We start from the raw sequence: 57,671 nt of genomic DNA, 5'->3' as shown, positions 1-57,671 counted from the left end.
CCAAATCTTCATCAGCAACGATTACTCTCCTTCTCCAAATTTCCATATCTCCTTTATCAGGATTGATAATGATATCGAAATTATCATCTGAACCGTATTTTTTCTTCAATGCATTTCTAAATACATCTTCTAAAATTGCCATAAGCGTTACACGATCAATAAGTTTATCATCTTTAAACTCTGAAAATGAATCGATTAATGCTAAATTTTCCATGCGAATTCTTTAAATTAAAATGTTACTGTAACAACCGCCTCTTTAATTTCTGTATAAGGGATTTGTTGTTCTTTCTGTACTGTTTCTTTTCCTTTTCCTACTTTTTTAGGCTCTCTTGCTTTCCAAGACAAAATTATGAAATCTTCATTAGCATCTACTAATTCAGCTTCAATTTTTTCAGTATTCGTAGTCACTATCAGGGTTCTACCAATATTCTTGATATATTGGCGCACCATTTTTAACGGAGAACCTACTCCTACCGAAGCTACTTCTAACGAATAATCCTGTTCTTCTCTATCCAGATTACTCTCTATTGCCCGACTTACATCAATACAGTCCTGCAAAATTACACCATTATCATCATCTAAAGTTATCATAACTTTAAATGCATCAGTGATAGTCAAATCAATCAAAAAAAGTGTTGGCTTTTCTGCAAGAGCCTCCACTAACAATGTATTTACTTTCTCTTTAAATGTCATATTTTTTATAAAAAGAGGGGACATTTAGTCCCCTCATTATCTAGATTTTAATAAATAACGGCACAAATATAGTGTTTATTTTTATAAACCAAAAATAATTGATTGCTGTAAAATTATTCCGTACCTTTATTATTAAGACAAATTTTAATTTTACATACACCCCAAACCTTAAAAATCATGAAAAAGATATTAGTCCCTACCGATTTTTCAATCCAGGCCGAAAACGCACTTAAAGTAGCCGCTCAAATAGCCCGAATCAATAATGCAGAAATTCATTTATTACACATGCTGGAAATTCCCAGCCAAATGAACGATGCCATTACCGGCGGTGCTCCTATACCCGAAGTCATGCTTTTTATACAAAAAGCAAAAGAAACCATTCAATTCATAAAAGAAAAAAGTTTCCTCAACGGTCTAATCATCACAGATTCTATCAAAGTTGAGAAACCATCACACGCCATTATTTCCTATAGCAAGGAACAAGATATTGATTTAATAATTATGGGATCGAATGGCACTTCGGGAATTGAAGAAATAATTATTGGTTCTAATACTGAAAAAGTGGTTCGTTTATCGAATGCTCCAGTATTAGTAATTAAAGAAGAAATACCTGAATTTCATCCGAAAAATATTGTTTTCGCCTCTGATTTCTTAGAAGAAATTAAAAAACCGTTTGAAAAGATTCTTGACTTTGCCAATACATTTGATGCAAAACTTCATTTAGTAACAATCTGTACTCCAAATAGTTTCAAAACCACAGATTTAACCGAAAAAACAATGCAAAATTTCATTAGCGGATTTCCAGTCAAAAATTTCTCAACCCATATTTACAACGACACGAATGTTGAAAAAGGAATTATAAATTTCTCCAACAGCATTAATGCCGATTTAATAAGTCTGTGCACGCATGGACGAACCGGATTCACTCATTTCTTCACCGGAAGCATCAGCGAAGACTTAGCCAATCACGCATCAAAACCCCTTATCGTTTTTAAAATATAGAAAGAGCAACAAAACAAAAGCCCAAATTTTAAACAATTTGGGCTTTTCTATTTTTAAAACATTTTTTTTATTTTTCTCCAACTACAATAGGCGCCGCCAAACAAGAATCTGGTATTGCAAAAGCATCAACTAACGCCACAGCATCCGGTCGAATATCCCAACAGAGTTGATTCACCATTTTTCTGATCGCTTTCGTTTTTACCGCTTCCATATAACCATCTTCCAGATACCAGGCTTTATTTATTTCTATTTGAGAAAGCGCAAACAACTGATTCAATTTCGTTAAAATAGCTTTACTTTTTTCATCTTTCACAGCCTCAATCGCAATTTGAAACTGCTCTAAAACCACACTATCCAGATAAGCCTCAGCCACGTCTATCATTTGGTGTTGCACTACATTAAAAGCATCATAAGCATCCAAACCACTATCGACTAATTTTTTGATACGTTTAGCTGCCGAAGCTAAAATAGTTTTTTCGCGATGTTGAAAAGCCTGCAAATGAAACTGGCTATCCAGCAAATGTTCATCATCCGTTTTTCGAATAACCACCGGATTTTTCTCCGCTATTGCCGATTTAGCATTTTCATACACATAATTGATAATTCCTAAAGATCCCATTTCTCCAAAAGCTTTTCGAAACTCAGCCAAACGATTCTTAGCTACTAATTGCATCAAAACCGTATTATCGCCTTCAAAAGTCGTGTAAATTTCAGTATCATTTTTTAAGGCATCGATTCTATTTTCAGACAAATAACCTTTTCCACCACAAGCCTCACGACATTCCTGCAAAGTTGCCGTTGTATTCCAGGTTGAATACGATTTTAAACCTGCTGCCAAAGCTTCTATTTCCTGCATTTCTGCTTCCGTTTTATTAATAAAACGTTTAGTCAAATATTGCAAAGCAAAATGTATTGCATAGGTTTTAGCCAATGGAATCAATAATCTACGCTGATGCATTCGGTAATTTAAAATCGGTACCTCCTCTCCATTTTCCGGACCAAATTGCTTTCGCTGATCACTGTATTTTATAGCAATTGCCAATCCGCTTTTGGCAGCAGCCAAAGCCGAGCGAGGAATTCCAATTCGCCCACCAACCAAAGTTCCCAACATCGTAAAAAAACGTCGGTTATCACTTGGAATCGGACTTTCAAATTCGCCTTTATCATTTACTGAAGCAAAACGATCCAGCATATTTTCTTTAGGAATCACCACATTATCAAAACGGATTGTACCATTATCTACTCCATTCAACCCCATTTTATGACCGCAATCGCCGATGGTAATTCCTTTTAAAACCACACCATTTTCATCACGCAAAGGAACCACAAAAGCATTCACACCGTGATCTTGTCCGGCAATAATAAGTTTCGCAAAAACAGTTGCCATTTGTCCATGCAATGCAGCATTTCCAATATATTCTTTTTGGGCTTTTTCGTGTGGTGTATGAATTACAAACGTTTGATTTTCGTGATTATAAGTAGCCGTTGTTTCCAGTCCTTTCACATTCGAACCATGATGCGTTTCCGTCATTGCAAAACATCCTGGTAATTTTAGCGCTCCAATATCTTTTAAATATTTAACATAATGTTTTTCGGTTCCTAATGACTGCACACTCATTCCCCAAAGTCCAAATTGCACTCCAAATTTAATTACCAAACTCAAATCGTGGTAACTTAACGTTTCCATTATCGAAAAATAATCAGCTATGTTTTCACCACCGCCGTATTTTTTTGGATAAGCCATATTCCCGAGATTTTCATCGGCCAGGATTTTACACCAATCCAGTACTTTTTGACGATAAACCCCAATATCCGTCGAAGTTTCATATTGAAATTCAGGTCTCGAAATAACCGATTTTACTTTATTAATAATCGGTGCCTGAGCTCCATCTAAAATAGCAGTGATTTTATTAACATCAAAACTGGCTTCTGTATGCGAATTAACTGTATGCGATTGCGCTTTCGATTTAAAATTACTAATCGCTTCCTCACCTAAAATACCTAAATCATTTTCAAGTTTTACAAAAGCAATTTCTAATCCCTGAATTATTTCATCATCTCCGGAAAGCGCAACAACAACTTCAAAAACCGATTTTATTTCAGGTCGATTTTGAATAATTTCTTCAATTTTATTTCGCCAATCAGTAATATCCTGACGAGACGGCGGATTAGCAATTGTTATTTTCGAAAACAAAAACTCTTTTTCTTCTGCCGAAAGCCAATCCTGCGAATCAATAAATTCATGCAACGTAAAAAACCCTTTTTCGGTCAACAAACTATCAGACCATACAATATAAAATAGCGGAATAAAAGCTTGTAATTTGGTATTTTTCATAACTAAGAATGTTTCAGTTTGGCAATAGATTTTTTCGAAGTTATGAAAATACAGATTCCTATTTGGAATCGGTGTTAAGATTGTGGTAATTTTAAGATATTCCATTTTTCATTCTTACCATAAACGAAAACCAAGTCTATTCCCTTATTTTTACATCAAAATAATTTTTCCTATGAAATGGATCACCAGAGAACGACCTAAAATTGACCGAATAGCTTCCCCTTGGTTAATAAAGAAACTTGTAGATAAGGAGGCCGAATTTATTTACGTTCCTTTCGACGAAGTGTTATCTAAAGCAAAAGAATTAGATGCTATTCCATTCGACATTCCTAATGTAGAATTCACCCACTATGAGGAAAAATGTACTTTTGATTACATTGTAAAAAAATACAAAATCAAAGATCCCGCCATTCTGATTATCGCCGATATTGTTCGGGGAGCCGACACTGACCGACACGATATTGCAAAAGAATCAGCAGGACTTTGGGCAATTTCGGCAGGGCTTTCCTATAACATTACCGATGATTATAAATTATTAGAAAACGGAATGATCATTTATGATGCATTATACAGTTGGGCTACACATTTGCATAAGCAAAAACATTTACAGAATAGTCCTTTTGAAAATATGCTACACGAAGTATATAATAAATTCCTCAAAGACAATAAAACCAACAGCAAAAAGACACCTGCATGGGTTAAAGATTTGAAAGCAATTATTCAGGACCAAATTGACACTCAATTTACCTTTGACTTAAAAAAAATCTCTAATGATTTAGAACTCAATCCTTCTTATTTATCCAGAGAGTTTTCCAAGTATTTTGAAGATCTTAATTTTGGAGATTATGTTAGAAAATTACGAATTGAAAAAGCAATACATCTTATTCAGAATTCCACTTACACACTTACCGAAATAGCCTATATGACCGGTTTTTCAGACCAAAGTCATTTTACGAGAATATTTAAACAAAGTACCGGAAAAAATCCTTCTTCCTATCGAAAAATCACACAAAAAAGTAATTCAGATACAAAAGGTAAATAACATACTATTTATACTTTTTCAATCATAATAGTTTTGCGAAAAATAAAACTATTTATGACACATTTCAAACATTTTCTGACTTCGGTCTTATTCGTATTTTCTATAACTGCTATTGCACAAACCACTACATATCCAAAAATAACCGGATATTTTTCAGTAATGCATCCTATCGCAACTATTAGCAGTGAAGAAACCGCTGTAAATTTTAGAGATTATTATGCCGTAAATTTTCCAACAGGAATTAATATCTGGAAAAACGCTAAAATTGGTTTTTCATTCGAAATCGCTCCCAGCATCAAAACTGATGACGGAATTAGCAAAGTAAACAGCATATTATTTCATCCTGGTGTACTCGTTGCTTTAGGACATGGCTATACTTTTGCAGGAAGAGCAGCTTTTGAAACCAGTGGCCGTTTCGGGGTTACTCCGGTAATAACCAAAACGGTAGTAAAAGGTCCGAGCAGCAGTTTTTATGTTTCTCTTCCCTTCCCAATACGACTTGGCAATGATCATCCTGCCACATTCACTTCAGGAATACAATTAGGTATTGCTTTTTAAAATACCTAATCATGAAAGAAAACCCAAATTATACTTTAAAGGAATTAACTTTTTATTTTCTAAAATTAGGAATAATTGGTTTTGGTGGTCCTGTAGCATTAGTTGGCTACATGCATCGGGATTTAGTAGAAAACAGAAAATGGATTTCAGAAGAAGAATACAAAGAAGGCATAGCTTTAGCACAATTAGCACCTGGACCATTAGCTGCACAATTAGGAATTTATCTTGGATTTGTACATTACAGTTTCTTAGGAGCAACCTTAATTGGATTTGCTTTTATTTTACCTTCATTTATAATGGTTATACTATTAGGAATAGTTTATAAATTATACGGTGGTTTATCCTGGATACAAGCCGTTTTTTATGGAGTTGGCGCAGCAGTTATAGGCATAATCATAATGAGCTCTTATAAACTGACCATAAAATCAATTGGCAAATTCAATTTAAACTCTTTTAAAACCAATTGGTTATTATGGCTGTTTTTCATAGTTGCAGTAATCATAACATTAGTTACCCAACAAGAACAAATTGTATTATTTGTATTGGCAGGACTGATATATATGTTTATCAAAGCACCTCCAAAATGGTTTAACAACAAAACTTCCAATTCTATTATACTATTACAAATTGGATTTTGGAACAGTGAGCATTCCACTCTTGTCAAAATTGCTATTTTCTTTGCAGAAGCCGGAGCATTTGTATTTGGCAGCGGATTAGCAATTGTCCCTTTTTTACACTCCGGAGTTGTAATTGAAAACCAATGGCTATCCGAACAACAATTTATTGACGCTGTTGCAGTTGCAATGATCACACCTGGTCCTGTTGTTATTACTGTTGGTTTTATAGGCTATTTAGTCGCTGGTTTTCAAGGAGCTTTGATTGCTGCTCTAGCCACATTCTTACCTTGTTATTTATTTACAATTGCCCTGGCTCCATCTTTTAATAAAATAGCACAAAATCAATCTATCAAAGCTTTTGTCGATGGCATTACCGCAGCTGTTGTTGGAGCATTAGTAGGAGCTGTTGGCGTAATCGCATCCAGAAGTATAGTAGATATCCCAACAACACTAATAGCTATTACAACTATTTTTGCCTTAGTATACATAAAGAAAATTCAAGAACCATACATTATTGCAGTTGCAGCAGTTCTTGGAGTTCTTATAAAATCAATTATATAAATTACTACGCTTTTCAAAAACGTTATAAAAAAAACAAAACCCCGTAAACTTAACGTTTACAGGGTTCTTTTAATCTGCTAGTTGGTCTACTAGGACTCGAACCTAGAAAGACTGCACCAAAAACAGTTGTGTTACCATTACACCATAGACCAGCAGTGCTTTATTGCGAGTGCAAATTTACAAGGTTTTTCAGTTTACGCAAACTTTTTTTAAAGTTTTTTTTGAAAATTTTAAAAAAATAAAAAACCAACCTCAAAATCAAGCTTTTAAAAAAGCGAATTGTTTTCTAGAAAATTTTGTTAATGCCTATAACCTTAAATAAAAAAACATTTTCTTTGTAACTCGAAAAATTAACTAAATTTTACTACATGAACAAGGAGTCTTTCAATTTCAAAAAATGGAATACTATCATAGGCTGGATTGCTTTTGGAATCGCATTAATAACCTACTCTCTTACTGTTGAACCCACAATGAGCTTTTGGGATTGTGGAGAATACATTGCCACAGCAGCAAAACTAGAGGTAGGACATCCACCTGGAGCTCCTTTGTTTCAAATGATTGGTGCTTTTTTCGCCATGTTTGCCACAAGTGTTGAACATGTTGCATTAATGGTTAATATGACTTCTGTTTTTTCTAGCGCATTTACTATTCTTTTTATGTTCTGGTCTTCGACAATGATTTTGAGAAAAATTGTAAACAGTTCTGAAGAAACCAATAAAAGCAATGATATAGTAATTTTAGGAAGTTCATTTGTAGGCGCTTTAGCTTATACTTTTTCGGATAGTTTTTGGTACAACGCTGTAGAAGCCGAAGTTTATGCTATGGCCTCTCTACTTATTGCATTGCTTTTCTGGCTGGGATTACGTTGGGAACAAGAAATGAATACACCTCGAGGAAACAGATGGTTATTAATTATTTCATTAGTTACAGGTTTGTCATTTGGAGTTCACTTTATGTCATTATTAACGATTCCTGCCATAGGTTTCTTGTATTATTTTAAAAACTATAAAACCGTAACTATCAAAAACTTCATTATTGCTAATATAGTAGTAGTATCGGTTTTATTATTTATTTTCAAATTATTACTTCCGCTAACAATGGCATTTTTTGCAAAAGCAGAAGTTTTTACCGTAAACAGCCTTGGAATGCCATTTAACTCAGGAACTATTATTGTAACCTTAGTTTTAATTGCCGCTTTCTATTTTGGATTAAAATACACTAAAGACAAAGGTTTAGTGACTTACAATACACTTATTCTTTGTGTTTTATTTATCCTGATAGGATTCTCAACCTGGTTAATGCTACCTATTCGTGCTAATGCCAATGTGATCATCAACGAAAACAGACCGTCAGATGCACGAGAAGTTTTAGCTTACTACAACAGAGAACAATACGGATCAAATCCATTGTTCTACGGACCTCAATACACCGAAACTTTCGCTGGATTAGATCCAAAAACTCCTTACCGTGACAAAGCACCTAACTACGAAAGAGATTACAAATTAGGAAAATATGTTATTGTAAACAATTACAAGAACGCAGAACAAAATAGTGATGATGCTCAAAAAGCATTCTTACCCAGAATGTGGAGCACGGAGCATATTGCTAATTATATCAATTTTACAAATCCTCCTCAATTTACCATCAATCCTAATTATCCTTACGAAAATGATTTGGCTAAATATGGTGTAGATGCCAGTCAGCTTTCTGAAGAAGACTTCAACAGAGCAACTGCTCAATTAAAAAATGAGGTTGAAAAAACAGTTTCTGAATTCAGACAAGCCTATGCTCAAAAACAAATTGACAACGAAGGCTATGTAAAATTCTTAAGAAGTTATGGCGATTATCTAATAATCGAAAAACCTACAACTGCTGACAATCTAAGTTTCATGGTCGAATACCAATTCGGCTACATGTATTGGAGATATCTGATGTGGAATTTCGTTGGACGCCAGAGCGACAATCAGGGAAGATACGGCGACCAAGATGGAAACTGGCTTAGTGGAATTAAATTTATAGACGAAATTCATTTAGGTTCGCAGGAAAACTTACCTACTGACGCTTTAAACAATAAAGGACGTAATGTATATTTCTTTATTCCGTTTATTTTAGGAATCATTGGATTAATGTATCATGCGAGTAAAAATCTAAAAAGCTTTTATGTATTAACTGTTTTATTCCTTTTCACCGGAATCGCATTAAAAATCTATCTGAACGAACGACCTTTCGAACCTAGAGAAAGAGATTATGCCTTAGTAGGTTCGTTCTACGTATTTGCCATCTGGATAGGGCTTGGCGTTTATTCCTTATATGAAACTGCTAAGAAATATTTGAATCCAAAAATTGCCGGACCAGCTATTGTAGCTGTTTCATTATTAGGTGCTCCGGTTTTAATGGCTTCGCAAAACTGGGACGACCACGATCGTTCAGGAAAATATACGGCATTAGCAATGGCAAAAGCCTACCTGAGTTCTTGTGATCCTAATGCAATTTTATTCACTATTGGAGATAACGACACTTTCCCTCTTTGGTATGCACAGGAAATTGAAGGCATCAGAACGGATATCAAAATTGTCAACACTAGTCTTTTCATGACCGATTGGTATATTGACCAAATGAAAACGAAAACTTATGAATCTGAACCATTACCTATTTCGTTCACACACGATCAATATGTGGGTGATAAGTTAGATTATGTAGTAAGTATTCCAAAAACAAAAAGCCGTTGGAGTGTAAAAAACTTGATGGATTTTATCAAAAATCCGCAATCGACTGTTGAAATGCAAAACGGACAAACCATTCATTTCTTCCCTACAAATCAGGTTAGAATTCCGGTAGATAAAAATATCATTATTAAGAACAAAATTGTTTCTGAGAAAGATTACGATTCTATTGTTCCTTACATTGATATTGATATCAAAGGAAATGCCTTATACAAAAACCGATTAATGATGTTGGATTTGGTTGCCAATAACAATTGGAAACGACCAATATATTTCAGCGGTGGCGCATTTGACGATGAAGAATATTTATGGATGAAAGACTACCTTCAATTAGACGGTATGGTTTACAAATTAGTTCCAGTAAAAACAACAATCCCTAAAGACGGAAATCCTATGGAAATGGGACAAATTGATTCTGAAAAAATGTACAATATCATCATGGCATGGGATTGGGGTAATAGTGACGGAAACATCTATCACGACCCTGAAACTCGTCGTGAAAGCATCACTTACAGAACTAACCTTTCCCGACTAATGAATCAGTTAATTGCAGAAGGCAAAATTGACAAAGCAAAGAAAGTCATTGCTCTCGCTATGCAAAAAATGCCTGTTGATAAATTTGGTTATTATTCATTACTTGAGCCATTTGCTAATGGTTATTATAAAGTAGGCGAAGTTGCTAAAGCTCATGAACTTCTTGACAAATTAGTAGTTAAGTATAAAGAAAACCTAAACTATTACAGTAAAATGTCTGCCGATGATCAATCGTATGTAGTTATAGATATTGTGACTGATATTGAGCGTTACAGAGCCTTGCTTGAAGTAATGAAAGCAAACAACGATACGGCTTTTTATCAAAAACACAGAGCCGTTTTCAACACCTATATTGATATTTTTGCGCGTTTTGAACGTGATAAAGAATAACAAACTAATAATTTCATAAAAAATGTAGCAATCCTAAAACAAAAAGATTGCTACATTTTTTTATCTTTAAGTACCAAATCATTTTCCAATGAAAACTTATTGGGTCAAAACACATTATCTTATTAAGAAATTATTTCCAAAGTACGTTTGGGACATTCCCAATAACGAAAAGAAAATCTATCTTACTTTTGATGACGGACCAACACCTAAAATCACTACCTGGGTTTTAGATCAATTAGGCCAGTACAATGCCAAAGCTACTTTTTTTTGCATTGGCAAAAACATAACAGCTCATCCTGAAATCTTTAATAAAATCATTGAAAAAGGACATGCGATAGGCAATCACACTCACAACCATTTGAATGGATGGAAAACAATTGGTGAAGATTATTTAGAAAATATTTCTTTCTGTGAAAATGCAATTAATAATCTGCACACGATACCGAAAGGTGAACTGGCAAAGCAATCTAAAATCTGCTATCTAAAATCTAAAATCTTCCGTCCGCCTTATGGCAAAATAAAAGCAGCCCAAGCCAGACAACTCAGAAAAAAAGGCTACATAATAATAATGTGGGATGTTTTGAGTGCCGATTTTGACCAAAACATAACAAAAGAAGAATGTTTGAATAATGTAATATCAAATACACAATCAGGAAGCATAATAGTCTTCCATGACAGCATAAAAGCTTTTAAAAACCTAGAATATGCACTACCTAAAACGCTGGAACATTTATCCAAAAACAACTTTGTTTTTGAAACAATTCCATATTAAAGCTGTTCCTGTACAATAGAAATAAGCGAATTAGCATCTAACTCTCCTGATTGTCTCCAAACCATTTGACCGTCTTTATAAACCATCAAGGTAGGCAATCCTTTAATACGTAAAGCTTCGGCTAGTTCTTGATTTTTATCGACATCAATTTTTATCACTTTTGCTTTATCACCTAAAGCTGCAGCAACATCTCGAATAACATCGTTCATAGAAACCGAAGATTCATTCCAGTCTGTGTAGAAATCTATCAACACCGGAACATGTGTACTTATAAGTTCTCCAAATTTTGACATAAAACCAACGAATTATTTTTTTAAATCATCAAGAAACATCGTTTCTTATATACAAATGTAGCATTTTTACCGAATTATGCTAATTTCTCTCCCTTTTTTAGTTCAATAACCGTAATTTCAGGCATAATTCCTACTCTTCCCGGATAAGCATGAAATCCAAAACCTCTGTTTACATAAATATAACGCCCTAAATGCTCATACAAACCTGCCCACTGTGCGTAAACATATTGCGCCAGACTCCACTTAAAATAACCCGGAATTTCAATACCAAATTGCATTCCGTGAGTATGCCCGGAAAATGTTAAATGAAAGTTCTTCTCATGTTCTTTTACTTCAATATCCCAATGACTTGGGTCGTGACTCATCAAAATTTTAAAATCCTCAACCTGAAGCCCCTCTGAAGCCTTATTCAAATCACCAGCCTGTTTAAAGTTTTTACCCCAATTTTCTACACCTACCAATGCTATTTTCTGACCGTCTTTCTCTACAAAACGATATTCGTTCAATAATAGATTAAACCCAATTCGCCCATACAAATCTTTAATATCCTGGAAATTTTGATTTTTTTCTGTCTGCGAAGGCCAGGTTACATATTCACCATAATCATGATTCCCTAAAACCGAATACTTACCATATTCATGTTTTTTAATACGATTGAAAGTTTCAATCCACGGATGCATTTCGGTAGCATGCGTATTAACAATATCACCCGTAAACAAAATCATATCCGAATTTTGTTCGTTGATCAAATCAATCGCATAGCTTATTTTATCAGGATTATCAAAACTTCCCGAATGCACGTCTGAAATTTGGGTAATCGTAAAACCATCAAAAGCATCCGGTAAATCAGGAAAAAAGATACGCTGTTTGATTACTTTAAAATTATATTTCCCAATAGTTACGCCGTAAATCAAAGACAAAAACGGAATTGCAGCCAATCCTAATCCTATCTGACTAATAAACTTTCGTCTCTCAGGCATCATTTCCTTTCGGGGCGTATTATACATAAAGTAATTAACCAAACTCGCCCCTATTCTAAAAATATCTTCACCTAATAAAACAATCGTCAACACAATTTTAGGAACATAAACCACCAGCATCAAACCCATAGTAAACATCATCCCCCGAGTTTGCCCCACCGAACGATCAAAACTAAAAAAGCCATAAACAATATAAATCAAAACAGCTAAACTGAGTACTCCATAAGCCACCATGAACCATCTATCTTTGACAATCGTTTTAAAAGCCTGAAAAGCATAAAGTTCAACCAATAAAAGAACCACTATAAAAAAGAGCAACCTAAACCCCATTTGAATACATTTTTACACAAAATAACAACATCTCACCATTAGTTGAGAATATCTTAATTAAAATTTAACTAGGCAGAGTTGTTTTTAGAAACCTATCTACAGAAACAACTTCCTAACCAAATAAAAAAACATTAACACTATTCTACCCATTACTTAACGAACAATCCAATTAAATGAAGGATTTTTAAAAAGCTTTGTTTATTTTTACATCCAAATTATTTTAACATGTCTGCTCAAAAACGTCTTTTCCTACTCGATGCCTACGCTTTAATTTTTAGAGGTTATTATGCCTTTATTAAAAATCCAAGAATCAACTCTAAGGGCATGGATACCTCGGCCATTATGGGATTTATGAATTCACTGATGGATGTGATTAAGCGTGAAAAACCAGATCATCTGGCGGTGGCTTTTGACAAAGGCGGCAGTGATTTAAGAAACGAACTTTATCCACAATACAAAGCACATCGGGACGAAACTCCCGAAGCAATCAAAATTGCGATTCCTTATATTCAGGCATTATTAAATGCCATGCACATTCCTATTATTGAAGTTGCCGGTTGTGAAGCCGATGATTTGATAGGTACGATTGCCAAACAAGCCGAAAAGCAAAACTACAAGGTGTTTATGATGACGCCCGATAAGGATTTTGCTCAGTTAGTTTCCGAAAATATTTTCATGTATAAACCCGCACGCATGGGTAACGGAATCGAAATTTGGGGAATTCCTGAAGTTTTGGCAAAATTTGAAATCGAAAGACCGGAACAGGTAATTGACTTTTTAGGAATGATGGGAGACTCAGCTGATAATATACCGGGATTACCAGGGGTCGGCGAAAAAACAGCTAAAAAATTCCTTGCCGAATATGGTTCGATGGAAAATCTTTTAGCCAATACACACCAATTGAAAGGTGCCATCAAAGATAAAATTGAAGCCAATGCTGAGCTGGGATTATTATCTAAAAAACTAGCAACAATTTGCCTGGATTGTCCGGTGACTTTTAACGAAGAAGATTATGAACTTTCTACGCCTGATGTAGAAAAAACGGATGCTATTTTTCACGAACTGGAATTTAGAAGAATGGCAGAACAATTTGATGCTATTTTTAAAAATCCAGCCCAGGCTTTCAATAACGAAGAAACTCCTGTGGACGATGCGAAATTGTACAAAAAGCCACAGGCAAAAAATCAGGATCAATTCGATTTATTTTCAAGTACGCTTCCTACTCATGAGAATGAAGTGGTACACCAGCAATTCTATAATACGCTTGAAAACACACCGCATTCGTACCAAATTATTCAGGGAGATTTAGGTCTTAAATTGTTATTGCAAAATTTACAAAAACAAACTTCGGTTTGCTTTGATACTGAAACCACTGGATTGGATGCTTTACATGCTGAACTGGTTGGAATTTCATTTTCTTATGAAAAAGGAAAAGGATTTTACGTTCCGTTTCCGGAAAATCAGGAAGAAGCTCAGGCTTTGGCAGAAAAATTCATTCCTTTTTTCGAAAATGAAGCTATCGAAAAAATTGGTCAAAACATCAAATACGATTTAAAAATATTATCGAATTATGGCATTCGCGTAGCCGGAAAATTATTCGACACCATGATTGCGCATTATCTGATTAATCCTGATATGCGTCATAATATGGATATTTTATCGGAGACTTATTTAAAATATTCACCAAAATCTATTGAGGATTTAATTGGCAAGAAAGGAAAAAATCAGAAGTCGATGCGCGAAGTCGAGCTGGAAGACATCAAAGAATATGCTGCCGAAGATGCCGATGTTACTTTTCAGTTGAAAGAATTATTTGCTGTTGAACTGGAAAAAACAGCTACGCAAAAACTATTTGACGAAATCGAAGTTCCGCTAATTCCTGTACTTGCTGCTATGGAAACTGAAGGTGTGAATCTTGATGTTGCGTTTTTGAAAAGCATGTCAACAGAAATGGCTATCGAAAGCAATGCTTTAGAACAAAAAATATACGAAACTGCCGGAGAGAAATTCAATTTGGCTTCGCCAAAACAACTCGGCGATATTTTATTTGACAAATTGAAAATTGGCGGTGCCAAACAAAAGAAAACTAAAACCGGACAATATGCTACCGGAGAAGAAGTCTTGAGTTATCTGGCAAACGAACACGAAATTGTACGCGATATCCTGGAATGGCGTCAAATGGTAAAATTACAAAGTACTTATATTGATGCGTTGCCAAACCAAGTTGACACAAAAACAGGACGCGTTCACACTGATTATATGCAAACGGTAGCGGCAACAGGCCGTTTGAGTTCGAATAATCCTAACTTACAAAATATCCCTATTCGTACCGAAAGAGGCCGCCAAATCAGGAAAGCATTTATTGCCCGTGATGAAAATTACACTTTAGTTTCTGCCGATTACTCTCAAATAGAATTGCGTGTGATTGCTGCGTTAAGTGGTGAAGAAAACATGATTAAGGCTTTCCAAAACAACGAAGACATCCACAAATCGACTGCTTCTAAGGTTTTCAATGTTTCATTGGAAGAAGTAAGCCGAGAACAACGTAGTCATGCTAAAACAGTAAATTTCGGAATTATTTATGGGGTTTCGGCTTTTGGACTTTCTAACCAAACGAATCTTTCCCGTTCTGAAAGTGCCGAATTAATTGATGCTTATTATAAATCGTATCCAAAACTGAAGTCATTTATTAACGAGCAAATTGATTTTGCCCGAGAAAATGGTTATGTACAAACTATTTTAGGCCGTCGCAGGTATTTAAAAGATATCAATTCGCAAAATGCTGTAGTACGCGGCGGTGCCGAACGAAATGCAGTCAACGCTCCTATTCAGGGTTCGGCTGCTGATATTATCAAAATTGCAATGATTAACATTCATAACAAATTAATTGCCGAAAACTGGAAATCGAAAATGTTATTGCAGGTACATGACGAACTTGTATTTGACGTTCACAATGAGGAATTGGAAAAAATCCAACCGATGATTAAATCCGAAATGGAAAATGCCTTCAAGCTGGAAGTTCCTTTAGTGGTCGATTTAGGAATGGGCAAAGACTGGCTGGAAGCGCATTGATTTGAGTAGTCAGTGTTCAGTTTTTAGTTAGCAGAACAAAAAAAATCCATTTCTTTATTTCTTAGAAATGGATTTTTTTTTGGTTCTGGAAGATTCTCTTTCTTTCAAATTGGTTTTAATAACAACAGTTTGATAAGGCGCTTCGTTTTCTTCATCAGCTTCGAGGCGATCAATGAGTAATTTGGCAGCTACTTCACCAATCTCTACTCCATGTTGACTTACGGTACTCAAACTTGGTGTTAATCGTCTTGAGGCTAAAATTCCATCCGCGAAACCTATAATAGAAAGTTCTTCGGGAATTTTATAACCTTTTTTAATAGCTAATTTCAATGCCGCAACTGAATCTCGTTCATCTAAGGCAAAAACACCATCAATTGTATTGTTCTCGAAAATAGCATCAATTCGTTTCTTCATTTCGTCTTCTGAATTGGTACGAAGAATAATATTTTCGTTTACTGCAATACCATTATCGGCTAAAGCTTTCAAATAACCTTCGGTTCTTAATTTCCCTACACTTAAATCATCTACCGAAGAAATTAATGCAATGTTTTTACATCCTGTATCAATCAATCGTTGCGTAACATTCAGCGCCGAATCATAATCATCAACCACAACCTTATCACATTCAACTTCATCAGCAATCCGATCAATCATCACAATTGGTGTTCCTTCGTTTATAATATCGGTAAAATGAGAATAATCCTGAAGTTTTTGAGCCTCTTGCGAAACTGACAAAATAAAACCATCGGTAGTTCCATTACTCAGCATTTCAAGCGTATTAATTTCTTTTACTATTGATTCATTAGAAATACAGGTAATTACATTATACCCTTTTGCTTCAGCTACTTTTTCGATTCCACTAAAAACTTTTGCAAAAAAAGAATTCAAAATATTCGGAATGATAACACCTATGGTTTTTGTTTTTCTGTTTTTTAAATTCAGACCTATAATATTAGGCTTGTAATTTTTAAGCTTAGCATACTCCTTAATCTTAATTTTAGTTTGGCTGCTAATCTCAGGACTATCATTAAGTGCCTTAGAAACTGTAGAAACAGAAACATTCAATTCTTTTGCAATTTGCTTCAGTGTTGCTTTAACTTTCATAGTAATAGTATTGTCTTAACTTTAGTCGTTTATATAAGATGTGACCAATTAAAAAACAAACTCGGATTCACTTAATAACAAACCCTATTTATCTTATTCTTTACATCGCAAGACTGCAAGATAATCAATTTATTTTTCAATCCAAATCTACAATAATTTTAAAACCAAAGTCATTAACCAAAATATAAAAAACCTGCACGATAAAGCACGATAAATATCCAATTGATTATCAATACAAAAACCCAAAAAATTTATTCATTTAAGGTATTTGGTTTTAAAATAATTAATTGTACTTTTGCAACCCCTTTATTGGGGATGGAATGTTTAATTAAAAAATTTTTATTGTGAACGCATTAAGCTACAAGACAATTTCAACTACAAAGACTAACTCTGCTAAAGAGTGGATCGTTGTAGATGCAGAGGGTCATAACTTAGGACGTCTTGCTTCTAAAGTCGCTATGATTTTAAGAGGAAAGTACAAGCCAAGCTATACCCCACACGTGGACTGTGGAGATAACGTAATTGTTATCAACGCAGAAAAAATCAACCTTACAGGTAACAAACTTGACGAAAAAATTTACATGCGTCACACAGGTTATCCAGGAGGACAAAGAACTTTAACTGCTAAAGTATTGCAAGCTAAAAACCCTGCAGCTTTAGTTGAAAAAGCAGTAAAAGGAATGTTACCTAAAAACAAATTAGGAGCTGAACTTTTCAGAAATTTAAATGTTGTTGTAGGAGCTGAGCACAAACAAGGAGCTCAAAAACCTAGAACTGTTAACCTAAACGATCTTAAGTAATGGGAGTTATTCACAAAATCGGTAGAAGAAAAACCGCTGTTGCACGTGTTTATGTTTCAGAAGGAACAGGAGTAATCACTGTAAACAAAAAAGAATTAGCAACTTATTTCCCAACTGCTACTTTACAATACAAAGTATTGCAACCATTGTCAATGACAGAAAACGCATCTAACTTTGACGTAAAAGTAAATGTTTACGGAGGTGGTATCACTGGTCAGGCAGAAGCTGTAAGAATGGCAATTGCTCGTGCAATGTGTGAAGCAAACGCTGAAAACAGAGGTATTTTAAAACCAGAAGGTTTATTAACAAGAGACCCAAGAATGGTTGAACGTAAGAAATTCGGTCAGAAGAAAGCTCGTAAGAGATTCCAGTTCTCTAAACGTTAATATTGCCTGTCTTGTTCACAGGAGCAAGACTTTATTGAATTTATTATTGAATTTAAACAATGTTGTTGTTGTCCCGATGCGTCGGGAAATTAGTTTAGCATCTAAATGTATTTAGCCGATATTTCGCCATTTATACATTGCTTACTCAACAGAACGTAAACTAGTACAAAAAATGTCAAGCAAAATAGAAGTAAAAGAATTACTAGAAGCAGGTGTTCACTTTGGACACATGACTAGAAAATGGGATCCAAACATGGCTCCTTACATTTATATGGAGCGTAATGGTATTCACATCATTAACCTATATAAAACTGCAGCTAAAATTGAAGAAGCTAACGAAGCTTTGAAAAAAATCGCTGCATCAGGTAGAAAAATTTTATTTGTAGCTACCAAAAAACAAGCAAAAGACATCGTTGCTGAAAAAGCAGCAGCTGCAAACATGCCTTATATCACTGAAAGATGGCCAGGTGGAATGTTAACAAACTTTGTTACTATCCGTAAAGCAGTTAAAAAAATGTCTTCTATTGATAAAATGAAGAAAGATGGTACTTTCAACACGCTATCTAAAAAAGAGCGTTTACAAGTAGATCGTCTTCGTGCTAAATTAGAAAAAAACTTAGGTTCAATCGCTGATATGTCTAGACTACCAGCTGCATTGTTCGTAGTAGATATCAAAGCTGAGCACATCGCAATAAAAGAAGCACAAAAATTAAACATTCCGGTTTTCGCAATGGTTGATACTAACTCTGATCCACGTGAAGTAGATTACGTTATCCCAGCCAATGATGATGCTTCTAAATCAATTGAGAAAATTTTATCTTTAGTAACTGCATCAGTTATCGAAGGACTTTCTGAAAGAGGTTCTGAAAAAGAAGTTGAAGTAGCTGAAGAAGCTCCAGCTGCTGAGGCTGAAGCTGCTCCTGCAACTGAAGAATAAATAAACTTTTAAATTCCAAATTTTAAATTCCAAATTCCAAAATCAGATTTTTTAACCATCTGATAACGTTGGAATTTGGGATTTGAAGGTTGGAATTTTTACTTTTAACATTAAAACACAAGATATATTATGGCAACAATTACTGCTGCAGACGTAAATAAATTAAGACAAGCTACAGGTGCCGGAATGATGGACTGTAAAAAAGCTCTAGTTGAAGCGGAAGGAGATTTCGATAAAGCGATACAAAACCTTAGAGAAAAAGGACAAAAAGTTGCTGCTAACCGTTCTGACCGTGAGTCTTCTGAAGGTGCTGCTGTTTCTTTCATCAATGCTGACAACACTAAAGGAGCTATCATCACTTTAAACTGTGAGACTGACTTCGTAGGTAAAAACGAAGCTTTCGTAACTTTAGCTAAACAATTAGTTGAAAAAGCAATCAACTTCTCTTCTAAAGAAGAATTTTTAGCATCTGATTTCAACGGAATTACTGTTGCTGAGAAATTAATCGAACAAACAGGTGTTATCGGTGAAAAAATCGAGATCGGTGGTTTCGAAATTTTAGAAGGTGCTTACGTTGGATCTTATGTTCACGTTAACAAAATTGCTGCTTTAACTGCAATTTCTGCTCCAGTTGCTAACGCTGAAGCTTTAACAAAAGATATCTCTATGCAGGTTGCTTCTATGGGAGCTGACACATTATCTTACAAAGATTTTGATCCTGCTTTCGTTGAATCTGAACTTGCTGCTCGTATTGCTGTTATCGAAAAAGACAATGAAGAAGCTGCACGTTTAGGAAAAACTTTGAAAAATGTTCCTAAATACATCTCTTTCTCTCAATTAACTCCTGAAGTTATCAAACAAGCTGAAGAAGATGCTAAAGCTGAATTAAAAGCTGAAGGTAAACCAGAGCAAATTTGGGACAAAATTATTCCTGGAAAAGTACAACGTTTCATCTCTGACAACACTACTTTAGACCAAGAAAAAGCGTTATTAGACCAAAACTTCATCAAAGATGATAGTAAAAAAGTTGGTGATTACGTTAAAGGATTCAATGTTGAAATTACAGGTTTCAAAAGAGTTACTTTAGGTTAATCTAACTAGATTTTACACTTATACAAAATCCCATCTCGTTTGAGAAAACGAAATGGGATTTTTTTTGAATTTAACTTTTGTTCCAATACTAAATTCAAAATAAAGAAACTAAATTTGGATAAAGTAAATTCCAAATAATGTTTCAATCTAAAAAAGATACTGTTTACCTAATTCTTGCCGGAATATTTATTACCAATGCCATTGTAGCCGAATTGATAGGTGGAAAATTGATCCAAATTGGCCCTTTTATTATGAGTCTTGGAATTCTTCCGTGGCCTATCGTTTTTATTACTACTGATATTATCAACGAACATTTTGGAAAAGACGGCGTTAAAAAACTCTCTTACATCACCGCAGGACTTATTGCTTATTGCATTTTGATTCTTTTTATTGGAACAAAAATTCCAGCTTTTATTACTGGAGAAACCGTTAACGACGAGCAATTTCATGCCGTTTTTGGTCAGGGATTATTCATTATGATTGCCAGCATTATTGCCTTTTTGGTTTCCCAAATGGTCGATGTTTCTATTTTCTGGTTTTTACGAAATAAAACGGGTAAAAAAATGATTTGGCTTAGAAGCACTGGTTCCACACTAATTTCTCAGCTTATCGATAGTTTTATTGTATCGGGAATTGCATTTTGGCTTACCGGAAAAATATCTACAAGTCAATACCTCAACATGTCGCTAACAGGCTATTCATTCAAGCTGTTATTAGCAATTGCACTAACTCCATTAATATATCTTGGACATCATTTAATTGAAAAATACATTGAGGCTAATTAATAATCGAAAAAAATACAAAAAAACAATGTGTAAGTTTTTTTATTCAAAAAAAAAGTTAATTTTGTAGTATTAACTTTAAAAAAAGTAACATGAAAAAAATCAACTTATTATTTTTGTCATTATTATCATTAGTAACAATTACATCTTGTAGCAATGACGATGATAACTCTTCAGCATCAATCGAAGCAAAATGGGAGTTATATCAAGAAGGAGAAACCTTATCAACATTAGAAACGATAAACAATTCTTGTGGATTAGAAGTTCTTGAAATCAAAAGCGGAGGGACATTCAAAATTACAGGGTATTACTCTTCTGATGTTACCATAAATGCTGCTAAAAATGTTGCAGAAAATAAATCTACATGTCACGAATATACTGAAGAAGGAACTTGGTCTAAAAAAGACAATAAATTAACAGTAAAAAATGGAGATGACATCAATGAATTTGAAATAATTGAATTAACTGACTCTTCATTAAAATTAAAAGAAACTGACGAAGAAGGTATATGGTATATAATACTTAGAAAGAAATAATATTTTCTAACATATCACATCAAACCTCAAAGCAAGACTTTGAGGTTTTTTTATATCTTTAAATTAAAAAATTATGGAAAATAAAACACGCTGTACCTGGTGCGAAAAAGACGATTTATACCGAAAATACCACGATGAAGAATGGGGAATTCCTGTTTATGATGATGCTACTTTATTCGAATTTTTAATTCTGGAAACCTTTCAGGCAGGATTGAGTTGGTATACTGTTTTGGCAAAAAGAGAACATTTTCGTAAAGCTTTTGACAATTTCGATTATAAAAAAATCATTAATTATACCGAAGAAAAAATTCAGGAATTACTTTCGAATCCGGGTATTATTCGAAACAAATTAAAAGTGCGTGCGACAATTTCTAATGCTGTAGCTTTTATGAAAGTTCAGGAAGAATTTGGCAGTTTTTCTAAATACATATGGGGTTTTGTTGACGGAAAACCTATTGATAACAAAGCCGAAAGTCTCAAAGATGTTCCTGCCACTACTCCACTTTCAGACGCCATTAGCAAAGATTTAAAAAAGCGTGGTTTCAAATTCGTTGGCTCAACTGTTGTTTATGCACACATGCAGGCGACAGGAATGGTTAATGATCATATCGAAAGTTGCTGGACGAGAAAACAATAATCACTGTTCAATTTTAGATGCGTTTAACACAAAAATGTTAAACTTCTAACTTCCAACTTCTAACTTCCAACTTTTTCATTACATTTGTCTCACACTTTAGGGGTGTCTACACAAGTAGGCTGAGATTTTACCCTCTGAACCTGATCTAGTTCATACTAGCGTAGGGAAAAGTAAGATGACTTCCATGGTCCCATTTTTGGGCACTTTGCAGCCATTCCTAAAGTAATTTTTATTTAAAAAATTAAGGAATGGAACTAAAAATCAATAATCAAACAAAACATTTTGCCATTGACAGCTTAACTGTTCAGGCACTTCTTGACTTGGAAATTCCCGAAAAACAAAACGGAATTGCCCTTGCCATCAACAATACCGTCATTCCAAAATCCAACTGGAATTCTCACCTCATCCAGGAAACCGACGACATTCTAATTATTTCTGCCACTCAGGGAGGATAGTATTCAGTTTGCAAACTGCAGTAATCAGCTTTCGATTCTATAGACTGGATAATTAAATTCCAAGGAAACAAATCCAAATTCCAAAAAACAACGTTATACAAGAACGCATAACAGATAACTCACAACTCATAACTTCAAAAACATGAACAACGAAGAAAAAATATCCAGACAACCTTTTCCCAATTCAACAAAGGTGTATATCGATGGTGAAATTCACCCGATAAAAGTCGCCATGCGCGAAATCAAATTATCTGACACTAAACTTTCTAAAGGCGGTGTAGAAAAAAATCCTGCTGTAACTGTTTACGATACTTCAGGCCCTTATACTGATCCTAATATCGAAATCGACGTTAGAAAAGGATTACCACGCTTACGCGAAAAATGGATTCTTGACCGTAACGACGTAGAAGAATTAACTGAAATCTCTTCTGATTATGGAAAAGAGCGTCTAGCTGACGAAAAACTAAATCACCTGCGTTTTGAGTATTTACACAAACCAATGCGTGCCAAAAAAGGAGCAAATGTTTCGCAATTGCATTATGCAAAAAAAGGAATCATCACTCCCGAAATGGAATACATTGCCATTCGTGAAAACCAACGTATCGAACAATTAGAAACAGCACAAAAAGCAATGCAATGCCAACACGCAGGACATAGTTTTGGAGCGAATACACCAAAATCTAAAATCACTCCTGAATTTGTAAGAAGCGAAATTGCAGCGGGTCGTGCAATTATCCCAAACAACATCAACCATCCGGAAAGTGAGCCGATGATTGTTGGTCGTAACTTTTTGGTAAAAATTAATGCTAATATTGGTAACAGTGCAGTGACTTCATCTATTGAAGAAGAAGTAGAAAAAGCAGTTTGGGCTTGCCGTTGGGGAGCTGATACGATTATGGATTTATCAACTGGAAAAAATATTCACGAAACCAGAGAATGGATTATCCGTAACTCTCCGGTACCAATTGGAACGGTGCCTATTTATCAGGCTTTGGAAAAAGTAAACGGAATCGCCGAGGATTTAACATGGGAAATTTTCCGTGATACTTTAATTGAACAGGCTGAACAAGGTGTTTCTTATTTTACCATTCATGCAGGAGTTTTACTTCGCTATATTCATTTAACGGCTAATCGTGTTACGGGAATTGTTTCACGTGGTGGTTCGATTATGGCTAAATGGTGTTTGTTTCATCACAAAGAAAACTTCTTATACACGCATTTTGAAGAAATTTGCGAAATCTTAAAACAATATGACGTGGCTTTTTCTCTTGGAGATGGTTTACGTCCGGGTTCGATTGCCGATGCTAATGACGCCGCTCAATTTGCCGAATTAGAAACTTTGGGTGAACTGACAAAAATTGCTTGGAAACATGATGTACAGGTTTTTATCGAAGGACCAGGTCACGTGCCAATGCACATGATTAAGGAAAATATGGACAAGCAATTAGAGCACTGTTCTGAAGCTCCTTTCTACACTCTTGGGCCTTTAACTACTGATATTGCTCCAGGTTACGACCATATCACTTCAGCTATTGGAGCTGCAATGATTGGCTGGTACGGTTGTGCGATGTTGTGTTATGTAACTCCAAAAGAACACCTTGGTTTGCCCAACAAGAAAGACGTAAAAGACGGAGTGATCACTTATAAAATTTCGGCTCATGCTGCCGATTTGGCCAAAGGTCATCCGGGAGCTCAATACCGTGATAATGCTTTGAGTAAAGCTCGCTTTGAATTCCGTTGGGAAGATCAATTTAATTTGGCTTTAGATCCGGATACAGCAAGAGAATTCCACGACGAAACACTTCCTGCTGATGGTGCCAAAGTAGCGCATTTCTGCTCTATGTGCGGACCTAAATTCTGTTCCATGAAAATATCACAGGAAATCCGTGATGTAGAAGAAGCTAAAAAAGGAATGCTGGAAAAATCAGAAGAGTTTATCGAGCAAGGAAAAGAAATCTATATTTAGAATCAAGACTTTTAGAATTAAATATTAAGACAAAAAATCCTGATACTTAATTCTATATACTTAATACCTCATCATGATAATTATATCCAATCCAACTGCTATAGCAAACGAAATCAAAATCATCTATTCACTTTTTGAGGAAGGAATGGAGTTATTTCATGTTCGAAAGCCTAACTTTTCTGAAACTGAAATAAAGACTTTAGTAACAGCAATTGGATTGGAATATCGCAACAAACTGGTATTGCATAGTTATCATTATTTAGCAGAAGACTTAGGAATTAATCGGATTCATTTTTCTTCGACCAATAGACCCGATAGCTTTCAAAAGGCAAAAGATTTTACAGTATCGACTTCGACACATTCTATCGAAGAATTTAACACACTGTCTGATATTTTTGATTATGCTTTTTTGAGTCCTGTTTTCACTTCTATTTCAAAAGAAAATTATATTCCGAAAACAGACTTATTCGAAGCAATTAAAAAAAGAAACAATTTCAACACAAAACTCATAGGTTTAGGCGGAATTTCGGCAATCAATAGTAAACAGACTTTAGAAAAAGGCTTTGATGGCATCGCCCTTTTAGGAACCATTTGGAATACCGAAAATCCAATCAAAAATTTTAAATTATGTCAACAAATCGTCCTTTCGTTTTAAGTATTGCGGGTTTTGATCCATCGGCAGGTGCAGGAGTTTTGGCTGATATTAAAACATTCGAACAGCATCAGGTTTACGGTTTTGCTATCAACACTGCGAATACCATTCAAACCGAAGATGAGTTTATTGCTATTCAATGGACAGCACTCGATTTTGTATTACAGTCTGTCGAAACATTATTCGATTCTTATGAAATCAAAGCCGTGAAAATTGGCATTGTTCCTTCATTAGATTACCTAAAAGAAATTGTTTTTTTAATTAAAAAACTTTCGCCAACAATTAAAATAGTTTGGGATACGGTTTTAAAATCGACTACTGAATTTGATTTTTTAACTATTGAAAATCAAAATAATTTAATTACAATTTTGCAAAAAACAGAATTAATAACACCCAATTACACTGAAATTTCGAAATTGATTCCAGCGCAAAAAAAAACTGAAATTAGCCTCGAAATTCTTTCTAAATACTGTGCTGTTTTACTCAAAGGAGGACATCATCCTACCGAAATAGGCACCGACTATTTACATACTCAAAATCAGTTTTTCAGGCTTTTGCCAAAAAACACTGATATTTATCAAAAACACGGTTCAGGCTGCGTATTATCAGCAGCGATAACATCAAATTTAGCATTAGATCAAGATCTTTTAAATGCCTGCAAAAATGCTAAAAATTACACTGAAACCTTTTTATTATCTAACCCAACCCAATTAGGAAATCATTATGTTTAATCGTTTACAATACATTTCACAAGGAAACACAATTGAAGAACAATTGTATAATATCCATAAAGCTTTGGATCACGGCTGCGACTGGATTCAGATGCGTTTTAAAAATACTACTCCCGAAGAAGCTTTTACTTTGGCGGAAGCCGTAAAAATTTTATGCAAAGAATATTTGGCCACTTTTATTATCAACGACAATGTTGAACTGGCTAAAAAAGTTGATGCCGATGGTGTTCATTTAGGTTTAAACGATATGAAAATCGAAGAAGCCAGAACCATTTTAGGAGACGATAAAATCATTGGCGGAACGGCTAATACTATTGAAGATGTACTGCAAAGAATCAATGAAAATTGCAATTACATTGGGCTTGGTCCTTTTCAATTTACCGAAACTAAAGCCAACTTGAGTCCTATTCTTGGCTTACAAGGTTACCATTCGATAACTGAAATTTTAAAATCGAATGCTTTCGAAATTCCGATTTATGCCATTGGAGGTATCACACTGGAAAATATAGATGATTTGATGGAAACCGGAATTCACGGTATTGCGATTTCAGGTTTAATTACCCAAAGTAACAATCCGTCAGAATTAATTAATGAACTTAATGAAAAATTATATGTCAGCATTTAATATAGGAGACAAAACTTTTGAATCCCGATTGTTTTTAGGAACAGGGAAATTTGGTTCGAATACCCAAATGGAAGAAGCGATTTTGGCTTCAGAGAGCGAATTAGTTACGGTTGCCTTAAAAAGAGTAGATTTAGAAACCGAAACCGATGCTATTTTATCGCATTTAAAACATCCGAGAATTAATTTATTACCTAATACCTCCGGTGCACGAAATGCAAAAGAAGCGATTTTTGCTGCACAATTGGCAAGAGAAGCTTTGGAAACAAATTGGTTAAAACTGGAAATTCATCCTGATCCAAGATATTTACTTCCCGACCCGATTGAAACTCTAAAAGCTACGGAAGAATTGGCTAAACTAGGTTTCATTGTTTTACCCTACATTCACGCTGATCCTGTTTTATGCAAGCGACTGGAAGATGCGGGAACATCGGCAGTAATGCCTTTGGGTTCGCCTATTGGGAGTAATAAAGGCTTAAAGACGATTGATTTTTTAGAAATTATCATCGAACAATCTAAAGTTCCTGTAATTATTGATGCGGGAATTGGCGCGCCATCAGACGCTTCAAAAGCAATGGAACTGGGTGCCGATGCTGTTTTAGTAAATACCGCAATTGCAGTAGCAGGAAATCCAAAAATGATGGCAGAAGCTTTCAAAGAAGCTGTTATCGCAGGAAGAAAAGCATTCGAAGCTAAACTCGGGCAACAATTTACTCAGGCTGTAGCCTCCAGCCCATTGACAGCATTTTTATATGAGTAATCCTCACCCCAACCCTCTCCAAAGGAGAGGGAGACGGAATAGAGATACTTTGCGGTCAATAAAAAAGTAAACACAAAACTTTGTGAACTTAGCGAAATCTTTGCGCCCTTTGTGGTTAAATTTTTCGTGCTAAAAAATGTAACAATGATAACATTCAAATCTGTTTTTGATCAATACGACTGGGAAACCATTAAAACTAAGATCTATAATACTTCTGCCATAGATGTGGAATGTTCTTTAGCCAAAACCAAACGCAATCTGGATGATTTTTTGGCATTGATTTCTCCTGCTGCCCAACCCTATTTGGAACAAATGGCACAATTGAGTCATGAATTGACTAAAAAAAGATTTGGAAAAACTATCCAAATGTATGCCCCTTTGTATTTAAGTAACGAATGTCAAAACATTTGTACCTATTGCGGTTTTAGTCTGGACAATAAAATCAAACGTAAAACATTAACCGATACAGAAATAAAACTGGAAGTTGAAGCCCTGAAAAAAACAGGATTTGATCATGTTTTATTAGTCACCGGAGAAGCCAATTATACTGTAAACATTAATTATTTCCTGAACGCTATTGAGCAAATCAAAAAAGATTTTTCGATTATTTCTGTCGAAGTGCAGCCACTTTCACAGGAAGAATACGAACGATTGCACGAAGCTGGTGTTTATTCCGTTTTGGTGTATCAGGAAACGTATCATCAGGAAGTTTACAAAAAATACCATACTAAAGGCAAGAAATCCAATTTTGATTTCAGACTCGATACTCCTGACCGAATTGGGAAAGCGGGTATTCATAAAATCGGGCTGGGTGTTTTGTTAGGATTGGAAGACTGGCGTACTGATAGTTTTTTTAATGCCCTGCATCTGGATTATTTACAAAAAACCTATTGGCGCACAAAATATGCTGTTTCGTTCCCCAGATTTCGGCCCGCCGAAGGAATTATCGAACCTAACTTCATTATGGATGATAAAGATTTAACCCAACTCATTTGTGCCTATCGATTATGGAACGAAGATGTGGAAATTTCGATTTCAACCCGTGAGAATGAAAAATTCCGAAATAACATTATTCCTATTGGTACCACAAGTATGAGTGCCGGTTCTAAAACAAATCCCGGCGGTTATGTTGTCGATCCGCAATCATTAGAGCAATTTGAAATTAGTGATGAACGTTCGGTTGCCGAAATTGCACATATCATCCAGCAAAAAGGCTATGAACCCGTTTGGAAAGACTGGGATAGAACTTATTTTTAAAGTTCCTGAGATACTAAGACTCTAAGATTCTTAGTATCTCAGCAACTTAGATCCTTACAACCTTTTAAAATGAGCGTAATACAAGATTTTTTAAGATACAACCGTCAGGTAATTTTACCCGAAATAGGCGAAGAAGGGCAAGCCAAATTAAAAAATGCTAAAGTTTTAGTAATTGGCGCCGGCGGATTAGGATGTCCTATTTTGCAATACATTGCCACTGCAGGAGTAGGAACCATAGGAATTGTAGATTTTGACAAAATAGAAATTCACAATCTTCATCGCCAGATTTTATATACCGAAGACCAAATAGGATTATCTAAAGCATTAACAGCGAAAACAACGATTGAAAAACTAAATCCGTTAATTCAAGTTCTGGCCTTCGAAGAAAAACTAACTTCTGAAAATGCTTCGAGAATTATTACTGATTTTGATATTATTGTAGACGGTTGCGATAATTTTACAACCCGTTATTTAGTGAATGATACTTGCGTGACTTTAGGAAAACCTTTGGTTTACGGCAGTATTTTAGGATTCGAAGGACAATTAGCTGTTTTTAATCATCAGGGAAGTAAAAATTTACGCGATTTATTTCCACAACCACCTAATCCTAAAGACGTGCCAAATTGCAGTTTTAATGGAGTTTTAGGCACTTTACCCGGAATGATTGGAACCATGATGGCACACGAAACATTGAAATTGATTATGGGTTTACCGGGTTTAAAAAACGAATTGGTTTTATATAAAACTTTAGATTGGAGTTTTACTAAATTGAACTTTTGATCCTCTCTACAACCGCTTCAAAAGAAAGGAAAACTTTATTTTCTCTGCGAAAAACTTTTTAATCTTCGCTGTTAAAAATGATTTCGAAGTATATTCATAAACTCATCGCGTTCTATTTCGCGACAGCCTAAACTTTCCAGATGAGAATTATAAACCTGACAATCGAGCAGTTTGTAATTCTCATTTTTTAATTGGTTCACCAAAGCAATAAAAGCCACTTTGGAAGCATTTGAAACCAAAGAAAACATACTTTCTCCACAAAAAATATGTCCTAAATCAACACCATATAAACCGCCAACTAATTCATCATCTTGCCAAACCTCAACTGATTTAGCAATTCCCAGTTCATTCAGTTTACAATAAGCTTCAATCATATCATTAGTAATCCAGGTTCCGTTTTGCCCATCTCTTTTCACATTCTGACAATTCGAAATAATTTCTCTAAAATTCTGATTGAAAGTTACCCTGAATAGCTTTCGATTAAGAACATTCCTCATACTCTTCGAAATTATCAATTCATCTAAGAACAAAACCATTCTGGGATTTGGCGACCACCAGGTAATAGGTTCTCCATCTTCAAACCAGGGAAAAATGCCGCTATTGTATGCTAATTGTAAACGCTCTGGAGACAAATCACCTCCAAAACCAACAATTCCGGAAGAATGAGCTAAGTGCACTGGCGGAAAAAACAAATCTTCGGATAGATAATACATAACTTTTACATTAAAAGGATATACTCTTACATTTTACAAATGTAATTTACTTTATTTGGTTACTTTCGTAAAAGTTTCAATTTTTATTTAAATGAAAAAAATATTACTGGTAGTACTATTGTTTTTTTTAATTCAAAAAACACATGCGCAACAAACTGATTCGATTAGTAATCATAAAAAGCTAACGTATAAATCGTTCATTTTACCAACAGCTTTGATTGGTTCTGGAGTTATATTATTCAATAGCCAATTAAACAAAAATATTCAACAAGATTCTCAATCTTTTTTTGGTTCGAATTTCAATACACGTATAGATGATGCGACGCTTTTTGTTCCTGCTTTGCAAATTTATGCCGGGAAATTTTTAGGCTTTCAGCCAAAAAACGACTTTAAACATCAAACTATCGACTTGGCTACTGCCAATACGATTAGTTATATTGTGGTTACAGCGATAAAACATGCTGTAAAAGCACATCGTCCTGATGGTTCTGATCGTTTGAGTTTTCCTTCGGGACATACCGCTCTTGCTTTTACTAATGCTGCACTTTTATATCAGGAATATAAAGATGCTAATTTCTGGTATGCCAGCAGTGGTTTTGTATTTGCAACAGCTACAGGAATCTTACGTGTGGCAAATAACAAGCATTATACTTCTGATGTATTGACTGGAGCAGGAATTGGACTTGCTTCTGGAATTTTAGTTTCTCATTTTAATCCTTTTCAAAAACTTCGTTTTGGAAAAAAAAATAAAACTTCGGCATTTGTTTATCCTCAAATAGGAAATCAAATGGGAATAGGTGCCATTATAAAACCGAATTTTTAAGCATAAAAAAAGCCTTGAAATTCAAGGCTCATTTACTTTTTTATTTCAAATTAGAACGGTAAATCGTCTGGTTCGTCTTCGTTAAGGTTTGTTGCTGGTGCAAATGCCGGTGCAGCTGGCATAGGAGCAGCTGGAGCTTCAGCAGCTAACCTTTCAATTCTCCATCCTTGAATACTATTGAAATATCTTGTTTCACCTTGTGGATTAACCCACTCTCTACCTCTTAAATTGATAGAAACTTTTACAGCTTCACCAATGTTATAATTGCTCAACAAATCACATTTATCTTGTGTAAACTCAATCATTATATGTTGAGGATATTGCTCCTCAGTTGTTACAACCACTTCTCTTTTTCTAAATGATGCACTAACTTGTTGCTCTGGATTAACAACTTTAATTTTCCCTGTAACTTCCATCTTCGTTATTTTAATCGTTATATAATTATTATTTTTTCAAAAGTATTCTTTGACCAGAATACGTCCTTTTCATTTGAGTTTTCACTTAATCTTTCGACTAATTTATTCAAAATCAATCAAAAACAAAACTCTTTACAGAAAAACTTTGTTTTACAAATATAACAACTTCTTCTATCTGACCGCAATGTTTGTTTTACAATTTTATCTTTAATTTTTTAAATCCTTGCCTGACAAGACTTTTTATTAAATAGGCAGATTCGATTATCAATAGCCAACTTATAAAAGTTAAAAAAAACTAAAATAATACCATTTATATTTCGTTATATTTATAGTTTAAATTTCGCTTATGCAATTTTCCGACAAAAGAAATACTGGAAGATGGATTCTTATTTTCGCTTCTTTTTTTATCATTTCCCTGATACTTTGGAATACTTATACTTTTTTCCAAATATTCAAAAATGAAGAGCGTTTAAAGATGAATCTTTTGGCAAAAGCCCAAAAAACACTCATCAATGCCGATGAAGATACTGATGTTGAGCTTCCGCTTGAAATTTTTAAAAATAACACTTCTATTCCTGTTATTCTCACCGAAAATGACAGCATTATCAATACCATCAATATTGACGAATCTATTGTAAAAGACCAGGAAATGGCAAAGGGTTTTCTGTCCAATTTAAAGAAAGAAAACGAACCTATTATAATCGAATATGCGCCTAAAAAATTCCAAAAATGGTATTATGGCAATTCGGCATTATTGAATAAACTAAAATATTATCCAATTGCTTTACTGCTGATTATTTTCTTGTTTTCGGCATTGATATATTATTTCTACCGAAGTACAAAAATTGCAACTCAAAACAAACTTTGGGCAGGAATGGCTAAAGAAACGGCACACCAAATAGGAACGCCGCTTTCGTCGTTAATTGGCTGGGTCGAAATTCTGAAAACCGAAAATATTGACGAAACCACCACCGAAGAAATTGAAAAAGACATTGACCGTTTACAAACTATTACCGATCGTTTTTCGAAAATAGGTTCTGAACCTGTTTTAGAAAAAAGCGATATTATTGCCGAAACTTTAAAAACCTACAACTATCTTCAATCCCGTTTTTCGAAACAAATTGAATTTTCATTTGAAAGTCCTGATAGTAAAATTTACACTATGCTCAATCCTACTTTGCACAGTTGGACTATAGAAAACCTGATTAAAAATGCAATTGATGCCATGAAAGGCAAAGGAAAAATTGCCGTGAAAATTGAAGAAGATGCCCATTTTATAAAAATAAACATCAGCGATACAGGAAGCGGAATTCCTAAAAATCAATTTAAGACTGTTTTTGAACCTGGATTTACTACTAAAAAACGAGGTTGGGGATTAGGACTTTCATTAACCAAAAGAATCGTAAACGAATACCATAAAGGAAATGTAAAAGTTTCTCATTCTGAAATAGGTAAAGGAACTACCATGCAAATCAGTTTAAAAAAACTAATTTAACGGTATTCCTAACCAGGACACTTTTGAGAACATTGTTTTTCTAATCAATTTAGATTTACTCAAATACTCTTTTACAAATGCTGCCTGTTCATCGGCCTGGATTAAAGCCTGTGCAATGGTTTTTTTCAACGAATTTAGATTAGCCGTATTTTCTGCTCCAACGGCTGGAATTTTAAAAACATCATTTTGACATTTTACCAATTTTTCTCTTGGAGTCTCAATCATTTGACTAATTTTTTCATCAGGAAAAGTAGGTTTGAATTTTTTATTTCGATACATAATGAAATCATTCAACTGTAAGACTGCTTCATTGAGTTCTTCTACAATAGTATTCATTTTCTCAACATTTGCATTTTGCATTGTCGTATTCCAATGGTTCTTTTTAAAGTTATAGTATTCTAAAATCATAGCATTTTTCAAACCGTTTTTTTCTACTCTCGCAGCCGATTCAAATAACTGATCGTTTTCGGATATTTTATAATAATGAGCAATTTCTTTCTCAAAATCAAAATATTTTCTCGTTTTATCTAATTGTATTTTTCCTGCATAAAAATCTGCATTAGTAATAGGATAATTTGAAAATTGCCATAAATAATCAAATGGCATGTGAGAAACAATAATTTTAGAAGGTTCGGCTTTAAAATAAACGTTATTGAGCCTTTTTACAAACTTTCCGTTCATTACAACTCCAGCTCCCCAGGTAGGGTCAAAAACGAACCATTTTGAATCAATTTGTGCTGCACACCAGGCATGAGACAAATTATCTACCTTTCCGTTTTGTTTTGTGTAGCCTTCAATTATTCGGCATTTAATTCCAACTTTATTTGAAATATCATTGAAAACTTCGGCATAATGAATACAAACTCCTTTTCTGGATTTTAATGTATTTTCTATTTTTTGCTGTGATGATTCAAGTTGATTTGGCGAATGCATATTGGGTACATCATAACTAATATTTGAAGCCGTCCAATAAAAAACAGCACGAATCTTTTCATTTTCGGTTTTAAAATTATCCGTAATAAATTTTGCAATTCCTTCTGTGGTTTTAGTTGATTCGGCTGGAATTTTGGCAACCTTATTATCAATATCAGCATAAATATTTTTAGTTTGAGCAACGCTTAAAACAGATAAAAACAAAAACAGAATAGAAACAATTTTTCTCATTTTGACTGAGTTTTTTATATAAAAAAACACGAACGAATTCGTGTTTTATTGTATGTAATTTAATAATTTACAAATTAGCTCGAATTTCCTGAGCTACCTTTTCAAATTCTTCTTTACTCAAAGTTACTTTCTTTTGAAAACGAATATCTTCCATTGTATTCAACGGAATCAAATGAACATGAGCATGCGGAACTTCAAGCCCGATAACTGATATTGCAATTCGGTTACAGGGAATTGTTTTTTCTATAGCCTTAGCTACTTTTCTCGAGAAATGCATTAATCCTAAATAATGCGCCTCGTCCATATCAAAAATCTTATCGACTTCAAATTTTGGAATACACAAAGTATGTCCTTTTGCATTAGGATTGATATCTAAAAAAGCGAAATAATTTTCATCTTCAGCAATTTTATAACATGGAATTTCTCCGTTTACTATTTTGGTGAATATGCTCATTGTTAATTCGTTTATTTGGTTATCTTTTTAACCGATCAAGCAAATAATCGTTTAAACTTTTAAAAAGTTATTCTCTTGTAATTTCCAGAATTTCAAATTTCAAAACACCGTTTGGCACTTTAATTTCGGCTACTTCGCCTATTGATTTCCCTAATAATCCTTTTCCTATTGGAGAAGTAACTGATATTTTCCCGGTTTTTAAATCGGCTTCACTTTCAGCAACCAGCGTATATTTCATTTCCATTCCATTTGCCTGGTTTTTGATTTTCACACTTGATAATACCAAAACTTTTGACAGGTCAAGATTTGACTCATCAATCAATCGGGCATTAGCATGAATTTCTTCTAATTTAGCAATTTTCATTTCCAGCATTCCTTGTGCTTCTTTTGCTGCATCATATTCTGCATTTTCAGACAAATCGCCTTTATCTCTTGCGTCTGCTATATCTTGAGATGCTTTAGGACGCATCACCGTTTTTAAATAATCTAATTCTTCTCTTAATTTTTTAAGTCCTTCCGCTGTGTAATAAGATACTGTACTCATAACTTCATTATTTTATAAAATAGAAAAAATCCCATCGGAACGGGATTTCTTTCCACAAAGATAATATATTTTTTTATAGTGTATAATTATATGTCAAGCATATGATATTTCAAATGTAAATAAATTAAATTTGTTTCACTAATACTTTTACGAATTAAAAACATGAAAAAAATCGTATCTATTTTCTCCCTCTGTCTTTTGTTTTTATCTTGTTCAGATAATGGCTTTAATAACAACAATCCGTATATTCCTAACTATAATTTTTCGATAACTTTTGACTTGAATCTTCCTGCTTATTCTAATTTGAAATATGTGAGTAATGCTATTTATTATTCTGGCCCCGAAGTTGGTCCAAAAGGTATTTACGTATTTAATACCGGAACAGGCTACACTGCTTTTGATGGCGCTTGCCCTAATCAGGCATTGAGCAGTTGTTCGACTTTAACGCTAAAAGGGATTAATGTTGTTTGTCCGTGCGATGAAGAAGAATATAGTTTATTTACCGGTCAGGGAAAATTACAATATCCATTAAAACAATATCGGGTAGATGTAAACCAAAACATTCTCCGAGTATACAATTAAACAAAAAAGCCTGAGAAAATTAAATTCTCAGGCTTTTTAAAATATAAACACTACAAATTAAAACTTCAAAGTAAGTCCTGCTAAGAAATTAGTTCCTGCCTGTGGGTAATAATATACATATCCTCCGCCATAATCAGTACCATTAGAAACATAGTCTACATTAAATATATTATTTACTAATAAATTTACCATAATTGATTTAAAAATAGACTTTGTCTTTATTTCGTAAACTGCGTTAAAATCATTTACAAAATAATCCTTCAACTTACTCGAAGTATCATCGATATTATTCATATACTGATCACTCACAAACTTAGACAATAAATTCAGTTTTAAAGGTTGCAATGGTGAAAAACTCAAAATATTTCCCGCTATAAATTCAGGTGAAAAAGCAATATTTGTATTTCCTAAATTCGCTAAATCTCCATTAGAATCTTCTGAAAAGAAATCAACATTTTTATTATCACTGATGGTAAAATTTGGCGCAATTGTCCATTTATCTGAAAGTCTAAAAACAGCATCAACTTCTAATCCTAATCTATAACTATCTCCACTGTTAGTGCGTATTGGCGCTCCTACATCATTCAACCCTCCTGTTAATACTAACTGATCTTTGTATGCCATATAATAAAGATTCGAATTCAATTGGAAATTCTCCGAGTTGAATCTCCATCCTAATTCAAAATCGTTTAATTTTTCAGGTTTTACATTTCCACCTTCATAATCGGTTCTGTTTGGTTCACGATTAGCACGGGCATATGAAAAATAGAATGTACTTTTTGGATCAAGCTGAAAGTTCAAACCTGCTTTCGGGTTAAAGAAATTAAAAGTATCATCGACTAAACCAGTTTCCCAACTATTCGCTTCATAACTTACTCTTCTATATTGTAAATCTCCATAAAAGCTTAACTGTGATGTGATTTGGTAATTGGCTTTTGCAAAAATATTTCCATCAATTTTAGTCGAAAAATCATCATAATAATGATCTCCTAATTCTGTTGGACCAGAATTTCTTGCCCAAATTACTTTCCCAAAATGATCTCCTTCGTATTTATTCCAGCCACCACCTAAAATAACATCTAATTTATCTGCTGCATATTTTACAGAAAAAGTCGTTCCGTAAAAGTCATTATCCAACCATTTTTGACGAATTAAATCGGTTACAGGAACTAAATTACCATCATCATCTACTATTGTTTTAGTAGGCAGAATGTTTCCATAATCAGCAACTGCAGCATCTTGTTTATAATTTTCGAAATATCCTTTTCCTTTAGTATAATGAAATGCTAAGGTAGTACTCCAGTTATCAGAAAGAGATTCATTCCAGTGTAATTGATAATGATCCTGATTGTAATTATCAGTTTCATTGTCATAAAAACGATCCACTCCATTAGCATCAGTAAACATTCCTGCCGAATTAAATCTGCGATTCTCTTTTAAAGTTTCGCCGTCAATTCCGTTCCATGCCTGATAGGTTTTTTGGGTTCCACCAAAAACCAATGCTTTAATTAAAGTCGTTTTCCCTACATAAGTTCCTTGTAAAAAATAGGACTTTAAATCAGAACTCGCACGATCAATATATCCATCCGATTTAATAGTCGACAAACGTCCAGCCAATTCAAAATGATCATTTAATAAACCTGTACTGAATTTTACCATGTTTTTATTCGAATTAAAACTTCCGAAAGAACTTGCAATTTCTCCGGTAGCTTTGGTCGCATAATTATCTGTCAACATGTTCAAACTAGCTCCAAAAGCTCCAGAACCATTTGTAGATGTTCCTACTCCACGCTGCAATTGTAAACTTTCTACAGAGGAAGCTAAATCAGGCATATTTACCCAAAATGTTCCTTGACTTTCGGAATCATTATACGGAATTCCGTTCACCGTAACATTCACTCTTGTTGCATCAGTTCCACGAACTCTGATTCCGGTGTAACCAATTCCAGCTCCAGCTTCGGTAGTTGTAATCACCGAAGGCATATAACCCATTAAAACAGGAATATCCTGGCCTAGATTTCTTGATTTAATTTCTTTTTTATCCATATTACTAAATGTAACAGGCGTTTTTGTAGTAACACGCAGCGCCGAAACCAATACTTCATCGAGTTGGTTCACCTTTGTAGTATCTTTTACCTGAGAAAAAGAAAAAACAGAATAGAAAAAAGAAAAAAGAAAGAGGATTGACTTAGAACTGCTGTATCTTACTACCTGAGTTCCTTTAAAAATAGTATTCATCCGTAATTGTTTTACGAATAAAAGGGGGAATTATTCTTTTTGTTAATTTAATAAATAGATTGTTCAACTCAATAAATCCATAGCATAAACTACTAATTTATCACATTTTCCCTTAGCAACATTACTCGCTCAGGTTCGTTGGGTATGATCTCAGCTCGTTATTTAGAGCACCCCTTTGAGACGGTGCAAAGGTAAAAAAGAATTAAGATAAAAGTATAATGTATAAAGATTTTTAATTTTTGGTTTTTCTTAATACTTAATTCTCTAAATCTTAATACTAAAAATCAGGTTTCCTGCGGGATTTTTTAATTTCAGAAAGATTCTTTTTGTCCTTAATTCGTTTCTTAATAACTGATTTTGGTATTCTTGTAGCCTTTCTGATTTTAGGAACTATAAGCCCTTTTCTAATCAATTCTAAAAAACGTTTAGTTACAATTTCTTTATTCTTAAGTTGGCTTCTGTCTTCATCGCAGTTTAGAATCAAAATCAAATCAGAAGTTAATCTAGAAGAAAGATTGTTTTCTAACAACAATTTTTCTTCGTCTGACAAAGCCTGAGAATTTTTCAAATCGAAAGACAATACTACTTTCGACGAAACCTTATTCACGTTTTGTCCTCCAGCGCCACTGCTTCGTACAGCTTTATATTGTAATTCTGATATAAGTTTATGAATCTCCATTTTATAAAGACTGATGCGCTTCCTTCAATAAATCATTAACGGTTTTTACCGGATTAAAAGTAATCAAAGGCACTTCAACAAAAACAGTTAACCAATTTGCCATGGCACCATTCCATAAACCTGGTAATTCGTAACTTTTAATATCTTTCCCCAAATGATTTTTTTCGACTATAAAACCACTATTCTCATCTACAAACTGACGTAAATCAAACTTTTCGTTTTTATAATTTTTGATAGCGCAAACTAAATCTACCGGATTAAAATGAGTGGCATTTTCCATGATTTTAACCTGCTTTTTATTGTTTAAATCTACTTGTGAAGATTCTACAATTTGCAATGAAATTTCTTTTTGTCCGTTTTTTACCCAGAAAGGTCCTCCTCCTGGCTCACCCTCATTCTTTACCATTCCGCAAACTCTAATTGGACGATTCAAAATAGATTTCAAAACTTTAATTTTATTCTCAAAAGTATATAACTCAAAATCTGGTTTGACCTCCATATTTAATTTCACTTTCAAGAAATTCTTGATTTCTTCTATCTGATTATCTTCAATCGTGTAAAGATCAATTAAATTCAAACAAGCAAAAATTTGTTGTTGCAACTCCAAAAGGATTCCTGCCAATGCTTTTTTATAAAGAGCTATTGTATCATTATTATGAAGAATTACATTATCGATGTTTTTGATAAAAATAATATCAGCATCGAGCTGATTCAAGTTTTCAATTAAAGCACCATGTCCTCCAGGTCTAAAAAATAATTTTCCATCTTCAGTTCTAAAAGGTTTATTATTCATACTCACCGCAATAGAATCGGTACTTTTATGTTGATAAGAATACGTTACTTCAATCGTAGTATCTGTTTCTTTTTCAACCTTAGCTTTCACATTGCTTATAATTTGCTCAAAATGTTTTTGATGCGATTGTGAAACTGTAAAATGTAAATGTGATTTATTATTGCTACTTGAGTAATAACCACATTCATACAAATGTTCTTCTATGGGCGTAGCAATATTCGCAACATATTTATGAAATGGCAGAATACCTTTTGGTTTAGATGCAAAATCAAAATACTCTGAATCCAGCATGAATTTTATAAAATAGTAATTTTTATAATCACGCGGAAAAGAATCAAAATTGAAAAATTCTTCTTTTAATTTTTTATAAATGATATCAAAAAAAGGCAACTTATCCATCCCCACAATAAAAACAGGAAGTTTAGTGTCTTTTTTTCTGTTGATGTAAGCATTAATACTTTCTCTCTCAAGATCAAACTCATTCAAAAAAACGGTTAGAAACTTAAACATTCTACTAGCAGCCCCTGAGGCCGGAACAAACTTTAATAATTTTAAGTCTGATTTATTTTCATCAAAAAAATTAGCTTTTTCAACAAACTCTACTATACTGAATTTTAAAATTCCATTTTCAACAGTAGCTGCTTCGAGCAGTTCTACCTTAGCAATTCCTTTTTTAAAAATAGCGAGTTGCTTTTGTATATTTTCTAATGAAACTCCATGCTGATTGATTTGTTCAAAATCCTGTTCTGACAATCCCATACTTTTAATCTTATTTAAATCTTCAATTAAATTAGATTGCTCTAACACCGAAACGTTTATTTCACTCATAAATAATTAGAAAAATATTATTCTAAAACAAGCTCTTCTTTTGACTGCTTTTGTTCTTTATCCAAAATTTTCTTCCATTCTAAATAACCAAAAATGGCAAGAACTGTAAAAATTAAATATTGCAAAGAAGTAAATGTATATCCCTTACAAAAATACAAAGGTATCGAAATGAAATCTCCTACAATCCAAAAAATCCAATTTTCTATCTTTCTCTTAGCCATCAGCCACATACCTACAAAAAATATAGCTGTCAATAAAGTATCTACATAATTGTACCAATCCTTGAATTTATCGAAATATTGATACACTAAAACAACAAAAAGTAAAGTCAGAACAAAAATAACAGTCCCAAACCAATATTCTTTTTTACTGGCAACAGCAACAGGAAATACTTCAACATCTCCTTTTTTCCTGGTCCAATGGTACCAGCCGTAAATACTCATTATGAAGTAATAACCGTTAATCATCGAATCGCCCAATAATTCCCATTTCCAAAGCAAATAAGCATAAATTGATGTACTCACTAAACCTGTTGGAAAAACTAAAATATTATCTTTTTTAGCAAACCAAACACTAGCCAGTCCAAAAAAAACACCCATTAATTCTAACACAATTTCCGAAGTAGGATAAGTTGCATATTGAGCAAAAAAATAATCTATCATTTATGAATTTATTTGAACATTAAAAAAATCAGCATCTTTTTCAAAAGCTGTTCCTATCACCACTAAATCAGCACCTGACTGATAAGCATTTTGAATTCCCTGAAAATCTACAATTCCGCCACCTACAATTAAGGGAACATCTGTATTTTGAACTATCTGTTCAATCATTTTTAACGGAACAGCTTTTTGTGCTCCACTTCCCGCTTCCAGATAAATCAATTTACTACCTAACATTTCCCCTGCCTGAGCAGTTGCTAAAACCAAATCAATATTATCTCTACTTATTGGTTTAGTTTTACTAACTCTTTCTACTGCCGTTTCACCTCCACTTTCGATTAAAATATAAGCCGTTGAAAGAATTTCGAGTTGGGTTCTTTTTAAAATTGGCGCAGCTTTCACCTGATGTTCAATTAAATAATCAGGATTTCGCCCAGACAATAAAGACAAAAACAAAATTCCATCAGCATGATTTGAAATTTGAGAAGAATGTCCAGGAAACAGAACCACCGGCAAAATACAATCTTGTTTAATTCTCAAAATTAAATCATCTAAAATATCATTTTCTACCAGGCTTCCGCCAATGAAAACATGAGTCGCCGGAGATTGATTTATCTTGTCAATCAGAATAGTCAATTCGGCCAGAACAATTTTATCAGGGTCAAGCAGAATAGCCAATAATTTCTGATCATTTGCTTTAGCAAATTGTATATCGTGGTAAATTGTTTTTTTTTTCATCTGATGGTAAAAGTAAAAAGTTTTTACAGAAGAACCATTTCGAAACAATTATATTTGTTAGCACTTTCTAATCATAAAATTTAATTTATCATGATTGCTGTTAGTTTACTTGAAGAATATGGCGGAATTATAAAAAACTATAAGAGTGGCGATTTCATTTTTGAAGAAGGAAATCGTCCTTTACATTATTACCAAATTATTTCGGGCGAAGTAAAAATGAACAATTACAATGATGAAGGCAAAGAATTCATTCAGGGAATTTTCTATAAAAATCAATGTTTTGGTGAGCCGCCGCTTTTTATTGACCAAATGTATCCTGCCAATGCAGTAGCTGTAATTGATTCGGAAATAATTATAATTACAAAAGACAAGTTTTTAGATTTACTAAAAAACAATTCCGAGATTAGTTTAAAAATCATCAAAAACTTATCGCAACGACTGTATTACAAGTCAGTTATGGCAGCCGAGATTTCTTCACAAGATCCCGAACATCGCGTTTTAAGACTAATTGATTATTCTATAGAACAATTAAATTTTAAAAAAGAAGAAGCTGGTTTCTTAATTAATTTCACGCGGCAACAAATAGGCGATTTAACTGGTTTAAGAGTAGAAACCGTTATCAGAGCCATAAAATCCTTAGAAAAAAAAGGTGATTTAAAAATAATTAATCGAAAAGTATATCGATAAAAAAATTAGTTTTTCATGATTTAAGTCATAAAATGGAGCTCTAATACCGTGGTAAATTTGTGGTATTAAAACACATTATTATGACACTTTACAACCACACTTTCGAAAAATTCAATGAAAATTTCATAGGATCTGCAACATTAAGCATTCTTGTACAAAGCTGTTTTGGCGGGGCAGCGGCCATGAGTGTATTAGCCAATGGAACTTCATTGATACAAATGATTCAATTAGCCGTAATCGTTCTAATTTGTATGATTGCAAATACATCTATTCTTGCTCAAATGAAACACAAATTCATTTTTAATCTAACATTAATAAGTATCGTTTCAAGTATTATTTTCATCATTTTAAACCATCTGTAAAGTGAAAGAAGATATCAAAAACAGAGCAGATATTTCGGTGCTGGTGCATCAATTCTATGAAAAAATAAGGGCTGATTCAGAAATCGGTCCTTATTTTAATGAGCTAATTACAGATTGGGATTCACATTTAGAAAAACTAACTGATTTTTGGGAAACCAATTTATTTGGTATTCGAAAATTCAAAGGCAATCCCATTGCGGTACACAATAAGGTAGATGAACATTTTCAGGGGCAAATTAGCGCAAATGAATTTGGAATCTGGCTCAATTACTGGTTCCAGACTTTAGACTCTCTTTTTGAAGGAGAAAATGTAGAAATTTTAAAAAACAGAGCCCGAAAAATGGGTAGTTTTCTATATTTGAATATGTTTAAAAACAGATCCGCTATTGTATAAATTACTGCTCTAAAGCATAAACCAAAGTAAAATTTTCTATTTCTTCAAAATAAAGCCGAAATCCTTTATTCAAACCATTAAAATTCAAACTTGCAGTTGCTTGATTGTTATCTAAATCAAATTGATTGACTGAAATATGATCTTTAAAGCTGATTCCTTTTTCGTTTCTGATTTTAAAAATTGCTTCTTTGGCTCCCCAAATTACCGTTAGTTTCTTAATGTATTCGGCTGTGTTCTTTCGATCTAAATAGTCAAATTCAGTATCACAAAATTTATCGGCAATGCGAAGGATTTTTTCCCGTTGCAATTCCATATCAATTCCCACAATTTCGTCACTAATAATTATTGATGAAAACTCATACGAATGCGTTATCGAAATATGCTTTCCGTCGTGAAGATGTGGTTTCCCAAAAACATCATAATACAAATCAAAACTGCTATATCCTGCTTCGCTCAAAAGTTTGCGAACACTCAGAAATCCACGTTGATGCAATTCAGATTTCATATTCTCAACTCTTGACTGACATTTAGAATCCAAACCTACTTCTTTTGATAACTGGTCAAAAGATTCCGTTATCTTCCAAACGTATATGGTAGTTGTCGCGTTAAATTGTATTTTTTTATATAATGGCATTTTCTAATTGTGAATGATAAATTTTCAATTATTAATCTTGCTGTAAATAAAACCTGAAGAAGTAATTTACAATTGATAATTAACAACTAAGCATTAAATTGCTAGTATTCTAAAGATTAAGAAATTAAACATTTCATAAATCTAACAGAAAGTAGTAAAATTCAAAAAGTTATTCCGTAAATTTGCAAAAATTTTACAATACAAATATACTATAAATGAGCACAACGACTACGCCTTATGTGGCTTTCAAAGTAAAAGATATTTCTCTTGCGGCTTGGGGAAGAAAAGAAATTGAATTAGCAGAAGCTGAAATGCCAGGTTTAATGGCACTTCGCGCTGAATATAAAGACGAGCAACCATTAAAAGGTGCTCGTATTGCAGGATGTTTACACATGACGATTCAAACTGCAGTTTTAATCGAAACTTTAATCGCTCTTGGTGCAGAAGTTACTTGGTCTTCTTGTAACATTTTCTCTACTCAGGATCAGGCTGCTGCCGCTATTGCTGCTGCTGGAATTTCAGTTTACGCTTGGAAAGGTCTTGACGAAGAATCATTTGACTGGTGTATTGAGCAGACTTTATTCTTTGGTGAAGACAGAAAACCATTGAACATGATTCTTGATGACGGTGGAGATTTAACAAACATGGTTATCGATCGTTACCCGGAATTAGTTCCTGGAATCAAAGGTCTTTCTGAAGAAACTACAACTGGTGTTCACAGACTTTACGAAAGAGTAAAAGCCGGAACTTTACCAATGCCTGCAATTAACATTAACGATTCTGTTACTAAATCTAAATTTGATAACAAATACGGATGTAAAGAATCGGCTGTAGATGCTGTACGTCGTGCAACTGACTTAATGCTAGCTGGAAAAAGAGTAATCGTTTGCGGATACGGTGACGTTGGAAAAGGAACTGCAGCTTCTTTCAGAGGTGCTGGTTCTATTGTAACAGTTACTGAAATCGATCCAATTTGTGCTTTACAAGCTGCAATGGACGGTTATGAAGTTAAAAAATTAAACACTGTAATTGCTAATGCGGATATCATCATTACAACTACAGGAAACAAAGATATCGTTCTTGGAGAGCACTTCGAGCAAATGAAAGATAAAACTGTTGTTTGTAACATTGGTCACTTCGATAACGAAATTGATATGGCTTGGTTGAACAAAAACCACGGTGCGTCTAAAATCGAAATCAAACCTCAGGTTGACAAATATACTATCAACGGAAATGATATCATCATTTTGGCTGAAGGCCGTTTAGTAAACCTTGGTTGTGCTACAGGTCACCCAAGTTTTGTAATGTCTAACTCATTTACAAACCAGACTTTGGCTCAAATCGAATTATGGAACAACAGCGCAGCTTACAAAAATGAAGTTTACATGTTACCAAAACATTTAGATGAAAAAGTTGCTGCTTTACACCTAGCTAAATTAGGCGTTGAGCTTGAAGTTTTAAGAGAAGATCAGGCTGCTTATATTGGTGTTGAAGTTCAAGGTCCATTCAAACCGGAATACTACAGATACTAGTATTAAGATTTTAGTACTAAGAATTAAGATAAAACCCTTGCAGTAATGTGAGGGTTTTCAATTTTTAATAAAAAACAAAACTTCAAAAACATGAAAAACTTTTTCTTTTTAGGTATTGCCATTATATTCGAAATTATCGCTACTTCTGCGTTAAAAAAATCAGAAGAATTCACTAAATTAATTCCTAGTATTATTACAATTTTGGGATATTGTGGTGCATTTTACTTTTTGAGTTTTGCCATTAGAACCATCCCCATCGGAATTGCTTATGCTATTTGGTCTGGAGTTGGGATTGTTTTAATTACTATTATTGGAGCCTTATTTTTCAAACAAATACCAGATCTACCTGCAATTATTGGGTTAGCATTAATTATCATTGGTGTTATTGTAATCAATCTGTTTTCTAAAACTACCGGGCACTAATTATCATTTTAAACTATTTCAATATTGTGTTTAAGAAAAAACAAATATAAATTTTACACTTACTAATTAAACCTTTGCTTTTATTTAACATCTAATGTTGACTATAACCAATTTATTATGTGTAAATATTTATCATTTTTGTTCTTACTAGCTTCTTCCTTTTATGCTTCCGCACAAAATAGCTATACCTTAAAAGGAAAAGTACTTAACATCAACACCCAACTTCCGTTAGAAGCAGCTACAGTCTATATCACTACTGTAAAAGATTCTACTGTATTAGAATACACTTTAACGGATAAACATGGAGATTTCAATTTTACAGTTAAGAAAAATGACAAACCTGTCTTTCTAAAAGTGACTTACGTAGGATTTGAAACTTTTACTGAAGAGCAAAAAAATATATCATCCAATAAAGATTTCGAAAATGTTTATCTTGCCGAATCTGTAAACACGCTTAACGAAGTAACCGTTAAAGGCGAAGCACCTCCTATTCGGGTTAAAAATGACACGATTGAATACAATGCTTCATTATTTAAAGTACGTCCGGATGCCAACGTAGAAACCTTATTAAAACAGCTTCCCGGACTTGAGGTAGATAGTGACGGAAAAATTACTGCCAATGGTAAAGAAGTAACGCAAGTTTTAGTAAACGGAAAACCTTTTTTTGACCGTGATGGCGCAATGGCTCTAAAAAATCTTCCTGCCGAAATCATTAATAAAATTCAGGTGTCTGATTTTAAAACCAAAAAAGAGGAATACTCTAAAGATCAGGCAGCATCTGATAATGCAAGTATTAATTTAACGATTGATGAGGACAAGAACAAAGGATATTTTGGAAAATTCCTTGCTGGCTATGGAACAGATGATCGTTACGAATCCAGTTTTTTAGTAAACTTTTTCAAAAATAACAGAAAAATAAGCCTTCTGGGATCTTCCAACAACATTAATGCCCAGGGATTTTCCCAAGACGAGGTTTTTGACAATATGGGAGGCGGAAGAAATAGTCGAGGAACAACAGTTAACAGAGGACAAGCCAGCGGAATTACCAGATCTAATTTATTAGGAGCCAACTATTCTGATGAATTTTTTAAAGATCTTCAGGTAAGTGCTAACTACAATTATTCAGATACGCATACCAAAAATCTAAACATATCTAATACAACAAATTTTAGACCTGATGGTAACTTCAACACTATTTCTAATTCAAAAACCGATAGCAGAAATAGCAGTAACAGAGCAAATGTTGAATTGGAATACAAGATATCACCAACCATGCGATTGTTTGTTGCACCAAAATTCAATACTTCAACATCAGAAAGTAATCCTGAATCAAATAGCAGCACAACTAATTTAGAAGACAATACATTAACAAATGATGCGTTTTCGAGATCGATAAATAAAAGCGAATCTAAGAGTTTTAGCAACTCAATCAATTTCAATAAATCATTTGAGAAAAAAGCCCGAAACTTGAGTTTTGTATTCAACAACAGTAACAACAATTCTGATTCAGATAATTTTAGCGAATCCCGAACACGATTTTTTGTCACTAATGACAGCATTATCCGAAACCAAAACATTAAAAACAAAAGTATCAGTGATTCCTATTCTGCTGAAATCGAATATACCGAACCTGTAACCGATTCTATTCGTTTTAAAATAGGTGTTGAATATAATTTTCAAAACAACATCAATGACAACAAAACTTTTGACGATAATAATGGAAATTATACCGATCTAAACGACGCTCAGACAACTTACATGACTTCTAAGCAAAACAGTATTGCTTCAAAAGCTGGAATTCGTTTTGAAAAAAACAAGTTTACATTCGATATCAATTCGTCAACATCTATAGTACAATACGATAATCATTCTTTTTACTTAGGTCAGGGAATTGATTTAAACAAAAAATACGTTTTACCTTATGGTAGTGCACAAATTAGATATAGAGCTGATCGTTCTAAGTTTCTTACTGCCAGATACAATTATAATCAATCTTTACCATCAGCATCTCAATTGCTTCCTATAGAAAATGTTTCGAATCCTTTAAATACAATTACGGGTAATCCAGATTTGAATCCTACCGAAACACATAGTGCTAACATTAATTATCGAAATTTTGATTTCCGTACCCGTTCCGGCTACAATCTATATTTCAACAGTAACTTCAATAATAACGATGTAATTTCCACTACTACTTTTGATGCCAATAACAGAAGAGAAACCTCATACCAAAACATTTCAGGAACTTACTCTTTATCAGCAGGTGGTAACTGGAGTAAATCAATTAAACAAGAAGCTAATTTATTGCGTTACGGATTAGCCATGAACATCAATTATTCTTTCACTAAAGGATTTACTGATGGTGTTTTATATGGTGCAAAAGCCAGCGGAATATCTCCTAGAATTTATTTAAATTATGATTACGGAGAATTTTTCACCATTGCTCCTTCTTATAATTTTTCATACAACGAAACAACATACGATATTAGCTCTCTAAATGCCAGATCAAATGTGGTTCACAGACTCAATCTACAAACTACAAGCTATTGGCCTACAAACTGGATTTGGGGTAACGATTTTGGATACACTTACAACTCTATCAATCAAAGTTTCTACCTATGGAACACCAGTTTGTCTTATACTTTTTTAAATAAAGCATTTATGGCTAAAATAAAAGTATACGATTTACTAAACCAAAACCAAAGTATTACCCGAAGCATATCAACAACTTCAGTTAGCGATAACGAGAATACCGTTTTAAAACGCTATGCAATGTTTTCATTAACCTATAATATTAAAAATTTCGCCGGAAAAGCTCCTGGCGGTAGAAACAGAATGGAAGGCATGGACAGAGGCAATCGTCCTCCCGGAGGTTTTGGTGGCGGCAGACCTGGTGGCGGTGGCCCAATGGATTAATCAAACCCTAATTATTAATTCACTTTTAGACAACAAATGCCCTTACTTTCCTGGAGTAAGGGCATTTGTTATTTATGTACTTTTTTAAATGATTTATCAACGTATTATAAAGAAACTCTCATTGTAAATCTATTCAATCTTTGTGAACTCGACTGGATTCAAAACAATAAACTTCTGAGCCGTAATCAGATACGCTGTTCATTTACATCAGAAAACTATTTTCATCACTTTTAAGCATAAAAAAACCTGCTAGCTAAACTAACAGGCTTTAAACAAATTGAGAAAATCAATTAAGCTTCTACTTCAAATGGAAGGATTGAAACGTATGATTTGTTATCTCTTTTCTTTTGGAACTTAACAATTCCGTCTACTTTTGCGTGTAGAGTGTGATCTTTACTGATGTAAACATTTTCACCTGGATTGTGTTTCGAACCTCTTTGTCTTACGATGATGTTCCCTGCGATAGCAGCCTGTCCTCCATAAATCTTAACACCTAAACGTTTCGATTCTGATTCTCTACCATTCTTAGAACTACCGACACCTTTCTTGTGAGCCATGATGTTTTAGTTTTAATATTGTTATTATTCTTGAGTATCTTCTTTTTTAGCTTTAGCTACTTTTTTCTTTGGAGCTTCAACTTCTTCTGTAGTTGCTTCAGCTGCTGCTTTTTTAGTAGCCGCTTTTTTAGCACCTCCTGCAGTAATACCTTCAATTACAATTTGAGTAAGATATTGTCTATGACCATTTCTCTTTTTGTATCCTTTTCTTCTTTTCTTTTTGAAAACGATAACTTTGTCTCCTTTTAAGTGTTGTAACACTTTAGCTTCTACTGAAGCACCTTCTACAGCCGGGGCGCCTAAAGTTACATTTCCATTATCGTCTAACAAAAGAACTTTATCAAAAGAAACTTTTGATCCTTCTTCGTTAGCTAAACGGTGAACATAAACCTTTAAGTCTTTGCTTACTTTAAATTGTTGCCCTGCTATCTCTACGATTGCATACATACCAAATTGATTTATTGATTTTTAAGGTTGCAAATATACAACTATTTTTTTACCACGCAATCACTAAATTAAAAAATTAATTCTTTCTGTTTTCTCTTTATTTTCAACAGCTTACAAACAGAATTCTAACTTATATTTTTGTTAAAAAAACTTCTGTCATACAATCAATACTAAAAAAAAGTATTTTTGAACTAACAACGATACTCTTTGAAGTATTGCAACCTTATTTTTTATTAATCTTTATGAAAAAAACAATAATGGCAATTAGTTCTGCGCTTTTACTTGGTGGTGTGGCCACTGCTCAAAAAATAGCTTTCGAAGAATATAATCTGGACAATGGACTGCATGTTATCTTACACCAGGACAATAGCGCGCCCGTTGTAATTACTTCGGTGATGTATCATGTAGGTTCGAAAGATGAAAATCCAAATAAAACCGGATTTGCTCATTTCTTTGAACATTTATTATTCGAAGGAACTAAAAATATCAAAAGAGGCGAATGGTTTAATATTGTAACTGCTAATGGAGGCATAAACAATGCCAACACATCTGATGACCGAACGTATTATTATGAAGTTTTTCCTTCTAATAATTTAGAATTAGCACTTTGGATGGAATCCGAAAGATTAATGCATCCTGTGATTAACCAAATTGGAGTTGATACCCAAAAAGAAGTCATCAAAGAAGAGAAAAATTCTCGTTACGACAATCAGCCTTACGGAAAAATAATTCAGGCTGTTAAAGAAAATCTATTCATCAATCATCCGTATCGCTGGACAACCATTGGTTCTACCGAACATTTGAATTCTGCCAAACTGGAAGATTTTAAAGCTTTTAATCAAAAATTCTATGTTCCTAACAATGCAGTTTTAGTTGTCGCTGGAGATTTCGAACAAAAACAAGCCAAAGAATGGATTCAAAATTATTTTGGCCCAATAAAAAAAGGCACTTCAATACAAAGAGAAACTTTTGTTGAAAAACCAATAACCGAAACCATCAAAGCCACTCACATTGATCCAAACATCCAAATCCCTATGTTAGTTACAGCTTATCGCACGCCATCAATGAAAAGCAGAGATGCCCGTGTTTTAGATTTCATTTCAGCCTATTTAAGTGATGGAAAAAGTTCGAAACTCTACAAAAAAATAGTCGACAACAAGAAAATAGCCTTGCAAATTGGAGCTGTAGGTTTCAATCAGGAAGATTACGGAATGTACATTTTATATGGTTTACCAATGACTAATTTCACCAACAAAGATTTGCTGAAAGAAATTGACGAAGAAATCGTTAAAATTCAAACCGATTTGATTTCTGAAAAAGATTATCAAAAACTATTGAATCAGTTTGAGAATCAATTTGTGAACGAAAATTCAAGCGTAGAAGGAATTGCCGAAAATTTAGCAAAATACTATTTACTTTACGGCGACATCAACCTGATCAACAACGATATTGATATCTATCATTCCATAACGAGAGAAGAAATCAGAAGCGTTGCTCAAAAATATCTTAATCAAAACCAACGTCTGATATTAGATTACATTCCTACTCCTGAAAAAAACGAAAACTAAGTCCTTTCGAATCATGAAAAAATCAAGCTTTTTATTTATTCTAATTTTAGTCACCGCAATCATGCAAGCACAAGAACGAAAACAACCTACAGCCGGAAAACCGCCTGTAGTCAACATAAAAAAACCACAAAGTTTTACTTTATCTAACGGACTCAAAGTAATGATTGTTGAAAATCACAAATTACCTAAAGTAACTTTTAACCTTACTATTGACAATCCGCCTTTTGCCGAAGGAGACAAAAAAGGAGTCGACGATTTATGCAGCAGCCTAATAGGAAACGGAAGTACTAAAATCTCAAAGGAAGATTTCAATGAAGAAATTGATTTTATGGGAGCCTCTATTTCTTTTAGCTCTAATAGCGCTTACGGAAGTTCTCTTTCTAAATTTTCAAAACGCACACTGGAACTTTTGGCTTATGGCGCTTTAGACCCAAAATTCACACAAGAGGAATTAGACAAAGAAAAAGCAAAAGCAATCGAAGGATTACGTTCTCAGGAAAAAAGTGTTTCGGCAATTGCTAATAGATTAGTTAATGCGTTATCTTATGGAAAAAATCATCCTTCGGGCGAATTCACAACTGTAGAAAGCTTATCTAAAATCACATTAGAAGACATTGTAAAGAATTACAACACTAATTTTGTCCCTCAAAATGCATATTTAGCAATTGTGGGAGATATAAAATACGACGAAATCAAGCCACTTGTTGAGCAACTTTTTGGTTCCTGGAAAAAAACTACAACTTCTAAAACAATCTATCCTGATCCGGAAAATGTAAAAACAACTCAAATTAATTTTATTGATGTTCCTAATGCTGTTCAGTCCGAAATTTCATTGGTTAACACCTATACATTAAAAATGAATGATAAAGATTTTTTCCCGGCAGTAATTGCCAGCTACATATTAGGTGGCGGTTTTAACAGCTACCTCAACATGAACTTAAGAGAAGCTCACGGATGGACTTATGGCGCCAGCACAAATATTGGCGCAGGAAAATATGTAACCAGTATAAGATCGTCATCAGCGGTAAAAAATAATGTGACAGATAGCGCTGTTGTCGAATTTGTAAAAGAAATCAAGAGAATACGAACCGAAAAAGTAACTACTGAACAATTAGACAATGCAAAAGCAGGTTACATTGGCCGATTCGTAATGAAAGCCGAAAAACCGGAATCGGTGGCCCGATATGCACTAAACATTGAAACCGAAGATTTACCAGCTGATTTTTACGAGAATTACATCAAAACCATCACTGCTGTTACTAAAGAAGATGTATTGGCTGCAGCCAACAAATATTTCCTAATTGACAATTCGCGAATAATTATAGTCGGCAAAGGCAGTGAAGTGATTCCAGGATTAGAAAAACTCAACATTCCTATTTCTTATTTTGACAAATACGGGAATCCAGTAGAAAAACCAGTTTATAAATAAAAAAGTTAGAAGTTAAGAGTTATGAGTTAGAAGTTCACACCGTTTAACTTATAACTCTTAACTTTACCTTCTGGCACTCAAATAAACTCCGATTAAAATAATAAAAGCTCCAAAAAACTGAATTGGCGTTAGAACTTCGTTGTCTAATAATCCCCAAAAGAAAGCCACAACAGGAATTAAATAAGTCACTGATGCCGCAAAAACAGGCGAAGCAATCTGGATTAATTTAAAGAATAAAATATTAGCAACTCCTGTTCCTAAAACACCCAGAATCAAAATAAAACCAACTGATGTTTGGGTTTTTACCAAATGAATTTGCTCCGGGAAACCAGAAAAAATCAAGATTAACATTGCAGGAACTAAAAGAACAACAAAATTCCCTGTAGTTATGCTCACCGGACTTACATCAGATAAATATCGTTTTATCAAATTTACATTGGTAGCATAACAATAAGAAGCCAAAATAACTACCAAAGTATAATAATAATTCTGCTCCGGATTATTTAGCGCTCCATTGTAAACCAAAAGCAAACTTCCAATAAGCCCTATCAAAACACCTAAAAGCTGTTTTCTTTGAAAACTGATCCCAAAAAACAAAACCCCAATTATTAAGGTATTCAAAGGCGTAAGAGAATTTAAAATAGAAGTAACCGAACTATCTAATTCCGTTTGAGCAATTGCAAAAAGGAAAGCCGGAAAAAAAGTTCCAAAAAGAGCAGTGATAGCAATGTATTTCCATTTAAATTTAGGAATAAGAAACAAACTTTTGAATCCAATTATCAGCAGAAAAAAGGAAGCAAAAATAATTCGCAGCGAACCTACCTGAATCGCCGATAATCCCAACAATCCCTTTTTTATCAAAATAAAGGAACTTCCCCAAATCAAGGCAAGAACCAGTAAATAAAACCACTTTATTTGTTTGGATTCCATATCACTTCCACTCCAGCGTTTCCATTAAACGCTGCATATCATTTTTAATATAACTTGCTGCCGGCATAATCGAATCGAAATTAGGCTTAGCATAAAAATAAACCGAAGCAGTTATGAAATGTTTCGTACTATCAGTAACATAAAATTGCGAATTGGTCGCCGCATTTCCATCTACCTGATAAAACATTCCGTATACTTTTTTTTGTGTATTCAAATATGGCTGCTCTAAAATATCATCAGCTTTTATTACGTGTTCAAAAGTGAGTTTTTGAGCATCACGCAACAACTTATTGATATTATTATTTACGGGTTTATAAGTCAAATAAATAGTCGCTTTCATCTTAGGATACGAAATCGTAAAACCACAATCTTTCTCTCCTTTTATAATCGCTTTCGAATTCATCTCAAAAGTAAACGGACATTTATTTTCAAAATTAGCATATTCAGCCATAGGATAATCTAATCGCAAATAACTCGCAGGCTTAGGCAAAACTTCCTTTTTACAACCCGAAAACAACAATAATCCCAAAACACCAATTACAAAAAAGACGGTTTTATAATTCCCTTTTTTATTAGCACATTTTAAATTAAACATCAATAGCAACTTTTATCTGTTTGATACGTTTTTTATCTACAACCTCAATGGTAAACAAGCAATTTTCAAAAGCAATTTTTTGTCCTTTCCCTGGAAAATTTCCTGAAATTTCAAGAATAAATCCCGCTAAGGTTTCTGCTTCTCCTTTTTGCTCTTCGAATAATTCTTCATTTACATCAACAATTCGATAGAAATCCTTAAGATTTATTTTCCCTTCAAAAAGGTACGTTCTGTCATCAATTTGAGAGAAATTAATATCCTCATCATCAAATTCATCACTAATATCACCTACAATCTCTTCGATTACATCTTCTAAAGAAACCAATCCCGAAGTTCCGCCATATTCATCCACGACAATAGCAAGATGACTTTTCATGGACTGAAAATCCTTTAATAGATTGTCTAACTTTTTATTCTCAGGAACAAAAAATGCTTCTCTGACCAAAGTTGTCCAATCGAATTCGACTTTATCAATATATGGCAATAAATCTTTAACGAATAAAACGCCTTCAATTTGGTCAATATTATCCCTATAAACAGGAATTCTAGAATAACCTTTTTCTATAATTTTAGTACATATTTCGCCAAATGATTCGGTAATTTCCAATGCAAAAACATCAATTCGAGGACTCATTACCTGTTTTGTATCAGTATTTCCAAAAGAAACAATTCCTTCTAATATTTTTTGTTCATCAGTCGAAGTTTCATCCGTTGCTGTAAGTTCTAAAGCCTGCGAAAGTTGATCAACAGAAAAAACGGTTTTTTGTTTCCCTAATTTATTATGCAAATAAATCGTTGCTGACCGCATAGGAATACTAATTGGAGCCAAGCAATAACTCAAAAAAGAAATAGGATAAGCCGTAAATTTTGCAAATTTCACACTATTTCTACTTGCATAAACCTTTGGCAAAACTTCTCCAAAAAGCAACAATAAAAAAGTGATAAATATAACTTCGACAACAAACTTTAAAAATGAAGAATTAATTCCCGAAAACAAATCGGAAGCCACAAAAAAGAACAAAAGAATTACTCCTAAATTGATAAAATTATTAGCCACAAGAAGTGTTGCCAATAACTTTTTTGGCCTTTGTAACAATCTGGAAAGAATTTTTCCTATCGAAACATTTTCCTGTATTGTATCATCGATGTCTTTTTGCGACAGCGAAAACAAGGCTACTTCGGCACCTGAAACTATTGCTGAACAAAACAACAATACAAATATCCCGACAAAACCTAACAATAGATCTAAATCTAAAGTATAAACGAAATTCAAACTGGGCTCTGGGTCCAAATTAAAAAAGATTAGTTAAACAATTAAAAAGGTAAGTCATTAATAGGCAAACCTTTATTTGGCGAATCAAAATTAGTATTTTTTGTAGCATCTGAATTAGTCTGCTGCCTGTTGTTATCAGCATCTTTTTTAGTTGATAAAAAAGTAAATTCCGTTACCTGGATTTCAGTTGTATGTTTCATCGAACCATCTTCTGCCTGCCATTGACGGGATTTAATTCGTCCTTCAACATAAATCTTATCTCCTTTTGACAAATACTTTTCACACATTTCAGCAGCTTTATTACGCACTACAAGATTATGCCATTCGGTCGAAGTGATTTTCTCATTGGTAACCTTATTAATATACACTTCATTTGTAGCCAATTGAAATCGCCCAATGCAATTTCCCGCATCAAAATAGTGCATTTTAACATCATCACCTAAATGACCTATTAGCATTACCTTATTTAGTGTTCCGTTCATTACTGTATAATATGTGGTATTTCTACCAAAGATACATTTTTATAAGTTTTAATTCTATTCTGATTCAATAAAATTATGAATCACAATCGGGAAAGGATATTGTTTTAATTCTTCTTTAGTGATTCCGTTTGCTACTTTGCCTTTTACATTCAATTTCCAGAATTTAATATGCAAATGCTGATGCGATAATTTATGCACAATACTTTTTTCATTGCAGGCACGCATACTTATAATAGGATTGTTCAAAAAAGATTCTTTCTGTACAGCATCCGACACAAATTCGAAATCCTCTTCTTTTTCAGTTTCAATCAAAGGAAACTCATATAAATTATGCCAGATTCCTTTTGCTGTACGCTTTTGAATTAAAGTTTTTTCATCAGCATCCGAAAGCATCATATAATTAAAGTATCGATTTCTCACTTTCAATTTCTTTAATTTCACCGGCAACTGATCTACTTTCTTTTTTTGCAAAGCCACACAGCTTGTATTAAAAACACATATTTGACAATCGGGATTTTTAGGCACACATTGCAAAGCACCAAATTCCATTATAGCCTGGTTAAAAATAGCAGGATTATCTTTTGGCATTAATTCAAAAGCCAGAGCAGCAAATTCTTTTTTGGCGGAAGCCGAAGCAATATCAGTTTCAATATCAAAATAACGGGAAAGCACCCTAAAAACATTTCCATCTACAACCGGCACCGCTTCGTTATAAGAAAATGAAGCAATAGCTGCAGCCGTATATTCGCCTACACCTTTCAACTGCAACAACTCTTTATATGTAGGCGGAAAAACTCCGTTTAATTCAGTCGCTATATATTGAGCTGTTTTATGCAAATTGCGTGCACGGGAATAATATCCCAAACCCTGCCATAATTTCAAAACTTTTTCTTCATCGGCATTTGCTAAATCAAAAACAGTTGGAAAAGCGGTTGTAAAAGACATAAAATAAGGCATTCCCTGCGCTACTCGCGTTTGCTGAAGCATAATTTCTGAGAGCCAAATTGGGTAAGGATTGGTCGTATTTCGCCAAGGCAAATCACGCTTATTTTCTAAATACCACTTTATTAATAAGTTATAAAAATTCATTATTAAATATTTGTTGACAAAAGTAAAAGTTTATGTAATTAAAATTTAATCAATTAGCTTGAATAATTGTTTTTTAAATTCATATATTTGCACACTCAAAAAAATTATTACAAAATAATAAATAAAGGAAAGAAAATGACGAAAGCAGATATCGTAGCGAAAATTTCAGAAAAGTTAGGTCTTGAAAAAGGTGATGTTCAAGCAACAGTAGAGACTTTTATGGAGGAAGTAAAAACTTCATTAGAAACTGGAGACAATGTTTATTTAAGAGGTTTTGGTAGCTTTATCGTAAAGACAAGAGCTGAGAAAACAGGTAGAAATATCTCTAAGAACACTACAATTAAAATACCTGCTCACAATATTCCTGCTTTCAAACCTGCAAAAGTTTTTGTAGAAGGAGTAAAAACAAATAACGAAGCAAAATAATATTATTAATCATAAAAATCTAAACGATTATGCCAAGTGGTAAAAAAAGAAAAAGACATAAGGTAGCTACTCACAAACGTAAGAAAAGAGCGAGAGCTAACCGTCATAAAAAGAAAAAGTAGTTTTTAACTACTTTTTTCTTTTTAAACGTTCATTGAAATTGAAAAAAGATGAAAGAGAAAAGAAAATAGAATATAGACAAGAAAACGTCTATTCTCTTTACTCTATTCTCTGCTAATCTTCTTTTCACCGGGTTAATACCTGTTCAAAAATATTGTTTAATCCATCTGTAGATAAGATTTTAGATTTTAGATTTCAGATTTTAGATTTTTATTAATCTATACTCTATTTTCTATACTCTATTTTCTGAAAAAACAGATAAAAATTTACAAGGTGAATAAA

At 33.7% G+C, this 57,671-nt stretch carries 59 protein-coding genes, 1 tRNA gene and 1 riboswitch (2 of these 61 running past the window's edge); of the genes, 35 read left to right on the top strand and 25 right to left on the bottom strand.

Annotation, left to right across the window (positions count from 1 at the left end; all coding sequences use genetic code 11):
* A protein-coding gene (gene nusA, locus FEM21_RS01570) for a transcription termination factor NusA (protein WP_035656949.1) crosses the window boundary here: on the bottom strand, nt 1–214 show its 5' portion. The gene continues 1,040 nt to the left of window position 1, outside the view; only the first 214 of its 1,254 coding nucleotides appear in the window; the start codon lies at nt 212–214; its stop codon lies off the left edge, out of view.
* 14 nt (nt 215–228) lie between these two features.
* The gene (gene rimP, locus FEM21_RS01565) at nt 229–693 is read right to left on the bottom strand and encodes a ribosome assembly cofactor RimP (protein ID WP_035656948.1); all 465 of its coding nucleotides are present in this window, start codon (nt 691–693) and stop codon (nt 229–231) included.
* A 177-nt stretch (nt 694–870) separates the two neighbouring features.
* On the opposite strand from rimP, the gene FEM21_RS01560 reads away from it, so the two are divergent.
* Complete coding sequence (locus tag FEM21_RS01560) at nt 871–1,695, top strand: universal stress protein (protein ID WP_035656946.1); 825 nt, start codon at nt 871–873, stop codon at nt 1,693–1,695.
* Nucleotides 1,696–1,762: 67 nt separating this feature from the next.
* On the opposite strand, the gene FEM21_RS01555 is transcribed toward FEM21_RS01560, so the two are convergent.
* The gene (locus tag FEM21_RS01555; protein ID WP_035657136.1) at nt 1,763–4,030 is read right to left on the bottom strand and encodes an acyl-CoA dehydrogenase family protein; all 2,268 of its coding nucleotides are present in this window, start codon (nt 4,028–4,030) and stop codon (nt 1,763–1,765) included.
* 172 nt (nt 4,031–4,202) lie between these two features.
* On the opposite strand from FEM21_RS01555, the gene FEM21_RS01550 reads away from it, so the two are divergent.
* From FEM21_RS01550 to FEM21_RS01540, 3 genes are read left to right on the top strand one after another with little or no spacing between them, the layout of a single operon-like run.
* On the top strand, nt 4,203–5,072 hold the full coding sequence (locus FEM21_RS01550) for a chromate resistance protein ChrB domain-containing protein (RefSeq protein WP_035656945.1): 870 nt from the start codon (nt 4,203–4,205) through the stop codon (nt 5,070–5,072).
* Between the two features lie 54 nt (nt 5,073–5,126).
* Nucleotides 5,127–5,630 (top strand): hypothetical protein, encoded by a 504-nt coding sequence (locus tag FEM21_RS01545; protein WP_035656944.1) that lies wholly within the window; start codon nt 5,127–5,129, stop codon nt 5,628–5,630.
* A gap of 11 nt (nt 5,631–5,641) precedes the next feature.
* Nucleotides 5,642–6,808 (top strand): chromate transporter, encoded by a 1,167-nt coding sequence (locus FEM21_RS01540; RefSeq protein ID WP_035656942.1) that lies wholly within the window; start codon nt 5,642–5,644, stop codon nt 6,806–6,808.
* A gap of 81 nt (nt 6,809–6,889) precedes the next feature.
* On the opposite strand, the gene FEM21_RS01535 is transcribed toward FEM21_RS01540, so the two are convergent.
* A tRNA-Gln gene (locus FEM21_RS01535) sits at nt 6,890–6,960 on the bottom strand.
* A 216-nt stretch (nt 6,961–7,176) separates the two neighbouring features.
* Here FEM21_RS01535 and FEM21_RS01530 point away from each other — a divergent pair.
* Together FEM21_RS01530 and FEM21_RS01525 are read left to right on the top strand one after the other, a co-directional pair.
* Nucleotides 7,177–10,455 carry a DUF2723 domain-containing protein gene (locus tag FEM21_RS01530; RefSeq protein WP_035656941.1) on the top strand — a complete coding sequence of 1,093 codons (3,279 nt, stop codon included), beginning with the start codon at nt 7,177–7,179 and terminating at the stop codon, nt 10,453–10,455.
* 88 nt (nt 10,456–10,543) lie between these two features.
* Nucleotides 10,544–11,227 (top strand): polysaccharide deacetylase family protein, encoded by a 684-nt coding sequence (locus FEM21_RS01525; RefSeq protein ID WP_035656940.1) that lies wholly within the window; start codon nt 10,544–10,546, stop codon nt 11,225–11,227.
* Here the strand turns inward: FEM21_RS01525 and FEM21_RS01520 are convergent.
* Together FEM21_RS01520 and FEM21_RS01515 are read right to left on the bottom strand one after the other, a co-directional pair.
* The gene (locus FEM21_RS01520; protein ID WP_035656938.1) at nt 11,224–11,520 is read right to left on the bottom strand and encodes a thioredoxin family protein; all 297 of its coding nucleotides are present in this window, start codon (nt 11,518–11,520) and stop codon (nt 11,224–11,226) included. The two genes, FEM21_RS01525 and FEM21_RS01520, sit on opposite strands and share 4 nt — an antisense overlap.
* A 74-nt stretch (nt 11,521–11,594) precedes the next feature.
* Nucleotides 11,595–12,830, bottom strand: coding sequence for a metallophosphoesterase (locus tag FEM21_RS01515; protein WP_035656937.1), 1,236 nt, complete (start codon nt 12,828–12,830; stop codon nt 11,595–11,597).
* 225 nt (nt 12,831–13,055) lie between these two features.
* Between FEM21_RS01515 and polA the strand changes: the two genes are divergently transcribed.
* Nucleotides 13,056–15,902, top strand: coding sequence for a DNA polymerase I (polA, locus tag FEM21_RS01510; protein ID WP_035656936.1), 2,847 nt, complete (start codon nt 13,056–13,058; stop codon nt 15,900–15,902).
* Between the two features lie 54 nt (nt 15,903–15,956).
* Here polA and FEM21_RS01505 read toward each other — a convergent pair whose 3' ends face one another.
* Nucleotides 15,957–17,006, bottom strand: coding sequence for a LacI family DNA-binding transcriptional regulator (locus tag FEM21_RS01505; RefSeq protein WP_035656934.1), 1,050 nt, complete (start codon nt 17,004–17,006; stop codon nt 15,957–15,959).
* A gap of 344 nt (nt 17,007–17,350) precedes the next feature.
* Between FEM21_RS01505 and rplM the strand changes: the two genes are divergently transcribed.
* From rplM to FEM21_RS01430, 15 genes are all read left to right on the top strand, one after another.
* On the top strand, nt 17,351–17,806 hold the full coding sequence (gene rplM, locus FEM21_RS01500) for a 50S ribosomal protein L13 (RefSeq protein WP_035656933.1): 456 nt from the start codon (nt 17,351–17,353) through the stop codon (nt 17,804–17,806).
* A complete protein-coding gene (gene rpsI, locus FEM21_RS01495) occupies nt 17,806–18,192 on the top strand; it encodes a 30S ribosomal protein S9 (RefSeq protein ID WP_035656932.1) in 387 nt (128 codons plus the stop codon). The genes rplM and rpsI overlap by 1 nt, the downstream gene beginning before the upstream one ends.
* 172 nt (nt 18,193–18,364) lie before the next feature.
* Complete coding sequence (rpsB, locus tag FEM21_RS01490; protein ID WP_035656930.1) at nt 18,365–19,129, top strand: 30S ribosomal protein S2; 765 nt, start codon at nt 18,365–18,367, stop codon at nt 19,127–19,129.
* A gap of 129 nt (nt 19,130–19,258) precedes the next feature.
* On the top strand, nt 19,259–20,221 hold the full coding sequence (gene tsf, locus FEM21_RS01485; protein WP_035656929.1) for a translation elongation factor Ts: 963 nt from the start codon (nt 19,259–19,261) through the stop codon (nt 20,219–20,221).
* A gap of 137 nt (nt 20,222–20,358) precedes the next feature.
* The gene (locus tag FEM21_RS01480) at nt 20,359–21,006 is read left to right on the top strand and encodes a queuosine precursor transporter (RefSeq protein WP_035656928.1); all 648 of its coding nucleotides are present in this window, start codon (nt 20,359–20,361) and stop codon (nt 21,004–21,006) included.
* Between the two features lie 89 nt (nt 21,007–21,095).
* Nucleotides 21,096–21,539: a lipocalin family protein gene (locus FEM21_RS01475; RefSeq protein ID WP_035656926.1), complete on the top strand. Its 444-nt coding sequence runs from the start codon at nt 21,096–21,098 to the stop codon at nt 21,537–21,539.
* Nucleotides 21,540–21,612: 73 nt separating this feature from the next.
* Complete coding sequence (locus FEM21_RS01470) at nt 21,613–22,176, top strand: DNA-3-methyladenine glycosylase I (protein ID WP_035656924.1); 564 nt, start codon at nt 21,613–21,615, stop codon at nt 22,174–22,176.
* A gap of 88 nt (nt 22,177–22,264) precedes the next feature.
* Nucleotides 22,265–22,360: riboswitch (TPP riboswitch) on the top strand.
* 64 nt (nt 22,361–22,424) lie between these two features.
* Entirely contained in the window at nt 22,425–22,631 is a 207-nt protein-coding gene (gene thiS / locus FEM21_RS01465) for a sulfur carrier protein ThiS (protein ID WP_035656923.1), read from the top strand.
* A 142-nt stretch (nt 22,632–22,773) separates the two neighbouring features.
* A complete protein-coding gene (gene thiC, locus FEM21_RS01460) occupies nt 22,774–24,597 on the top strand; it encodes a phosphomethylpyrimidine synthase ThiC (RefSeq protein ID WP_035656922.1) in 1,824 nt (607 codons plus the stop codon).
* Nucleotides 24,598–24,670: 73 nt separating this feature from the next.
* On the top strand, nt 24,671–25,252 hold the full coding sequence (locus FEM21_RS01455) for a thiamine phosphate synthase (RefSeq protein ID WP_035656920.1): 582 nt from the start codon (nt 24,671–24,673) through the stop codon (nt 25,250–25,252).
* On the top strand, nt 25,225–25,980 hold the full coding sequence (locus FEM21_RS01450) for a hydroxymethylpyrimidine/phosphomethylpyrimidine kinase (RefSeq protein ID WP_035656918.1): 756 nt from the start codon (nt 25,225–25,227) through the stop codon (nt 25,978–25,980). Before FEM21_RS01455 ends, FEM21_RS01450 begins: the two co-directional genes overlap by 28 nt.
* Nucleotides 25,973–26,605, top strand: coding sequence for a thiamine phosphate synthase (locus FEM21_RS01445; RefSeq protein WP_035656916.1), 633 nt, complete (start codon nt 25,973–25,975; stop codon nt 26,603–26,605). Before FEM21_RS01450 ends, FEM21_RS01445 begins: the two co-directional genes overlap by 8 nt.
* Entirely contained in the window at nt 26,592–27,362 is a 771-nt protein-coding gene (locus FEM21_RS01440; RefSeq protein WP_035657135.1) for a thiazole synthase, read from the top strand. The genes FEM21_RS01445 and FEM21_RS01440 overlap by 14 nt, the downstream gene beginning before the upstream one ends.
* A 144-nt stretch (nt 27,363–27,506) precedes the next feature.
* Nucleotides 27,507–28,619 carry a 2-iminoacetate synthase ThiH gene (thiH, locus tag FEM21_RS01435; RefSeq protein ID WP_035656915.1) on the top strand — a complete coding sequence of 371 codons (1,113 nt, stop codon included), beginning with the start codon at nt 27,507–27,509 and terminating at the stop codon, nt 28,617–28,619.
* A gap of 69 nt (nt 28,620–28,688) precedes the next feature.
* On the top strand, nt 28,689–29,399 hold the full coding sequence (locus tag FEM21_RS01430) for a HesA/MoeB/ThiF family protein (protein ID WP_035656914.1): 711 nt from the start codon (nt 28,689–28,691) through the stop codon (nt 29,397–29,399).
* A gap of 71 nt (nt 29,400–29,470) precedes the next feature.
* Here FEM21_RS01430 and aat read toward each other — a convergent pair whose 3' ends face one another.
* Nucleotides 29,471–30,112 carry a leucyl/phenylalanyl-tRNA--protein transferase gene (gene aat / locus FEM21_RS01425; RefSeq protein ID WP_035656913.1) on the bottom strand — a complete coding sequence of 214 codons (642 nt, stop codon included), beginning with the start codon at nt 30,110–30,112 and terminating at the stop codon, nt 29,471–29,473.
* Between the two features lie 91 nt (nt 30,113–30,203).
* On the opposite strand from aat, the gene FEM21_RS01420 reads away from it, so the two are divergent.
* Nucleotides 30,204–30,935 carry a phosphatase PAP2 family protein gene (locus FEM21_RS01420; RefSeq protein ID WP_035656912.1) on the top strand — a complete coding sequence of 244 codons (732 nt, stop codon included), beginning with the start codon at nt 30,204–30,206 and terminating at the stop codon, nt 30,933–30,935.
* 50 nt (nt 30,936–30,985) lie between these two features.
* Here the strand turns inward: FEM21_RS01420 and FEM21_RS01415 are convergent, their stop codons facing one another.
* Complete coding sequence (locus FEM21_RS01415) at nt 30,986–31,351, bottom strand: DUF3127 domain-containing protein (RefSeq protein ID WP_035656910.1); 366 nt, start codon at nt 31,349–31,351, stop codon at nt 30,986–30,988.
* 346 nt (nt 31,352–31,697) lie between these two features.
* Between FEM21_RS01415 and FEM21_RS01410 the strand changes: the two genes are divergently transcribed.
* Nucleotides 31,698–32,846 (top strand): sensor histidine kinase, encoded by a 1,149-nt coding sequence (locus FEM21_RS01410; RefSeq protein WP_035656909.1) that lies wholly within the window; start codon nt 31,698–31,700, stop codon nt 32,844–32,846.
* On the opposite strand, the gene FEM21_RS01405 is transcribed toward FEM21_RS01410, so the two are convergent.
* The 3 genes from FEM21_RS01405 to greA all read right to left on the bottom strand — a co-directional run bounded on the left by FEM21_RS01405 (nt 32,838) and on the right by greA (nt 35,008).
* Complete coding sequence (locus FEM21_RS01405) at nt 32,838–34,010, bottom strand: transglutaminase domain-containing protein (protein WP_035656908.1); 1,173 nt, start codon at nt 34,008–34,010, stop codon at nt 32,838–32,840. The two genes, FEM21_RS01410 and FEM21_RS01405, sit on opposite strands and share 9 nt — an antisense overlap.
* Before the next feature lie 67 nt (nt 34,011–34,077).
* Entirely contained in the window at nt 34,078–34,464 is a 387-nt protein-coding gene (locus FEM21_RS01400; protein WP_035656906.1) for an HIT family protein, read from the bottom strand.
* A gap of 67 nt (nt 34,465–34,531) precedes the next feature.
* Nucleotides 34,532–35,008, bottom strand: coding sequence for a transcription elongation factor GreA (greA, locus tag FEM21_RS01395; protein WP_035656904.1), 477 nt, complete (start codon nt 35,006–35,008; stop codon nt 34,532–34,534).
* A 162-nt stretch (nt 35,009–35,170) separates the two neighbouring features.
* On the opposite strand from greA, the gene FEM21_RS01390 reads away from it, so the two are divergent.
* Nucleotides 35,171–35,590, top strand: a complete 420-nt coding sequence (locus FEM21_RS01390; RefSeq protein ID WP_035656903.1) for a Rieske (2Fe-2S) protein — start codon at nt 35,171–35,173, stop codon at nt 35,588–35,590.
* Nucleotides 35,591–35,647: 57 nt separating this feature from the next.
* Here FEM21_RS01390 and FEM21_RS01385 read toward each other — a convergent pair whose 3' ends face one another.
* The 5 genes from FEM21_RS01385 to FEM21_RS01365 form a co-directional block, all read right to left on the bottom strand.
* Nucleotides 35,648–37,828, bottom strand: coding sequence for a TonB-dependent receptor (locus FEM21_RS01385; protein WP_035656901.1), 2,181 nt, complete (start codon nt 37,826–37,828; stop codon nt 35,648–35,650).
* A gap of 277 nt (nt 37,829–38,105) precedes the next feature.
* The gene (gene arfB, locus FEM21_RS01380; RefSeq protein ID WP_035656900.1) at nt 38,106–38,507 is read right to left on the bottom strand and encodes an alternative ribosome rescue aminoacyl-tRNA hydrolase ArfB; all 402 of its coding nucleotides are present in this window, start codon (nt 38,505–38,507) and stop codon (nt 38,106–38,108) included.
* A gap of 1 nt (nt 38,508) precedes the next feature.
* Nucleotides 38,509–40,128 carry a DUF4301 family protein gene (locus FEM21_RS01375; protein WP_081824621.1) on the bottom strand — a complete coding sequence of 540 codons (1,620 nt, stop codon included), beginning with the start codon at nt 40,126–40,128 and terminating at the stop codon, nt 38,509–38,511.
* 17 nt (nt 40,129–40,145) lie between these two features.
* Nucleotides 40,146–40,790 (bottom strand): nicotinamide riboside transporter PnuC, encoded by a 645-nt coding sequence (pnuC, locus tag FEM21_RS01370; RefSeq protein ID WP_035656898.1) that lies wholly within the window; start codon nt 40,788–40,790, stop codon nt 40,146–40,148.
* The gene (locus FEM21_RS01365) at nt 40,791–41,525 is read right to left on the bottom strand and encodes a geranylgeranylglyceryl/heptaprenylglyceryl phosphate synthase (RefSeq protein ID WP_035656895.1); all 735 of its coding nucleotides are present in this window, start codon (nt 41,523–41,525) and stop codon (nt 40,791–40,793) included.
* A 90-nt stretch (nt 41,526–41,615) separates the two neighbouring features.
* On the opposite strand from FEM21_RS01365, the gene FEM21_RS01360 reads away from it, so the two are divergent.
* From FEM21_RS01360 to FEM21_RS01350, 3 genes are all read left to right on the top strand, one after another.
* On the top strand, nt 41,616–42,212 hold the full coding sequence (locus FEM21_RS01360; RefSeq protein ID WP_035656893.1) for a Crp/Fnr family transcriptional regulator: 597 nt from the start codon (nt 41,616–41,618) through the stop codon (nt 42,210–42,212).
* Between the two features lie 80 nt (nt 42,213–42,292).
* Complete coding sequence (locus FEM21_RS01355) at nt 42,293–42,574, top strand: hypothetical protein (protein ID WP_035656892.1); 282 nt, start codon at nt 42,293–42,295, stop codon at nt 42,572–42,574.
* Nucleotide 42,575: 1 nt separating this feature from the next.
* Nucleotides 42,576–42,968: a group III truncated hemoglobin gene (locus tag FEM21_RS01350; protein WP_035656890.1), complete on the top strand. Its 393-nt coding sequence runs from the start codon at nt 42,576–42,578 to the stop codon at nt 42,966–42,968.
* A gap of 1 nt (nt 42,969) precedes the next feature.
* On the opposite strand, the gene FEM21_RS01345 is transcribed toward FEM21_RS01350, so the two are convergent.
* A complete protein-coding gene (locus tag FEM21_RS01345) occupies nt 42,970–43,602 on the bottom strand; it encodes a 4'-phosphopantetheinyl transferase family protein (RefSeq protein WP_035656886.1) in 633 nt (210 codons plus the stop codon).
* A 215-nt stretch (nt 43,603–43,817) separates the two neighbouring features.
* On the opposite strand from FEM21_RS01345, the gene ahcY reads away from it, so the two are divergent.
* The 3 genes from ahcY to FEM21_RS01330 all read left to right on the top strand — a co-directional run bounded on the left by ahcY (nt 43,818) and on the right by FEM21_RS01330 (nt 48,473).
* Nucleotides 43,818–45,134, top strand: coding sequence for an adenosylhomocysteinase (ahcY, locus tag FEM21_RS01340; protein ID WP_035656884.1), 1,317 nt, complete (start codon nt 43,818–43,820; stop codon nt 45,132–45,134).
* Between the two features lie 90 nt (nt 45,135–45,224).
* Nucleotides 45,225–45,557, top strand: coding sequence for a DMT family transporter (locus tag FEM21_RS01335; protein ID WP_035656882.1), 333 nt, complete (start codon nt 45,225–45,227; stop codon nt 45,555–45,557).
* A gap of 117 nt (nt 45,558–45,674) precedes the next feature.
* Nucleotides 45,675–48,473, top strand: a complete 2,799-nt coding sequence (locus tag FEM21_RS01330; protein WP_081824620.1) for an outer membrane beta-barrel protein — start codon at nt 45,675–45,677, stop codon at nt 48,471–48,473.
* 290 nt (nt 48,474–48,763) lie between these two features.
* On the opposite strand, the gene rpmA is transcribed toward FEM21_RS01330, so the two are convergent.
* The gene (rpmA, locus tag FEM21_RS01325) at nt 48,764–49,030 is read right to left on the bottom strand and encodes a 50S ribosomal protein L27 (protein WP_035656880.1); all 267 of its coding nucleotides are present in this window, start codon (nt 49,028–49,030) and stop codon (nt 48,764–48,766) included.
* Between the two features lie 24 nt (nt 49,031–49,054).
* Nucleotides 49,055–49,477, bottom strand: a complete 423-nt coding sequence (gene rplU, locus FEM21_RS01320; RefSeq protein WP_035656878.1) for a 50S ribosomal protein L21 — start codon at nt 49,475–49,477, stop codon at nt 49,055–49,057.
* A gap of 242 nt (nt 49,478–49,719) precedes the next feature.
* On the opposite strand from rplU, the gene FEM21_RS01315 reads away from it, so the two are divergent.
* A complete protein-coding gene (locus FEM21_RS01315) occupies nt 49,720–51,045 on the top strand; it encodes a M16 family metallopeptidase (protein WP_035656877.1) in 1,326 nt (441 codons plus the stop codon).
* 13 nt (nt 51,046–51,058) lie between these two features.
* The gene (locus FEM21_RS01310) at nt 51,059–52,474 is read left to right on the top strand and encodes a M16 family metallopeptidase (protein ID WP_051627438.1); all 1,416 of its coding nucleotides are present in this window, start codon (nt 51,059–51,061) and stop codon (nt 52,472–52,474) included.
* Nucleotides 52,475–52,537: 63 nt separating this feature from the next.
* Here the strand turns inward: FEM21_RS01310 and FEM21_RS01305 are convergent, their stop codons facing one another.
* Genes FEM21_RS01305 through mutY form a run of 5 tightly spaced genes read right to left on the bottom strand, consistent with a single transcriptional unit; the run spans nt 52,538 to nt 56,843 of the window.
* The gene (locus FEM21_RS01305; protein ID WP_035656874.1) at nt 52,538–53,404 is read right to left on the bottom strand and encodes a DMT family transporter; all 867 of its coding nucleotides are present in this window, start codon (nt 53,402–53,404) and stop codon (nt 52,538–52,540) included.
* Between the two features lies 1 nt (nt 53,405).
* The gene (gldD, locus tag FEM21_RS01300) at nt 53,406–53,999 is read right to left on the bottom strand and encodes a gliding motility lipoprotein GldD (protein ID WP_081824619.1); all 594 of its coding nucleotides are present in this window, start codon (nt 53,997–53,999) and stop codon (nt 53,406–53,408) included.
* Nucleotides 53,992–55,290, bottom strand: a complete 1,299-nt coding sequence (locus FEM21_RS01295) for a gliding motility-associated protein GldE (RefSeq protein WP_035656872.1) — start codon at nt 55,288–55,290, stop codon at nt 53,992–53,994. The genes gldD and FEM21_RS01295 overlap by 8 nt, the downstream gene beginning before the upstream one ends.
* A 23-nt stretch (nt 55,291–55,313) precedes the next feature.
* Nucleotides 55,314–55,754 carry a single-stranded DNA-binding protein gene (locus FEM21_RS01290; protein WP_035656871.1) on the bottom strand — a complete coding sequence of 147 codons (441 nt, stop codon included), beginning with the start codon at nt 55,752–55,754 and terminating at the stop codon, nt 55,314–55,316.
* 54 nt (nt 55,755–55,808) lie between these two features.
* Nucleotides 55,809–56,843 (bottom strand): A/G-specific adenine glycosylase, encoded by a 1,035-nt coding sequence (mutY, locus tag FEM21_RS01285; protein ID WP_035656869.1) that lies wholly within the window; start codon nt 56,841–56,843, stop codon nt 55,809–55,811.
* Between the two features lie 87 nt (nt 56,844–56,930).
* Here mutY and FEM21_RS01280 point away from each other — a divergent pair, with 87 nt between their 5' ends.
* Nucleotides 56,931–57,269, top strand: a complete 339-nt coding sequence (locus tag FEM21_RS01280) for an HU family DNA-binding protein (protein ID WP_262486540.1) — start codon at nt 56,931–56,933, stop codon at nt 57,267–57,269.
* 393 nt (nt 57,270–57,662) lie between these two features.
* On the top strand, nt 57,663–57,671 hold the start of the coding sequence (locus tag FEM21_RS01275) for an Rne/Rng family ribonuclease (protein ID WP_035656868.1). Its footprint extends 1,536 nt past the window's final position; 9 of the gene's 1,545 nt are visible here — the first part of the coding sequence; it begins with the start codon at nt 57,663–57,665; its stop codon lies beyond the right edge, outside the window.

The organism is Flavobacterium seoulense, assembly GCF_000695795.1.
Classification (GTDB): Bacteria; Bacteroidota; Bacteroidia; order Flavobacteriales; family Flavobacteriaceae; genus Flavobacterium; species Flavobacterium seoulense.
Note: the sequence above shows the minus strand (reverse complement) of the source record. Positions and strands in the feature narration are given on the sequence as shown.

What these genes read in the sequence shown, in the direction of transcription:
- rpmA (WP_035656880.1), bottom strand. Translation starts at nt 49,030, where the DNA reads ATGGCTCACAAGAAAGGTGTCGGTAGTTCTAAGAATGGTAGAGAATCA.
- FEM21_RS01290 (WP_035656871.1), bottom strand. Translation starts at nt 55,754, where the DNA reads ATGAACGGAACACTAAATAAGGTAATGCTAATAGGTCATTTAGGTGAT.
- FEM21_RS01310 (WP_051627438.1), top strand. Translation starts at nt 51,059, where the DNA reads ATGAAAAAATCAAGCTTTTTATTTATTCTAATTTTAGTCACCGCAATC.
- FEM21_RS01555 (WP_035657136.1), bottom strand. Translation starts at nt 4,030, where the DNA reads ATGAAAAATACCAAATTACAAGCTTTTATTCCGCTATTTTATATTGTA.
- thiC (WP_035656922.1), top strand. Translation starts at nt 22,774, where the DNA reads ATGAACAACGAAGAAAAAATATCCAGACAACCTTTTCCCAATTCAACA.
- FEM21_RS01360 (WP_035656893.1), top strand. Translation starts at nt 41,616, where the DNA reads ATGATTGCTGTTAGTTTACTTGAAGAATATGGCGGAATTATAAAAAAC.
- FEM21_RS01390 (WP_035656903.1), top strand. Translation starts at nt 35,171, where the DNA reads ATGAAAAAAATCGTATCTATTTTCTCCCTCTGTCTTTTGTTTTTATCT.
- thiH (WP_035656915.1), top strand. Translation starts at nt 27,507, where the DNA reads ATGATAACATTCAAATCTGTTTTTGATCAATACGACTGGGAAACCATT.
- FEM21_RS01400 (WP_035656906.1), bottom strand. Translation starts at nt 34,464, where the DNA reads ATGAGCATATTCACCAAAATAGTAAACGGAGAAATTCCATGTTATAAA.
- FEM21_RS01545 (WP_035656944.1), top strand. Translation starts at nt 5,127, where the DNA reads ATGACACATTTCAAACATTTTCTGACTTCGGTCTTATTCGTATTTTCT.
- FEM21_RS01375 (WP_081824621.1), bottom strand. Translation starts at nt 40,128, where the DNA reads ATGAGTGAAATAAACGTTTCGGTGTTAGAGCAATCTAATTTAATTGAA.
- rpsB (WP_035656930.1), top strand. Translation starts at nt 18,365, where the DNA reads ATGTCAAGCAAAATAGAAGTAAAAGAATTACTAGAAGCAGGTGTTCAC.
- FEM21_RS01385 (WP_035656901.1), bottom strand. Translation starts at nt 37,828, where the DNA reads ATGAATACTATTTTTAAAGGAACTCAGGTAGTAAGATACAGCAGTTCT.
- FEM21_RS01470 (WP_035656924.1), top strand. Translation starts at nt 21,613, where the DNA reads ATGGAAAATAAAACACGCTGTACCTGGTGCGAAAAAGACGATTTATAC.
- rpsI (WP_035656932.1), top strand. Translation starts at nt 17,806, where the DNA reads ATGGGAGTTATTCACAAAATCGGTAGAAGAAAAACCGCTGTTGCACGT.
- arfB (WP_035656900.1), bottom strand. Translation starts at nt 38,507, where the DNA reads ATGGAGATTCATAAACTTATATCAGAATTACAATATAAAGCTGTACGA.
- FEM21_RS01315 (WP_035656877.1), top strand. Translation starts at nt 49,720, where the DNA reads ATGAAAAAAACAATAATGGCAATTAGTTCTGCGCTTTTACTTGGTGGT.
- FEM21_RS01550 (WP_035656945.1), top strand. Translation starts at nt 4,203, where the DNA reads ATGAAATGGATCACCAGAGAACGACCTAAAATTGACCGAATAGCTTCC.
- FEM21_RS01410 (WP_035656909.1), top strand. Translation starts at nt 31,698, where the DNA reads ATGCAATTTTCCGACAAAAGAAATACTGGAAGATGGATTCTTATTTTC.
- aat (WP_035656913.1), bottom strand. Translation starts at nt 30,112, where the DNA reads ATGTATTATCTATCCGAAGATTTGTTTTTTCCGCCAGTGCACTTAGCT.
- FEM21_RS01540 (WP_035656942.1), top strand. Translation starts at nt 5,642, where the DNA reads ATGAAAGAAAACCCAAATTATACTTTAAAGGAATTAACTTTTTATTTT.
- FEM21_RS01525 (WP_035656940.1), top strand. Translation starts at nt 10,544, where the DNA reads ATGAAAACTTATTGGGTCAAAACACATTATCTTATTAAGAAATTATTT.
- polA (WP_035656936.1), top strand. Translation starts at nt 13,056, where the DNA reads ATGTCTGCTCAAAAACGTCTTTTCCTACTCGATGCCTACGCTTTAATT.
- FEM21_RS01430 (WP_035656914.1), top strand. Translation starts at nt 28,689, where the DNA reads ATGAGCGTAATACAAGATTTTTTAAGATACAACCGTCAGGTAATTTTA.
- FEM21_RS01420 (WP_035656912.1), top strand. Translation starts at nt 30,204, where the DNA reads ATGAAAAAAATATTACTGGTAGTACTATTGTTTTTTTTAATTCAAAAA.
- FEM21_RS01505 (WP_035656934.1), bottom strand. Translation starts at nt 17,006, where the DNA reads ATGAAAGTTAAAGCAACACTGAAGCAAATTGCAAAAGAATTGAATGTT.
- FEM21_RS01365 (WP_035656895.1), bottom strand. Translation starts at nt 41,525, where the DNA reads ATGAAAAAAAAAACAATTTACCACGATATACAATTTGCTAAAGCAAAT.
- FEM21_RS01330 (WP_081824620.1), top strand. Translation starts at nt 45,675, where the DNA reads ATGTGTAAATATTTATCATTTTTGTTCTTACTAGCTTCTTCCTTTTAT.
- FEM21_RS01530 (WP_035656941.1), top strand. Translation starts at nt 7,177, where the DNA reads ATGAACAAGGAGTCTTTCAATTTCAAAAAATGGAATACTATCATAGGC.
- FEM21_RS01515 (WP_035656937.1), bottom strand. Translation starts at nt 12,830, where the DNA reads ATGGGGTTTAGGTTGCTCTTTTTTATAGTGGTTCTTTTATTGGTTGAA.
- FEM21_RS01335 (WP_035656882.1), top strand. Translation starts at nt 45,225, where the DNA reads ATGAAAAACTTTTTCTTTTTAGGTATTGCCATTATATTCGAAATTATC.
- FEM21_RS01305 (WP_035656874.1), bottom strand. Translation starts at nt 53,404, where the DNA reads ATGGAATCCAAACAAATAAAGTGGTTTTATTTACTGGTTCTTGCCTTG.
- FEM21_RS01475 (WP_035656926.1), top strand. Translation starts at nt 21,096, where the DNA reads ATGAAAAAAATCAACTTATTATTTTTGTCATTATTATCATTAGTAACA.
- FEM21_RS01440 (WP_035657135.1), top strand. Translation starts at nt 26,592, where the DNA reads ATGTCAGCATTTAATATAGGAGACAAAACTTTTGAATCCCGATTGTTT.
- mutY (WP_035656869.1), bottom strand. Translation starts at nt 56,843, where the DNA reads ATGAATTTTTATAACTTATTAATAAAGTGGTATTTAGAAAATAAGCGT.
- tsf (WP_035656929.1), top strand. Translation starts at nt 19,259, where the DNA reads ATGGCAACAATTACTGCTGCAGACGTAAATAAATTAAGACAAGCTACA.
- FEM21_RS01480 (WP_035656928.1), top strand. Translation starts at nt 20,359, where the DNA reads ATGTTTCAATCTAAAAAAGATACTGTTTACCTAATTCTTGCCGGAATA.
- greA (WP_035656904.1), bottom strand. Translation starts at nt 35,008, where the DNA reads ATGAGTACAGTATCTTATTACACAGCGGAAGGACTTAAAAAATTAAGA.
- ahcY (WP_035656884.1), top strand. Translation starts at nt 43,818, where the DNA reads ATGAGCACAACGACTACGCCTTATGTGGCTTTCAAAGTAAAAGATATT.
- rplU (WP_035656878.1), bottom strand. Translation starts at nt 49,477, where the DNA reads ATGTATGCAATCGTAGAGATAGCAGGGCAACAATTTAAAGTAAGCAAA.
- FEM21_RS01345 (WP_035656886.1), bottom strand. Translation starts at nt 43,602, where the DNA reads ATGCCATTATATAAAAAAATACAATTTAACGCGACAACTACCATATAC.
- FEM21_RS01455 (WP_035656920.1), top strand. Translation starts at nt 24,671, where the DNA reads ATGATAATTATATCCAATCCAACTGCTATAGCAAACGAAATCAAAATC.
- rimP (WP_035656948.1), bottom strand. Translation starts at nt 693, where the DNA reads ATGACATTTAAAGAGAAAGTAAATACATTGTTAGTGGAGGCTCTTGCA.
- pnuC (WP_035656898.1), bottom strand. Translation starts at nt 40,790, where the DNA reads ATGATAGATTATTTTTTTGCTCAATATGCAACTTATCCTACTTCGGAA.
- FEM21_RS01520 (WP_035656938.1), bottom strand. Translation starts at nt 11,520, where the DNA reads ATGTCAAAATTTGGAGAACTTATAAGTACACATGTTCCGGTGTTGATA.
- FEM21_RS01450 (WP_035656918.1), top strand. Translation starts at nt 25,225, where the DNA reads ATGTCAACAAATCGTCCTTTCGTTTTAAGTATTGCGGGTTTTGATCCA.
- FEM21_RS01355 (WP_035656892.1), top strand. Translation starts at nt 42,293, where the DNA reads ATGACACTTTACAACCACACTTTCGAAAAATTCAATGAAAATTTCATA.
- thiS (WP_035656923.1), top strand. Translation starts at nt 22,425, where the DNA reads ATGGAACTAAAAATCAATAATCAAACAAAACATTTTGCCATTGACAGC.
- FEM21_RS01415 (WP_035656910.1), bottom strand. Translation starts at nt 31,351, where the DNA reads ATGGAAGTTACAGGGAAAATTAAAGTTGTTAATCCAGAGCAACAAGTT.
- FEM21_RS01405 (WP_035656908.1), bottom strand. Translation starts at nt 34,010, where the DNA reads ATGAGAAAAATTGTTTCTATTCTGTTTTTGTTTTTATCTGTTTTAAGC.
- FEM21_RS01445 (WP_035656916.1), top strand. Translation starts at nt 25,973, where the DNA reads ATGTTTAATCGTTTACAATACATTTCACAAGGAAACACAATTGAAGAA.
- FEM21_RS01560 (WP_035656946.1), top strand. Translation starts at nt 871, where the DNA reads ATGAAAAAGATATTAGTCCCTACCGATTTTTCAATCCAGGCCGAAAAC.
- gldD (WP_081824619.1), bottom strand. Translation starts at nt 53,999, where the DNA reads ATGTTTAATTTAAAATGTGCTAATAAAAAAGGGAATTATAAAACCGTC.